This is a genomic window from Mycobacterium sp. FW102-FHT13B02 (assembly GCF_058790275.1).
Genome location: NZ_JBYTCM010000004.1, coordinates 346,029 through 402,030, shown reverse-complemented (window position 1 = coordinate 402,030; position 56,002 = coordinate 346,029). Strand labels below are relative to the sequence as shown.

The window sequence follows — 56,002 nt, the reverse complement described above, 5'->3', positions numbered from 1 at the left end:
GACCCTTGACGCACTGATGACGGGCACGGCGTTGTCGGCAGTCGAAGGCTTTCTGGACCGCTTGGCCGACGACCTGCAATCGATCACCGATCCCACCGAGGCCGTGATCGAAGGCATCGCCTACACCCTGGAACAGCTCCCGAACGATCGCTACCTGAGCTTGGTCATGCACCCCGGCAGAGCGAGTGCCTTCGCCGCCGGCGTCACCTCCGAAACGTCGATTTCGTTCGGCCGGTCGATCCTCGAGCGCTTTCAGGTCGATTGGGCCGCAGCGGGTTTCAGCGGCCGGCAGCTCGACGAACTTGTCGAGTTCATGCTGCGCACACTGCAGTCGTTCATCTTGGATCCCGGCGGCCCTGAGCGGCACGGCGCGGAGCTGCGCGCTTTTCTCCGTCGCTGGGTCGCACCGGCGGTCCAGATGCATCACACGAGTTGCGCGCCTTCACCGCATCCCGGCATCTGAAACTCGCTCGCCCCTCCCCTCACCGCCGTGCAAGCATGCCCGTATGGCCAAGCAGTTCCCCGAGATCACTGACAGGTTCCGCACCTTCATTGCCGCGCAGAGCATGTACTTCGTGGCGACGGCGGCGCGCGACGGCCGGGTGAACCTGTCCCCGAAGGGCTTGGACTCTCTGCGCGTCCTTGGGCCTAACCGCGTGGCCTGGCTGAACCTCACCGGCAGCGGCAACGAGACCTCGGCGCACCTGCTGGACAACCCGCGGATGACGCTGATGTTCTGCTCGTTCGATCGCGAGCCGCTGATCCTGCGGCTGTACGGCACCGCCCGTGAGGTCGCGCCCGGCGATGCGGACTGGGCCGAGCTCTACAGCCAGTTCCCGCCCCACATCAGCGCACGTCAGATCTATGACCTGACCGTGGATCTCGTGCAGACCTCGTGCGGCTTCGGCGTGCCGCTCATGACGGTCGAGGCAGAGCGCGTCCTGCTCGACACCTGGGGCGAGAAGAAGGGGCCGGAAGGCGTCGCGGAGTACTGGCAGCAGAAGAACCTGTCGAGTATCGACGGTGCGCCGACGAAGCTCGGGTTGGATTGACCCGCGGCGCTTCAGCTTTCGGCTACGCAACCATGACGTCGACGGACAGCCGCTCCCCGAGGGCGTAGACGGTCGGCCAATCCTGGCTCTGTGCAGCCGATTCCAGTGCCTCGATCAGCGGCGTCTCCACACCTAGTTCGGCGAGCCACGTCGACACCGTGGCCGCGATCTGCTCCCCGGGCACCTCTTCGGCGCGCCGGCCGTGCAGGCGGTCGACCACCACGAAGGTCGGCGTTGCGGAGCGCCGGCGGCGGAAGTCGATGATGCTCATGCCAATTACACGCCACGGGCGTCAAAAAGGTTCACCGCGACCGAGCACACCTACCGTGGTCCTATGGATCGTTCAATGCGCGAGCGCATGCTCGCTGGTGACCTGTACATCGCCGACGACCCCGACTTGATCCGCGACTCCAAACGCGCACAGAAGCTCACCCACCAGATCAACGCACTCGACCCCACCGAGCTCGACGAACGAAACCGACTGCTTCGCGAGCTTCTCGGCGCATTTGGCGAGAACAGCGAAATCCGGCCGCCGCTGCAGTGCGACTACGGACACCAAACCACCATCGGTGCACGCACTTTCGCGAACTGGGGTCTCATCCTTCTCGACGTCGCACGGATCACCATCGGCGACGACGTGCAGATCGGGCCCAACGTGCAACTGCTGACCGCTACCCATCCACTGGAGGCGGGACCGCGCAGGGACAAGTGGGAAGCGGCCGAACCGATCGTGATCGGCGACAACGTGTGGCTCGGTGGCGGCGTCATCGTGTGCCCGGGCATCACCATCGGCGCGGACACCGTCGTCGGCGCCGGTTCCGTGGTCACGCGCGACCTCCCATCGCGGGTACTGGCAGTCGGCTCGCCGGCCCGGGCGATCCGCGAGCTCTAGGACACGTTTCGAAGCCAAACTAAGCATTTACCACCTCGGCAATCTACGGTGGTGTAAATATGTGCGGCGTGAGTGAAAATGCCGACGTGGCACAGGCTCGAGCGCTGCGCGCAGAGCTGCGTAGACATGCGTGGGACCTGGCGTCCAAGTTGTCCCGGATGGAGTCCCTGCCGGATGTGACGGCGTGGTCGGAGCGGGCGCGGTCCATGCGGCGCCGCGCCCGCGAGCTTCGCCAGGACCTCGATCACGCGAAGTTCCTGATCGAGCGCTTGCATGCCCGGTTCCCCAGCATCGACGCGACGAGCGCGTCGGCAGAAGCGCCGAACCCAAGTTATTGAGAACCTTCATTGATAATTGATCCGATTTGGTTAACGGTGCTAAGCGTCTCCGATGAAAGGCGGGCGCCGGTACCACGCCTGCTCGACGTCAACCCGGAGCAGTTGCACCGTGTGCGGTGCCTGTTTTCTGCCGCGATCCGCGATCTCAGCAACGAACGTCAGATCGGCTTCACGTCGAATCTCGACGTCGCCCGCGCGGCGTTGACCGACGCTGTGGCGGCATTGCTGACCCAGCCGCGGCCGTAGCGGCAAAGCCATACGGTGATATTTTCCTAGGTTCGGCGGACCTTGCACTGATAGCATCTGACCTGCAGGTTTTTGCACCGAAAGTGGCTCATCGGGAGGCTACGATGGATAGCGAAAAGTTGAACCGGACCATCACGTTGTCGTTGGTGGCACTGGCCGCGACCACGGGCGTCACGTTGGCCACCGCGGCCTCGGCATCGGCCGCCCCGGCAACCGATTGCACGACCGGTTGCGACGTCGGCGGCGTCGATACCGCCCCGCCGCCGTTCTTGAAGCTGAACGCACCGTTCCTCAAGTTCTGGAACATGCAGAAGGTGAACTTCCCCTTCATGAAGTTCGACAACCTGCAGAAGTTCGATAACTTGCTGAAGGTCAACGTCTTCCAGAAGTTCAACGCCCTCCAGAACAAGTGACCGCGGCCGGCGCACGGCTGGTCGAGTGCGCCGCGGACCTCGGCAAGGTGCTGGCTGCCGCGGGCTACTCACCCAGCGGGCTGGGTGGCGGGCGCATCGCGCCCAATTCCCTTGACGCCGTGGTGCTGGCCCGTCGCGGCGGTGGTCCGCTGGCCACGCTGGTGGAATTGTTTCTGGCCGGGTTACCGGTGTCCACTACCGTGGCCGCGGAAGCGCTGCGTCCGTTGAGCCTCGATGACCTTGTCGAGACGGGTCTGCTCACGCCGAGCGACGGCACGGTGCGGGCAAGCGTCTGCATCGGATGGGCCGACAACATGCTCGTCGCCCACGACTGGCAGGATGGCCGCCCGACTGGGCGGGACCACGTCGTCGCCGTCGCGCAGGCATCCATGACGCTCGCCGACCTCACGGTGCGGCTGCCGGACGTCGACGTGCTCGACGTCGGCACCGGCGGCGGCGTGCAGGCGTTCCAGGCCGCCGCTCATGCTGCGGCCGTGCTGGGCACGGACGTCAACACCCGTGCCCTTCGGCTGGCCGAGTTCGGCGCCGCACTCAACGAACTGTCCAACGTCGGCTGGCGCGAAGGCAGCCTGCTGGAACCCGCGGGCGAACAGACCTTTGACCTGATCACGGTCAACCCGCCCTTCATCATCTCGCCCGACAACACCTACCTCTGGCGCGACGCCGGGCAGGCCGCGCGCCGACCAGGCAGCCTCGGCCAACAGCTGGTGCACGACATCGTGCCCAGGCTGCGCCCCGGCGGTTGGGCCACGATGCTGGCCAGTTGGCCGCACCCGGCAGACGGCGACTGGGTGGCGCCGGTCCGGTCGTGGTTCGCAGGATCAGGTTGTGACGCTTGGGTTCTCCGCTTTGCCACACACGATCCCGTCGAGCATGCCGAGACCTGGCTGATGCAGAGTGTGCACGCAACCGCCGAGTTCGCCGCCGCCCTTGATCGCTGGCTGACGTTCTACCGAGACCAGGACATCGAGGCGCTGACCACCGGCGCAATCATCATGCAGCGCAATGACACTGGCGACGAACATCTGTGGACCGACGACATGCCGGGCTCTCCCACCGGCTCGGCCGGCGACCAGATTCAGCGGGTGTTCACGCACCGACGACGCCTCGCCCGGCTGTCCGACGGCGACCTACTCGACGCTGTGCTGGCCCCGCTGCCGGGCACGCGGCTGGATCAGGCGTTGTCCCGCGGCGACGGCGGCTACGAACCCGCGCCGACCCAGCTCTGGGTGCTGCCAGGGCTCAGCGTGTGTGCCACGGTGTCGCCACTGGCGCTCCCTGCGCTGCTCGAACTCGACGGGCAGCGCCCGCTGCGCGACCTCATCGCCGCGGCAGCCGATGCCACCGGCTTCGACCCCGACCAGGTCCGGGCCGACGCCCTCGCGGCAGCAACGCGACTGATCGAGCTGGGTCTGGTCGACTGGACCTGAGGTCCGCGCCGAGCCTATTTCGCAGTGCAGTTGGCGCACCCTTCTACACGCGGCGGCCGGGGGTCGTCGGGCTTGGTGGGATCGGGGTCGCCGAACCAGCGGGAGGGGCGGTGCTCGCCGTAGGTGTCGTGCCAGTCCCACCATTCGTAGGCCGCGTCCTGCGGATATCCCGGTGGCGAGTCCTCCCAGGTCTCCTGCCGCCCAAGTGCCGTCATGTCGAGGTAGCTCCACGAGGTGCCGAGCGCCTCATCGCCGCGGCTGTTGATGAAGTAGGTGCGGAAGACCGCGTCACCGTCGCGGATGAACGCGTTGGTGCCGTGCCATTCGTGCACGCCGAAGTCGACGTCGAAGTCGTCAGTGATGGTGTACCAGGGCATCTCCCAACCCATCCGAGCTGTCATCCGCGCAATGTGGGGCTGCGGGGCACGCGACGCGAACGTCAGGGTGGTGTCGCGGGCGTTCAGGTGCGCGACGTGCCCGACGTTGTCGGCGATCATCGAGCAGCCACGGCAGGCGTGGTCCGGCCAGCCCTTGACGCCCTCCTCGAAAAATGCCCGATAGATGACGAGTTGTCTACGCCCGTCGAACAATTCGGTCAGGCTCAGCTCTCCGTCGGGGCCGACGAACGTGTACTCCTTGGCGACCGGCGTCCACGGCATGCGGCGGCGCATCGCCGCCAGCTGGTCCCGCTGCCGCGTCAACTCCTTCTCCGCGAGGAGCATCTTCTGCCAGGCGGCATCCCATTCCGCCGCTGACACGATTTCTGGTTTCTGCATGGTGTTCCTCCTCGACGGAATCATTAAACAATTTTGTTGAATGTCTGCGTTCCAGCAGAGCATGATCCAGCGCTATAGTCAACAAGATGGTTGAAGATGAGGTGCTGGACCGGGCCTACGCCGCCTTGGCCGATCCGACGCGCCGCCGGCTACTGGAGACGCTGCGGCAAGGCGACGCGCGCATCACCGACCTGGCTGCGCCACTGCCGATGACCTTCGCCGGCGTCTCCCGGCATATCGGCGTGCTGGAGTCGGCAGGCCTGGTGCAACGCGATGTCCGCGGCCGCGAACGCTGGGTATCCCTGCGCCCTGACGGGCTGACCACGGCTCAGCAGTGGATCAACGAACAATCAAACTTCTGGTCGGTGCGGGCGGATGCCCTCGCAGATCGTTTGCGCCGCAAAGGAACTGGACAATGACAGAACCCGTTACCGTGCGCGTGCAGCGCATCATGCCGGCAGTCCCGGACGTGGTGTTCGGAGAATGGCTGGACGTCGAGTCACTGGCGGACTGGATGTGTCCACGCCCGTCTCGGTGCGTCGCCATCACCGTCGAACCCCATGTCGGCGGCAAGCTGCGGTTCGACGTCGACCACGACGGCACCGGCACCATCGTCCTGGTCATCGGGCACTTCCTGGAGATCGACCGCCCCCGCCTGCTGCGTTTCACGTGGAGCAATTCGAACTGGCCGGACCCAACCATGGCGAGCGTCGTCAACGTGACCTTCGAACCCCACGGCGAGGGCGAGACGCTGATGGAGATCGAGCACTCGCTGCTGCCGGCGTACGAGCAGGAGAACTTCCACAACGGCTGGGCGCTGACGGCGGAACAGTTGGAGGCGGTACTGCGCGGTCGTACGCCGAGCGTGTAGGAATCGGCATAGGAGTCCGCTCAGGACGTTGCCCGCACCCCGCGACACGTCGTCGCGCAAGCCCGGTGTCCACTGCTACCGTCGCCCCGTGGATCTGACCGACTCGTACACCCGCGCGCTGCCGCAGCACATCCGCGACCGGTACGAGTTCATCGAGACCCGCAACGCCGCCGCGATCCTGGCCGCCACCAACCCGCAGCGGTTCGATGAACTCCTCACCGCCCTGCACGAATTTCAGCTCCGCACCGACGATCTCGTCCAGCCTGGTGGCCAGGAGACCGAACTCGCGGCGCGGCTCAACACCGCGTTCCGCACCAAGGGCTGGCGCGAAGCGCGCGTCGATACCCGAATCCGTCTGGAGCTGCGCAAGATGCCGCACAAGCCGGCCGGCGAGGCGCACCCCACCCTGGAGGACACCGAGGTGTTCAACGAGGGCTACAAGGTGGACAACTTCGTCGACCGGCTGGCCCTGGACGTGGAGTGGAATGCCAAGGACGGCAACCTCGATCGGGACCTCAGCGCCTACCGCGCGCTGTACGACGCGGCGCTGATCGACGTCGCCGTCATCATCACCCGCACGCAGACCGACCTGCGGACGTTGGGTCACCGGCTGGGCATCGAGGCCGGCATGGACGACGAGCGCGCCCGCCGCATCCTGGCCACCACGACCACCACCAACACCGAGAAGCTGCGGCCCCGGATGCAGCGCGGCGACAGCGGCGGCTGCCCGCTGCTGGCCGTCGCCATCTGCGCCCGCACCTGGGCTGACCACGCGCAGGACCAGGAATCTCCGGAAACAACACCCGACATCGGCCTCTGGGAGACCTGACCTGTCGGTGCCATCGCCTACGATTTCGTGAAGATCTTCTCCGTTCGAAAAGATCTAATTCGAAGGTAGGAGTGACAACGTGGCGAAACGCAGCGACCAGGCCGGCGCCCAGACAAAGGCCGTCCCCCTGCGCGATATCGCCGCGCCGCCGCCGCTGCCCACCGTAGACGGCGGCTGGAAAACCGTATTGGCCGATCCCCCTTGGCGTTTCACCAACCGCACCGGCAAGGTCGCGCCGGAGCACCGGCGCCTGGACCGCTACTCCACGCTCGACCTCGAGGCCATCTGCGACATCCCGGTGTCCACCGTCGCGGCGCGTGACTCGCACCTGTACCTGTGGGTGCCCAATGCGCTGTTGCCCGAGGGACTCAAAGTCATGGAAGCCTGGGGCTACCGCTACGTCTCCAACGTCATCTGGGCCAAGCGGCGCAAAGACGGCGGGCCCGACGGCCGCGGCGTCGGCTTCTACTTCCGCAACGTCACCGAGATCATCCTGTTCGGCGTGCGCGGCAGCATGCGCACGCTGCCGCACGCCCGCAGTCAGGTCAACATGATCGAGACGCGCAAGCGCGAGCACTCCCGCAAGCCCGACGAGCAGTACGGCTTCATCGAGGCCTGCTCCCCCGGCCCGTACCTGGAGTTGTTCGCCCGGCACCCGCAGCCGGGCTGGACGGCGTGGGGCGACGAGTCCGCCGACGAGGTGACGCCGCGCGGACAGGTGCACAGAGGATACGAAGGTGGCGCCATCTCAGGCTCAATTGGCGGCCCCGGCCGCCGAGTCCCGCCTGTGACCAAGCACGTCCGGCTGGACCCGACGACGGCCGAACGCATCGGCAAGGAACTGCGCATCCGCTACGAGAACGGCGAGAGCATCCGCCAGCTCGCCGAGGAGACCGGCTACGGCATCACCCGGGTGCGCGGACTGCTGGAGCGGGCCGGCACCACGTTCCGCGGCCGCGGGCCCCAATAGCCGACCCCCGATCGCCGGCCCCAACACAATGGGCCCCGCCGAAGCGGGGCCCATTGTCAGCTGTTTGCGGTCTACCAGACCCGCACGTAGTCGACGAGCATCTCGGCCGGGTAGCTGCCACCCTTGGGGTCGCCACCACCGGAACCGGCCACGGCCAGGTTCAGCACCGGGAACACCCGGTAGTCGGGCAGGTTGAACGGCCAGTCGTCCAGCGAGTTGGCCGCCACGGTGAAGTACGGCTGCATGCCGTCGACGTAGTCCTGCCAGAAGGACATGCCCTGGTCATTCCACGTGACGCGCCAGCGGTGCCAGGCACCGTCGATCGGGTGCGGGTGGGTGTCGAACGACGTGCCATCCGACCGGGCGTGCACGGTGGTGCCCGACGGCCAGTCGCGGTTGCCGTACCACTCGGCCAGGTCGATCTCGCCGCCGACGACCGGGTGGTCGTTGGACAGCCACCAGGCCGGCCAGCAACCGTCGGTCAGGCAATTGAACTTGATCCGGGCTTCCCAGGTGGTGTTGATACCGCCCCAGAAGGTGCCGAAGACCTTGCCACTGGTGTATCTCCCGTTGCCATCGCGCGTCGCACGGATGACGAGGTTGCCGTTGCCGTCCAGGAAGACGTGCTCACGGTCGTCGCGGTACTGCCCCATGTTCTCCGGGCGGTCCCAGAACACCGGGTTCTTGATGAGCTCACGCGCCGGGGAGATGTTCCACTTGGCCGGGTCTGGCCGCGAGCCGGCGGGGCCGTCAAACTCGTCGTGGAAGATGTAGCTGGGCGTTTGCGCGGCTGGCGGCGGGGCCAGCGGCGCAGTGGGCGAGCTGCCCGGTTGGGAATCCGCGAGGGCGGTGGGGGTCGGCATCGCGGCGGCGGCCAGCAGGCCGAGCCCCGACGCGCGCATCATGTTTCGACGATCCATTTCCGGCACAGTGCAATATACAAGCCGTTCGGACAGACTTGACGCAACTTGCGACACGCTTGAAATCACCTGTCAGAGCTACGTTCTCATCACCTTCATGCAGCCCTGGTCACGCCGACAGCAAAATATTCCCAGGATGGGGTCGCCGCGGCTACCAGCGCATCCACTCGACAATGCCTGAATCAGCAATACCGAACACCCGACGGCTGCAGCAAAGCGGGTATTCGGCATCGCAGAAAAAACTGAAACCGACCGGTAACGCCCCGGTCGGGTTCAGCGTCCGGACTGCTGACCTTCCCAGACCTGGCCTTCCTGACCGGCAGCGGCGGCTGCCGATGCCGCCGAAGCCGACGCAGCAGCCGCGGCCGCCGATGCGGACGCGGAGGCGTACGCCGCCGAGCCCTGCGGGCTACCCAGCGAGTTGCCGGGGCTGCCCGGGGTCGCGAATGCCGCCTCACAGTTCAGCGACAGCAAAACCTGGCTGCTGCTCGAACCACCACTGTTGGCCGGCGCCGCCACCGTGCGGGCCACCTGATTGGTCACCACACAGTTCGGCCACTGGAGCTGATCGCCAACCGTCGTCGACACCAGCGGCTTGAATCCCGCGCTCGACGACGCCGACCGCGCGTCACCGAACTTCTGACCGACCACGTTCGGCGGGGAGCCGGCAGCAGCCACGCCGCTGCACATCAGAGCCACAGCACCAAGTGACGTCGCCGCGGCAACACTCCATGCGATTTTCATAGCCGCCTATCCTGCCTTAACTGGCGGCGCAGCGCTCATCGTCGACGCGGTTGTCGCCGGCGGAGCCCACGTCTCCGTCGCGCCGTTGTTGAAATCGGGCACCTGAGGGCTATTGAAAACGGTGTTGGTCGGGGCGTGGTCCGAGCCGGCGACCACCCCGTCATCAGTCACTCCGCCGCTGATTGCGCCAAGCGCTCCCAGGGCGACCATCGCCGCGGCACCCGCCAACCCCACGCGAGTTCTTGTCGAATTCATAGGACAACTGTCGCTTAAGTGTGATAACAGGGCAAGTCAATTTGACGTTAACTGCAATACTCCAACGCCGACGTCAATAACCATTGCCGCAGTTCAACTGGTCAATATGGGTACTGCTGCGGATATTGCTGCGGGTACTGCCCATAGGGATATTGCTGCGGATATTGCGGCTGTCCCGGGTAGTACGGGTTGGCCGGCGGCTGGGATTCCGCCGGCTGGTCGGGCCCCTTGGGCACCTGGATCGGGATCGGCACGGGGACGAACGGCAGCCGGATGTAGCTCGTCGTCATGGTCGGCGTGGTCGAGGTCGTCGTCTCCGTCGTCGACGGTGGTGGCGGTGGCGGAGCCTCGGTCGTGGTGGGTGTGGTGGCGGTCGTCGCCGGCGGCGGAGTCGTCGTCGGGGCGTGCGTCGCGGTGGTGTGCGTCGGCGCCGGCGCGTGCGTGACCGGTGGTTGGTACGTCGGGCTGGGCTGCGGCGGTGGCGGCGCGGGGACCTCGTTGGTCACGGTGACCGTGCTGGGCGGCGGCGGCTCGACCGGCGGCGGTGGCGTCGGCGATGCGCTGACCGACGGCGGCGGAGTTGTCGGCGGCGCGACGGGCTTGCGGTCACCGGTGAGCGCGACGGTCACACCACCCACCGCGGCGATCGCGGCCAGTGTCGCGACACCGAACACGATGAGCGGAAGCCGCTGCCAGGCCTTGGACGGCTCGGCGACCACCGGCCCGGCCGGCGCCACATACTGCGCGATGGCCCGAGTGGTCGTGGTCTCGCCGAAGGCGTCGTCGCCGGTGTAGGGCAGCAGGTCGCCGCCGCCGTCGGAGTCCTCGGACCAGGCCAGAGACGGGCCGGAGGCCTTGACCACCCGGGCGGCTGCGGTGTCGGTAAGCAGGTCGAGTTCGGGGATGGCCGCGGGCGCGGTGGCCAAGCCGCCGTCGACAGCGGCGGTCGGCGCGGTCCCGCTGGACAGTGCGGCGGGCGCCATCCCAGTCTGGGCGTCGGCGTCGGCGCCGTACACCGCGAACAGGGCGGCACCCACCGCGGCATCCAACGCGGGCTGCGGGCTGGTGACCAGAGTGGCCGCGGCACCACGCGCCTCAAGGTGTTCGGCCAGCCGGGCGCTGATCATCGGTATCCGGGCGCCCCCGCCGACCGCGACCACCGAGCTGACGGCCTGCCACGGAATCTTGTTGCGCTGCAACATGTCGTCGAGCTCCGCCAGCACCCCGGCCAACGGTTCGGCCAACAGCCCGGACAACTCGGCGCCGGTGACCTCGACGTCGCCCTGGTAGCCCGGAATGTCCACCGGCACACTGGCCGCCTCGGCCTCCGACAGATGTTCTTTTGCCGCACAGCAGGATTCACGGAGTTTCTCCAGTGAACTCACAGCGGCGGTGCCTGAGGTATCCACGCCATCGGAGCCGCTGACCCGGGCGAGCACATGCGACAGCAACGCCTGGTCCACACCCTCGCCGGAGAAATCGGTGTGCCGCACGGTCTCGACGGGCTCGAACGACGAGTCGGCCGCCGCCAGCGTGATACTGGTACCGCCGCCACCGAAATCGAGCAGCGCGGCGGTACCGGTGGCCGGCAGTCCCGGATTGGCGTGCAACGCGGTCAGCGATGCCACGGCGTCGGACACCAGCCGTGCCGGAACGCCGTTGGGCGCCAGACTGGGGTTGGACCGCATCGCGGCGCGCATCGCGCGTAGCGTCGCGGTATCCCAGTGTGCCGGAACGGAAATTGCCAGCTGCCCCGTCGGCGGTTCGCCGCCGGACGCCTCGATCATGGCATCGAGCGCCTCGGCCACCAGTTGGTCGGCGTGATACGACGTACCGTCGGGCGCCACCATCGGCACGGGATCACCGACACGTTCGACGAAACCGGTGAGCGTCACGGCGCTCTCCGCGGCAGCACGATCTTCCGGGGACCGCCCGACCTGGGGCGCGCGGTCGCGGAACAGGCTCAACACCGCGCGCCGCACCATGGGCGGTTCACCGACGCGCGCTGCGACCAGGTTGGTTGTCCCGATCGACAACCCCAGCTGGTGGCTCATAACCCCACCACCCTAACGTGCGGCCGCGTTGACGCGGCTCGGGACACGTGCGAACGGCGTTCTCCCAGATTGCTTTTCGTCCGCTGTGTCCAGGCTGTGGACAGAGCAGGCCGGCTGTCGACCGCACCTGCGACGCGACGATGTCGCTCAAGAACGTGAATTTCACGCTGAAGCCCGATGCTGCCCTTCATATCTGATCACTTGGCAACGGCGATCAGCGCTCCCGGTTGCAGCCATCGCATGACCTTCACCAGCGTGCCGTCGTCGATCGCCACGCACCCGGCGGTCGGGCCGTCACCGATGTGCAGGAAGAACGCGCCACCGTTACCGGGCACCCGTTGCGGGTTGACGCCCATGACGACGGCGTACTTGTAGGGCGCGATGTCCAGGTTCTCGGTACCGCTGGCCGGGTCGGTATCAAACGGGCACTGCGCCTTCTTGCACACCTGCATGGTGTTGTAGGTGGGGCTCTTCGTATCGCCGTCCCACCAGTGGTCCGGTGTGGTCTGGACGTATTGCAGACCCGTCCCCGGGTTGGGCGCGGTACCGAACGCGAACGGCAACGTGAAGATGCCCATCGGGGTCTGAAGGTTGCCGTCGTGGCTCTGCGGCACCATGCCCCTGGAGCCGACATGAGCCGGGATCCCGACAGCAACGGCGTCCCAGCCTGCGGGGCCGCGCTGGTAGACGTCCATCTTGGCCGACGAACCGCCCACGCCCACAACCGAAATCACCTGCGTGGCCGAACCCACCGAGTTGGCAAACCAGGGCGTGACCACCGCGTTGCCGACAGGAGCCAGTGCCACCGACACCGCGGCAGCACACAGCAAAGCGAACAGTCGGCGCACCCGTCCATGGTCGAGAACCGCCCTCAGGAAGGTCAAGCCAGGGCGGGTCAAGGTTTGGGCACGATAGGGCTTCGGCCGGGTACCGGCGAATCAGCGACAGCGCCGCGGCGTCCTGGACTCAGCAGCGGCAGCCACACCAGGAACCACAGACCACCCAGCAACCAGCCGGCCAGCACGTCGGTCGGGTTGTGCACGTTGAGCACGACGCGGCTGACCCCGACGAACACCACGATCACCGCGCACAGCACCTCGATCAGCCGGATGTGGGCCACCTGAGCCATCCGGAACACCGCACACAGCCCCAGCGCGCCTGCCATGGTGCCCAGCGCATGACCCGACGGAAACGACCACGACGTTTCGTGCGCCAGCGCCGTCAACGGCCGGGCACGTTGCGCGATGTCCTTGGCAACGTCGGTGACCATTCCGGACAGCGCGGCACCGAACAGCAGGAAGATCGCGGTGCGCCGCTGCCGGCGGGCCAGCGCGACGAACGCGACCACCGCGGCAGTTATCTGGAAGGTCCACGGACCGAACACGAACGACAACGATTTCCAGGCCTGCACCCAGCCGGGATGCGCCAGGCCGTAGCGGTGCGCGGGTTCGAGCAATGACTCGTCGAGCGTCGTCACCCATGACCACTGGGCGACCCAGCCCACCCACAGCAGGGCGTAGCCGATCGCGGCCGCGGCGGCGACCAGCCAGCGGTTGCGGTTCGTCACCGGTCTCCTTTCGGGGTGCGCTCGAGCACCACAAATTCGCTACGGCCCGGAACCTATTCGTCACGGCGATGAAACAAACTGACCATAGCTTCGCTAACCATGACCCAAGACCTCAGCCAGGAGCAGCAGCCGCCGGCCGCTGCACCAGAAGTCGATCAGGACCGGTTGACCGCGACGCGAGAAACTCTGGAGGACTACACCCTTCGTTTCGCGCCGCGCAGCTACCGGAAGTGGTCGACGCGGGTGGTGGGTATCTCGGCGCTGGGCGGCATCGCCTACCTGGCCGACTTCGCGATCGGCGCCAACATCGGCATCTCGTACGGCACCACCAATGCGCTGGCCGGAATCGCGATCTTCGCGGTCGTCATCCTGCTGACCGGGTTTCCGGTGGCCTACTACTCGGCCCGGTACAACATCGACCTGGATCTGGTGACCCGCGGCAGCGGGTTCGGCTACTACGGCTCGGTGGTCACGAACGTCATCTTCGCGACGTTCACCTTCATCTTCTTCGCCCTCGAGGGCTCGATCATGGCCCAGGGCCTCAAACTGGGCCTGGGCCTGCCCCTATGGCTCGGTTACGCGGCGTCGACACTGATCATCTTCCCGCTGGTCATCTACGGCATGAAGGTGCTCTCGACGCTGCAGGTCTGGACCACCCCGCTGTGGCTGGTCCTGATGGTCGCGCCGTTCGGGTACCTGCTGATCTCGCACCCGGAATCGATCCACGACTTCTTCGCCTACCAGGGCGCCAATGGCGTCAAGGGCTTCGACATGGGTTCGACGCTGCTGGCCGCGGGCGTCTGCCTGTCACTGATCGCCCAGATCGCCGAGCAGAACGACTACCTGCGGTTCATGCCGCCGAAGACCCCGGAGAACAAGCGGTCGTGGTGGACCTGGCTGCTCCTGGCCGGCCCGGGCTGGGTGTTCTTCGGCGCCATCAAGCAGATCATCGGCCTGTTCCTCGCGGTCTACCTGATCGGCCACGTCGCCGACAGCGCCGGCGTGGCCAACCAGCCGGTGCACCAGTTCCTGGAGATCTACGACAACTTCCTGCCCAAGTGGCTGGCCCTGACCCTGGCCGTCATCCTCGTGGTGATCAGCCAGATCAAGATCAACGTCACCAACGCCTACTCGGGCTCGCTGGCCTGGACCAACTCCTACACGCGCATCACCAACCACTACCCGGGCCGCATCGTGTTCCTCGGCGTCAACCTGCTGATCGCGCTGGTGCTGATGGAAGCCAACATGTTCGACTTCCTGAACACGATCCTCGGCTTCTACGCCAACTGCGGCATGGCCTGGATCGTGGTCGTAGCCAGCGACATCGCGATCAACAAGTTCGTGCTGAAGCTCTCGCCGATGAAGCCGGAATTCCGCCGCGGCATGCTCTACGCCTTCAATCCCGTCGGCTTCGGGTCCATGCTGATCGCGGCGGGCCTGTCGGTGATCGCATTCTTCGGCGGGCTGGGTGAGGCCCTGCGGCCGTACTCGCCGCTGGTGGCGATCGGGCTGGGCCTGGTGCTGCCGCCCATCTTCGCCATTGCCACCAAGGGCAAGTACTACCTGCGCCGCACCGATGACGGCATCGACCTGCCGATGTACGACGAGTACGGCAACCCGTCCGACGAGCACCTGCTGTGCCAGAACTGCCACCACGAGTACGAGCGCCCGGACATGCTGGCCTCGGCGGCCGGCGGCTACATCTGCTCGCTGTGCCTGGCGACCGACAAGACCGGAGAACACGTCCTGCCCGCACAGCACTGACCAGGGGCCTACGCTGGGGGCATGCCTGTTCTGCTGCGCAAGCTGCTCGGCATCGGCAACCTGCCCGATGACATCCGCGAGCAGCTCCAGTCCGAAGGGCTGCTGCACGTGGCCGAGTTCGTCCCGGTGACCTTCCGGTTCTCCGGCCACGTGCCCGGCAAGGTCGCCAAGAGCACTCTCCGCAGCCTGGTGGGAGCCGTGGTGATCACCGAGAAGCGGCTGCTCGGCACGCTGTCGTCGGTACCGAAGAAGGGCGCCAAGACCGTCAACCACCTGTGGGACGAGCCCGACGGCACCATGGTGCGCGCCGAGTTGGACGAGTCCGGTCTGCTGCTGGACGCCCCCGACCTCTCTGCCGTCGATCCGAGTTTCGAGGGCTCGATGTCGCTGCGCTACAAGGCGCCGCTACCCACCGATCTGCTGGCCGCGCTGCCGGCCCGGGCGTTCACCTTCGACGTCGCCAACAAATACGTGTATCTGGCCTGCGGGATGCCGCCCACCACCTGAATCGGCCGGGGCGTAGCGTCGGGCCGATGACGATCCGGTACGACGATGTGCTGCGTGAGCAGATCGGCACGCACCTCGCCGGACACCGGCGCCGGGTGGTCGACGACCCGACCAAACGCCACGCCGCGGTGGCCATCGTGCTGGTGGACTCGGACCCGGGCGAGGACCGCATCGACCCGGCACCGGTCGACGAATGGATCGGCGGACGGCCGTTGCCCGACCAGAACCTGGACGGCCGCATGGTCGACGTCGCCGGGGGTGCGGCGTTTCTGCTGTGCCGCCGCACCTCCCGGCTGAACTCCCATTCCGCGCAGTGGGCGCTGCCCGGCGGACGCCTCGACCCCGGCGAAACCGTCGTCGACGCCGCGCTGCGGGAGCTGCATGAAGAGGTCGGCATCAAGTTGTCCGACGAGTCGGTGGTGGGACTGCTCGACGACTACGCGACGCGCTCCGGCTACGTCATCACACCGGTGGTGGTGTGGGGCGGCGGCCGGCTGGACCCGCAGCCCTCCCCCGACGAGGTGCTGGCCGTGTACCGCGTCGGGCTGCACCAGTTGCAGCGGCCGGACTCGCCGCGGTACATCTCGATTCCCGAGAGCGACCGTCCGGTGGTCCAGATTCCGCTCGGCAACGACCTCATCCACGCGCCCACGGGGGCGGTGCTGCTGCAGATGCGCTGGCTCGGCCTGGAAGGGCGCCCCGACCCGGTGGACGAACTCGAGCAGCCGGTCTTCGCCTGGCGGTGACACCAGTGATTTCTGCACGATTCGGTCCGCTGAGCGACCCTTTTCGTGCATAAATCGCGGGGCGGTCGGCCACCCCGACGTCAGCAGCCCCCGGCTGGATCAACTGGCCGCCGGCGGCATCCTGTTCTCCCGGGCCCAGCTGCGCGAGGACCGCAGGCTGGCACCGAGACCGGTCCTGGAGCGTCAGGCCATGTCCCCCGATTGGGGGACCACGAATTCATCCGGTCCGGGGTCCAGCTGGTGGACAGACCGCCGGCGCCTGCTGAGGAAGGCTTGGGTCAACCGCAAAAGCCCACAGCAGCAGGAGAATTCAGATGAGCATCGTCACCCGCTGGGTCAGCTACTTCATCATCGTCATCGGCCTGACTGTCGCGCCCGGACTGATCGCCATCGGCCTGGCCACGTCCGCCCACGTCTGATCATGTCCGGGCGACCACGAAAATCCGGCGGAACGGGAAGAACGTCGTCCCGTCGGACTGGCGTGCATAGGCCTGAGCCAGCAATGGAATGATCTCCCGCCGGTACTGCTCCCAGGCGTCGTCGCTGAGCCGGGAGCGGACGTCGGTCAGCGCGGTACCCGTGATCCAGTCCAGCACCGGGGTTTCACCGGTCAATTGGTGCAGATACGTGGTCTCCCAAGCGTCGACGGTGCAGCCCGCAGCGGTGAGCAGCGCCGCGTAACCGGCCGGATCGTCGACCACATTCGTCTCCCGGAACCGGATATCGGCCAGCGCCTCGGCGAACTCCGGACGCCGCGCCACCTCGCGCACGGCCTGATGCGACGGCGAGTCGAAATTGCCTGGCACCTGAAAGGCCAGCCAGGCGCCTTTCGGCAGCTGTGTCACCCACCGCCGCAGCAACTCCCGATGTTCTGGAATCCATTGCAGCACCGCGTTGCTCACCACCACATCGGTGTCCGGCGCGGGCGACCAGTCCGCGGCGGCGACCACCCGGGCGTCGACACCGCGAGCCCGCGCGGCCTCGACCATCTCCGGCGAGTTGTCCACCGCTTCGATCACCGCGTCCGGCCAGCGCTGCGACAGCGTGGCGGTCAGGTTCCCCGGTCCGCAGCCCACGTCTGCGACCCGCCGGGGAGTCTCGGCACCGACGCGTGCCAGTAGGTCGTAAAAGGGGCGGCCGCGGTGGTCAGCGAAGGCGAGATAGGTCTCGGGGTTCCACACATCCCCATCCTGCCGCCGGATCCTGGTGAGTGCCTGACATTCTGTTGGGTGATGGACGAGTCAGTACGCGCACTCTGGCAGTCGCTGGGCCTTCCGGGCCTGATCGACGTGCACACCCACTTCATGCCCAAGAACGTCATGGACAAGGTGTGGAAGTACTTCGACAGCGCCGGGCCGCTGACGGGCCGCCCCTGGCCGATCACGTACCGCACCGAGGAGCAGCACCGACTGGAGACGCTGCGCGGTTTCGGAGTGCTGGCGTTCACGTCGCTGGTTTATCCGCACAAGCCCGATATGGCGGCCTGGTTGAACCAGTGGGCCGCTCAGTTCGCCGCCCAGACCCCTGATTGCCTGTCCACCGCGACGTTCTACCCCGAGCCCGGTGCGGGCGCCTACGTGGCCGACGCCATCGCCGGCGGCACCCGCGTCTTCAAGGCACATGTTCAGGTCGGCGGCTACCACCCGGCCGACCCGCTGCTCGACGACGTCTGGGCCACCATCGCCGACGCCGGTGTCCCGGTGATCATCCACTGCGGTTCCGGCCCGACACCCGGTGCGCACACCGGCCCAAGCCAGGTTCGTACCGTGCTGGACCGCTACCCGAACCTGAAGCTGATCATCGCGCATCTGGGCATGCCCGAATACAGCGAATTCCTCGACCTGTGCGAACAATTCGACGGCGTGCACCTGGACACCACCATGGCGTTCACGCCGTTCATCGAGGAAACCATGCCCTTCCCACCGGCCGAATTGCCGCGCCTCGGCCAGCTCGGTGACCGCATCCTGTTCGGCAGCGATTTCCCGAACATCCCGTACCAGTACGCCGAGTCCCTGAACGTGCTCACCAAGGTCGCCCCTGACGACGATTGGTTGCGAAAAGTGCTCTACCGCAACGCCGCCAGCCTGTTCGATCTCTGAGTTCCGCAGACGCGTTTCGCCGGCGCGGGTTAGCATCGGCCGTGCCCAGTACGCCACCCGGCGATACGTTCGCTCTGCCCTTGCCCGTGCCCGACGTCCCAGGCGCCGACAGCACCGCGCGGGGGTTGCCGCGCCGCGCCGACCTCACCTGGCAGCAGAAATTGATCGTCGACTCCTCCGCGGTGGCCGACCTGGGGCTCCGCACCGCCCTGGCCTCCGTGATCGGCGCCGGCATGATCCCGCGCATGGCTGCCGCGGCGATGCGAAACCGTGCCGGCGACGACCCGGACGCCCTGCGGTTCTACGCCGAACTCGCCGCGACGAAGGACCCACAGCAGTGCTTCCCGGCTCCTACCGAATTGCCGCGCGTGGCGAGCCGTTCCGCAAATCTCGTGGCGGAGCGGGTCGCCCGTGGCCGGGTGCGCAACATCTCTTTCCAGAGCAGCTTCGAGGCCGCCTATCCGGGCATCCGCGAACGGCGCCGCAGCTACGCGCGCAACAACGTGGTGCACGCCCAGCACTGGCAGCACGATGACGGGCCGCACCCCACGCTGTGTGTGATCCACGGGTTCATGGGCTCGCCGTACCTGTTCAACGGTCTGTTCTTCTCGCTGCCGTGGTTCTTCCGCTCCGGGTATGACGTATTGCTGTACACGCTGCCGTTCCACGGCCCCCGGGCCGAGAAGAACTCGCCGTACAGCGGCTACGGCTTCTTCATGGACGGCATCCCCGGCTTCGCCGAGGCCATGGCGCAAGCGGTGCACGACTTCCGGTCCGTCCTCGACCATCTGGAGGACACGGGCGTCGATCGCATTGCGTTGACCGGGATGTCGTTGGGCGGCTACACCTCAGCACTCATCGCGTCGGTGGACGATCGGATCCAGGCCGTGATACCGAACGTGCCGGTGGTGACGCCGGACCGGACGGTCGACGAATGGTTCCCGGCCAACCTGCTCGTCAGGCTGGGCAACCGGTTGGCGGGCACCGACGAGGACCTGGTCGCGGCTGCCGGCCGCTATCACTCGCCGCTGAACTACGCGCCGCTGGTACCGGAGGAGCGCCGACTGATCATCGCTGGCCTCGGCGACCGTCTGGCGCCGCCGCAGCAGGCCGAAATGCTTTGGGAACACTGGGATCGCTGCGCGTTCCACTGGTTCCCGGGCAACCACATCCTGCATGTCAGCCAACCCGACTATCTGCGCCGGATGACCAAGTTCATGAGCCCGTTCATGTTCGACTGATCCGCGTACCGGCTCAGCTGACTGCAGCGGGCGCGGGGCTGTTCTCCAGTTCCGCAAGCAGTTCGGCGGTCAGCACACCCGGGCGCGTGCCGAGACCACCGGTCGACGCCGGGGCCATCGCCGCCAGCAACGCCCCCTGCCGACCGGATTCCCGCGCCAGGCCGTCGACGCCAGCCGCGGCAGGCGCGTTGGCAGTGCGGACCGCACAGGCCGCGGAAATGGTTGCGCCGGGGGAAAACTCGAGCACGGTCCACAATTCGGTGGTCGATGACAGGGCGGCCAGACATGCCGGCAGCCGCTGGTCGGCGGGCAGTCCATAGGCCGTCAGGTAGCCGTCTCCGTCACGGACCGCGCGCCAGGTTTCGCGGGCATCAGGTGCGACCAGTGCGGGGGCCGCGTCAGTGACCGCGACAGGAACCCCGGCCTCGCGCAGCTGATCGGCCAGCCGGCGGGCCACCTTCTCCGCCGTATCGGCGAGCGGCAGGTCCGACGACCGTGCCTGCAGCGCAGCAATATTCGACACCGCCGCCACCGTCACACTGACCCACGCGCGGTGCGCACCGTCGAGCTGACGTTCGGTGACGCGCACCGAGTCGCACCGGACGCCATAGCGGTCCACGTACGCCGCGACGAGAGGCAAAGCGTGGTAGGGGAATTCCTCGGCTTCCAGTACCACGGTGACCTGATCCGCCGCGGCCGGCGCCGTGCCCCGCCGGTTCCGGCGCCACACCGCGACGCGGCGGGCCACCATGGTGGTCAGGAACAGCCCGCGCCACCAGGCGAACACCAGCAGCACAACGGCAACCGCCACGCCCAGGATCCACTTCTGCGGCGTCGTGTGCCACGGGTAGGTCATGGCTGCCGGGATGATCACCAGCAATGCCAACGTGATTCGGGCCGTCATCGGGCGCCGTCCTTTCTGCGGTACGCGACCAGGGCGATCAGTGCGGCGATCGCCAGCACTGCCGCACCGGCGAACGCGATGGTCCGGGGCGTGGTGTCTTTCGGGGCGGGCTCGGGCGGCATCGCAACGGACACGGCCTTGGGTGCTGAACCGGTCGCCGGCAGATCCCAGGTCAGTGCGGCAACCGGGTCGACGACCCCGGCGCCCACCAGGTTCGACGGCATGCGCGCGGCACCGTGCGCGGTGGCGGTGAGTCGGCGCGTCACGTCAGCGGCGTTGAGCGCGGGAAAACGACTGCGCACCAACGCGGCAACGCCCGCGACATACGCCGCGGCGTAGCTGCTGCTGCGCAATGGGAATAGGTCGCCCCGCTCGTTGGGCAACGCGTTGGCCAGACCCTCGACTCCAGTCGACGCGATGTTCTCCCCCGGCGCGGCGATGCCGACCCACGGGCCGGGTGTGGTGAAGTCCGACGGCTGTCCAGCGGCGTCCAGTGATGCCACCGACAGCACGTACGGCTGCCACCAGGACGGAATCGACACGGACTTGACACCGGCCCAGTTGCGCGGATCGGCCGCATTGCCGGCGTTGTCGACAGGGTTCGCCTCGCACGACGGGCCACCCGCCAAGCCGGCCCGATCATTGCCGGCTGCGGCGACGATCACCGCATCCTTTTCTTGCACAGCATATTTCAGGGCCGCACCCAGCTCGGTCTGATCGACGGGTCGATCAGCGGGTACGCAGGTGGCCGCCGTGACGGCAATGACCTTGGCGCCCAGGTCCGCTGCGTGCACCACGGCCCGAGCCAGCGTCGCGACCTCGTTGTTGGCGTGCGCCGCAACCGGGTCTCCCCCGTTGCCGCGCGGCGCGTACCGCTCGGAGGTCTGGCGGATCGCGAGAATCCGGGCACCTGGTGCGACGCCGGAGAATCCGTCCGCGCCGGGTTGCCCGGCGATCAATCCGGCGACCAGAGTGCCGTGGCCGTCGCAATCGGTAAGCCCGTCAGTGTTTTCCACGAAATCACCGCCGGCCTGGACATTGGGGAGCCGCGGTCCGGGATGTACGCCCGTGTCGATGACCGCCACCGTCTGCCCGTCACCGCGGCTGAAAGCCCACGCGCCCGGCACGTTCAGCAGGGTGTGTCCTGGTCCGGGCGCACCCGGATCGGTGCTGGGCAGGACGCCGGCCGTGACGCACTGTCCGCGCTGGCCCATCGGTGCGAGGGGGCCGACACTGCCCGACGGCGGCGTGGCATGCTCGTCGACGTGCGGCGGCACGACGGCACCGGCGGTCGGCGCCAGCGCCGACGGCACCATCGCGGCTGAGGCGGCGAAAGCGACTGTCAAGACGGAGATTCCGCGCCGGATGGCCACCATCACCGGTTGATGACCCAGGCGAACAGACCCACCAGGTAGGCCAGCACCGGGATCAGTGAAGCGTCCAAGGCGGTGGCCGCGAAGCCGACCAAGCGACGCATCGGCAATGAATAGGTCTGCGGGTCGGCCACCTGAGGGTTCAGTGCAGCCACCACGCCGACTGCCACGAGCACCGCAAGTACACCCAGCGACCACCACGCGTTCGAGTACTGCCCGCCGGCGACGAAGGCCGTAAGCAGCACGGCCGCAACCAGGTACGGCTGGCTCAGCAGCCACACCTTGCACGGCACGGAGTCCCAGATCCGGGCCCTCAGCGCCGTCGCGAGGGCGGCGGCCACAACCACGTACCAGGCCCACGGCGACGGGTGCGTCCCCGCCACCAGAACCACCGACCCTGCCGCGATGGTCAGCACGGCACCGGCGAGGAATCCGGTCTGGTGCGCGTCACATACGCGGACCCGGCGCGGCAGATCGGCCAGCACGGACACCGGCAGCGCCGAGGGCGTCGGATCACCCGGCGCCGGGATGTTCGGCACCGGGAACCGGGCCCACAGCGTCGACAGCTGTGCGGCCTGGACCATGACGAGGAGCGCGAAAACGATCAGCACAGCGCCGACCACGGCGTTGCCCAACTGCCAGATCGAAGCGGCGCCGCCGACGATCATGCCGGCGATGCCGAGGACGGTCGTGGCGGTGAAGGCCGCGATGGCCTGCCCACCAACGGCGATGCTGACGATCGACCAGGCCGCGACCGCTGCCGCGCCGAGCAGCAAGCAGGCCGGACCGGACGGGCCGGGGACCGCCAGCGCGAAGGCCGCACCGACGGGGAGCAGCGCCGCCAGACTCAGGGCCGTTGCCAGCCGGGGCATGGCGGGCCGCGTCAACAGGGCGGCCGCGACGCTCAGCACCGCCACGCCGGCCACGGTGAACAGACCGGCCGGCTGGCCGGTCCGTACCCGTACCAGCGTCGCGAGCGCGGTGGCCAGGACTGTCAGAGCCACGAGAGCCCATGCGGCGAAGCGCCGGATGTGCGCGTTGCCCCAGGGGTTTTCGCGGGCTGCGGAGAAGATCGCGGCGGCATCGGCGATGTCCTCGACGATGCGTGGCGCCGGTGGACCGGCGGGCACAGGTTGCAACGCCAGCAGGTCACCATCGACGACGCCGACGGTGTCCAACGTGGCGTCGAGGCTGTAGGTCGCGCCGCCGAGCGGAGCCAGGGACAGTTCGGCGCCGGTGGCCGTATCGGGTGAGACGATGCGCCGCACCGCGGGCACGATCTCGCGCAGCGGCAGGCCCACCGGTAGGGCGACGTCGGTGAGTCGCCCGCGACCACCCTGCTCGTCGCCCGCGGCGAGCACCGCGACCCGCACAATCGGCATCGCCGTACTACCAGACGTGTTGGGGGACATTTTCTTTCCGTTCTCCAGTCGAGGTCTCGAAGTCTCGGGTCAGGTTCGCCGTGGGGAACCAGGGACCGTCGGGCAGTGTCGCGGTCAGCCGCTGCACAGCAGCGGTGACGGCGAGGTCGGTGCCCGGGGCGAAAGTTGAAATCCAGGTGCCGTCAGCGGCTTTCACCGGTGCCACGACAACGCGGCCCGCCGTGGTGTCCACGATGCTGACGCCGACGTCGGTGCTGATCCGGTGGCCGTCACGGTGATCGCCCGCGACGATCTCGACGTAGCTGCGGCCGGGCGCGAACGCGGCGCGCACGACGGCGCGCGCACTCTGCGGGATGCCGAGGTGGTCCATCACGTCGTCCAGCGAGTCGCCGCGGCGCAGTCGTCCATCGGCTTTGGCCCCGATGTGGGCGGGCATGGCGAACTCGTCGAACCGCGCCGGCGCCCGGCCGGACAATCCCGCCGCGAGCACCGGCACCAGCGCATCCGGGGACGCGACGGTCAGTTCGGTGCAGGTCACCAGGTGCTCGCTGCGCAGGACCGCCACCGTCATGTCGCCGCGGCGGGCGAGAATCCCCCGCAGCATGGCGCCGGACCCGGACACCCAGCGCAGTTCGAGCCAGCGCCGGGGCCGGCATACGGCCCGGATCCAGTGCGCGACAGCGGGATGCACGGCGCCGTCTGCAGACAGCACTCCCATCCGCGTCAGCGCGGTGACCTGGCCCGCATCGAAATCAGCCTTGGCCGACGGCTCGCTGTAGGGCTGCGTGATGGCCAGCACCCACGGAAAGCCCCCGGCGCCAAGATGATCCGCGAGGAACCAGGCTTGCTCCGCGGTCAGTTCCACCGCGGAGACCGGGATTTCGGCGTGTTCCGTACCGCTGGGCGATACGGAACGCGCCGAAACCGTCTGACCTAAACCCACTTGGCGCCTTCGGCGCCGTCGCGGGCACTCATCGACAGCGTGTTGGTCTCATGGGTGCTCGCCATCGCCCGGTAGGCGTGCACGAGCTCTTCCATCGCGGTGTTCCACTGGGCCTGCCACGCCTGGTAGCTGGTTCCGGTGTCACCCTGCCAGGCGCCGGCCAGGGCGGCCTGCTCGCTGGCGATGTCGAGACCGACGGCGTGCAGGGCACCGGCATACGCGGTCATCTCACCAGCGTGGGCCAGCATCGCCGGGTAGTTGTACATGATCTGGGACATAGGGTTTCCTCGCTTCGAAGTAGGGGCGCTGGCTAGACGGAGGTGTAGGTGCCGGCCGCGGCGGTGTCCTGCGCGACGTAGGTGCCGGCGGCATCGCCCAGGTTGACCTGTGCGATGTCGAGCAGGCCGTTGACCTTGGCGGCGACCTCCATGAAGCGGACGTGGGCAGCCTGGAACGCGACGGCCGAGTCACCCTGGTGGAAGCCCTGGGCGGACTGCGCGGCCTGTTCGGCCTGGGCGATGGTGCTGCGCATCAGCGCAGCCTTGGCCGAGAAGGCCGACTCGGAAGCGACCAGCTGGGGGATGTGTGCGTCGAGCATGCTCATGGTGATTCCTCTCGGGGTTCTTCCAGATTTCTCTTGTTGGTCAAGCGTTTTGGTTCAAAGGGGGCAGGTTCAGCGGTTGGCACCGCCTTCCGCTCCCCAGCTGCCCGGCAGCATGGGTTCGGTGACGCCGCTGCCGAATCCATTGCCGGTCAACCGGTTCAGGCCGGCGGCCTGCTGGTCCTGACGGGTCACCGTGCCGGTGTAGCCGATGGGTCCGGCACCGCGGGCCGAGGCCAGAACGTCGGCGCGTGGGGCCCCGTCCGCTCCGAAGTCGTCCCCGAAGTCGGGATCCACTTCGGAGTTCATGTCCATGTACTCGTCGCGGACGCCGTGCTCTTTGGCTGCGCGACGACGACGTGCGCGACGCCGCTCGGTGGCGGCGGCCGCGGCAGCCGCGGCGGCCGCAGCCGCGATGCCGGACGCGGGCGCCGGCGCGGTGGCGCCGTCCCGGAGCGTCGGTGTGAAGCCGCCGCCCGGGTCGTCGACCGCGACCGCATACGCCATCAGTGGTGCGGGGGCCGCCGGTGCCGGTACCGCAGCCGAAGCCGGAGCGGGCGCCGGCGCGCTCGCCGGGCTGGCCGGCGTGGCAGGCACCGTCGGCGCGACACTGACCACGGGCATCGGGTGATCGGCGGTCTGCAGTTGCGGCGGCGGCGGGAATGCCTCGGCGAGTCCGGGTTCCGGCACGAAGTCCGGCTCCAGCAATGCCAGGAGACCGAGGCTGGACAGGCCGACGGCGATCAGGGCCGGGCCCCACAGCGGTGCGGTCAGACCCACGCCCCACGTGGTCCAGCCGACGGGCTGGAAGAACGCCTGATAGCCCAGCGCGAAAAGCAGTGGTCCCCAGGTGGTCAACGCTTGCGAGGGGTTGGTCAGGAAGTCGAAGAACATCTGCCGGATCTGGCCCAGCGGGTCCTGCAGGAACTTCCAGATCAGGTCGCCGCCGGGCAGCGTCTTGATGTAGTTGTACAGGTAGTCGGTGATCGCGTTCGACGAGTCGAGCGACGTGCCGGCATCCGCCGCCTGCACCTGGGCACCCGCCTGCGTCGCACCGGCCGTGGCCGTACCGGCCTCGCCCACGCCGGCCGCCAGCATCATCGGTGCCGGTGTGGTCGTCGGGGTTGCCGCCGCCGCCGCGCCCGACACCGCCTGGTACGTACCCATGACGGTCGCGGCCTGCAACCACATACGGGCGTAGTCGGCTTCGTTCAGTGCGATCGGAATGGTGTTGATCCCGAAGAAATTCGTCGCGATCAGGGCCGCGTTCACCACGTGATTGAGCGCCAGTTCGGGCAGCGTCGGCATCGCGGCCAGAGCCGTGCTGTAGGCCGCGGCGGCGGTCTCGTGCGCCGCGGCGTTCGCGGCGCTGTGGGCGCTGGCCTGGGCCAGCCAGGTCAGATACGGCGCGTGGGAGGCGATGTACTGCTCGGCGCTCGGACCCTCCCAGGACCCCGCCTGGACCTCACCCAATAGCGCGGTGAGTTCAGCTGCAGCCGAGGCATATTCGGCGCTCAGCGACTGCCAGGCCGCCGCCGCGGCCAGCAGCGCGCCCGGACCGGGTCCACTGGACAGCAGCGTCGAATGGACTTCGGGCGGCAGCGCCATCCAGATGGGGGCGGTCATCTCAGCCCAGCACCGTCACGTAGGTGGCGGCGGCTTCGGCATCGCCCGTCGCGTAGCTGATGCCGGCTTCGGTGACACCGCCTCCGGCACGGCTGAGTTCGGTGACGCCCTGAGTCGCGACGGCCTCGTGTTCGGCGCCGTGTGCGCTCAGGCTCATCGCCGTCTGCAGCGATACGGGATCCGCGGCGGGCGGGATCACCGCGGTGACCGCGGGCGCGGCCGCGGCGTGTGCGGCGGCGAGCCGCGCGGTGAGCGCCTCGACGGCGGCACCGGCTGCAGTCAGTCCTTCGGGAACAACGCGCAAGGTCATGAGTGGAACTCCCCTCGTTGGTTGGGCCGGCCCGTGAGGGGTTCGGCCACAAGTGGATTGATCAGCTGGACGTAGGTGGCTTCATCGCTGTCGCCGAGCACCACTGCGCGACCGGCGGGCAAGCGGTTGAACCGGTGGCCGCGGATGCGGCCGCTGTCCTGCGGGTTGCCGGACAGCATGATGGTGGTGGCCTGCAGTTCGCTCAGCCTGCGCAGCAGCGGAGCGGTCATCACCGCGTGGGCGGAGCCGGCGGCGCGGGCGGTGACGATCACCCGCAGACCCAGTTCGGCGGCCTGGGAGAGCAACCCCAGCAGTGCCGTCCACGGCCTCTGGCCGACGAACGGACCGCTGACCGCGGGGGCATCCGGGATCTGGTCGACATCGTCGATGATCAGGTAGTGGATGTGGTTGCCCTGCCCGTTCCGGTAGGTCCATCCACTCAGCTCCGCAGCCGACAGACCGGCTGGGGGCCTGCGCTTTTCGAGCAGGGCAGCCAGTCCGAGCATCGCCGGGGTGACCCGGTCGACGTTCGGGGTGTATTCGTTGTCCGCGAACAGCGGCTCGTCCACCAGATGCAGCCTGCGGTCGATCACGGTGAACGCCACCGACTCGTGCGTGGAGTTGTCCCGGATGGTGCGGATCAGGTGCCGTAGCAGCGTGGTCTTGCCGGACTTGGCGTCGCCCAGCACCATCAGCAGCGGATTGGTCGAGAAGTCGACCGCAACCGGTGCCAGGTCCTGTTCGCGCTGACCGATCACCACCGTCTCGGGGCTGTGATAGAGCGGCGCAAGGGTTTCCGGCGCCAGGTCCGTCGGCAGCAGCCGCACGGCCGGCGCCGTCTGCCCCGGGTACCGGACATTGATGGCCGGGATCGCGGCGAGATCCGGTTCGGCGAACAGGAAATGCTCGGCTGCCATGGTCAGACCGCGGCCGGGCTGGTCGGCCGGGACACCGTCCGCAGGACGGGACAGGGCCGCCATGCCGGGGGTGCCCGGTGACCGCACATTGCTGTCGCGCGAGTCGGCCAGCTTGAGCTCGAGCCGCAGACCCAGGCCATCGCGCATCGCGAGCGGCACCTCGAGCCAATTCGGCGTCGTGATCACCACGTGGATGCCATAGGCCATACCGGAGTTGACCAGTTCGGTCACCTTGGACAGCAACGGGTTACGGGTATTGAACGTGTCGGTGTTGTCCCGGCTGAACGCGTACAGGTTGTCCACCACCAGGAAGACGTCGCCGTAGCCATCATCGCGCACGTCACCGTCGCCGGCCGCGGCGCGGGCCTGGCGGGACGCGAGCAACTGCTCCAGCTCACCGAAGGTGCGACGGATACGTTCCGGCTCCAGCGGCGACGCCACGCTGCCGACATGGGCCAGTGGCTTGAGCGAGCGCAGCCCGCCGCCGCCGTAGTCGAGGCAGTAGAACGTGACCGCACGCGGTGAGTGCGTCGCTGCTGCCGACAGGATGAACGTCTGCAGGGCAGTTGATTTCCCGGACTTCGGCCCGCCGTGGATGACCAGGTTGGCAGCCGCCGAGGTGGCATCGAAGACCAGCGGATCGCGACGCATCTGAAACGGCCGGTCGATCTCACCCAGCGGCCAGCGGCCGCGCCCAGCGGGAATCTCGGCGCCCGCCAACAGCTCCGGCAGCGCGATCGGCTCGTCCAGCGGAGCCAGCCACAGCCGCGGCGCCTGCGGGCCGTACTGGGCCAGCTGCTCCCCGATGGTCGCCACCAGCTTGCGCGGCGGACGCAGGTCCGGCGTCTCGTCGGTGACGATCACCGTGTCGGGGGCCGGGGTGACGTGGCCGGCCGGGAAGAGCTGTGGCTGCGGAACCGCATGCACCACCACGGCTTTCTCGGCACGCGGCGGGTCGTAGATACCGTCCACGTAAGTGCTGCGGAACTTCACCGGCACCGCGCCCGGGGTCGGGACCAGGAAGCCTTCGCCCTTGTGTTCCGGCCCGGCCTCGATGTGGTAGGCGTCCTCGACACCGATGATCTGCCGGCTGATCGACGGGCTGGCAACCTTCAGACCGATGCGGTACGAGGTGTTCTTGTCGATGTCCTTGATCCGGCCCACGTCCAGCGTCTGCGACGCGAACAGGATGTGGATGCGGAACGAGCGGCCCTTGCGCGCAACGTAATCGAACAGCTCCGCGTATTCCGGATGATCGGCGAGCATCAGCGAGAACTCGTCGGCGACCACCAGCAGCGTCGGGATGGGAGGTAGATCGATGCCCGCTGCAGCAGCTTGATCCCTGGCCGCCTCGTACTCCAGCACCGAGTTGAAGGCGCTGCCCTGCACCCGCCGGCCGGCCTCCATCAGCAGCTGTTCCCGCCGCGCCACCTCACCACGCAGGGTGTCCGCGAAGCGGTCGGCCAGCGAGCGCTTCTCGGCCATGTTCGAGATGACGGCGACCACCTGCGGGAAATCCCGGAAGATGTCGGCGCCGGCCTCGCCCTTGAAGTCGGCGTAGATGACGATGAGACGCTCGGCCGAGTGGGTCGTCAACAGCGACAACAGGATCGACATCAAGGTCTGCGACTTGCCCGAGCCCGTCATACCGATCATCAGACCGTGCGGACCCATACCGCCTTCGGCTTCGTCCTTCAGGTCGAACATCAGCGGTTCACCGGTGGCGGTGACGCCGATGGGCACCCGCAGCTCGTCGGCCCGCGTTCGCGGCGCCCACAGGCCGGCGACGTCGAGCGCGGCCGCGTCCGGGATACCCAGCAGGGTGCCGAACGTGGCCAGCCCGGCACCGGTGCTGCGGGCCCGGTTCGGGTTGGAGTCCCAGCGGGCCAGACCGCGCGCCAGATGCGCGGCGGCCTGCGGCGAAAGGTCGTCAGCGACATCGAAGTACGGCTGCCACCCGGCTGCCGCCCACCGTTCGATGCGACCGCCGGCCACGCGCAGCACGGGGCGCTCGGGGTCCGGGTACTCCGGCAGTTCCATGCCGCGCTGCACCACGGTGACGCCGGCCAGTCCGGCCCGCGGCAGGAGCTCGTCGACGTCGGCGTCCGGGTCGTCGACGACGATCAGCAGGTGCCGCAGCGGCGCGGTCTCGGCGGCGCCGAACGGCTCCCGGTCCGCGAGTTCACCCGACAGCAGGCCGGCAAGTTCCGGCAGACCGGCAGTCAGGTAGCGAGCCGGGCCGACACCGTCGATCTGCCCCGGAATATCGCTGTGCGGCAGCCACTTCAACCACGACCAGGTTTCCGATTCCAGCGCATCGGCATCCGCCGCCGCCAGGCCGACCCCGAGAAGGGCCGGGTCATGCCAGGTCACCGCTTGCGCGATCCAGGCGCGCAGCGCGCCCTGCACCTCGTCGGCGTCGCCGAGCAGCGTGATCCGCGAGACCTTGGTCAGGTCGATACCACCGGGGACCGCGGGGACCGTCCGTTGGACATCGAGGAGTCCACGCAATGCGCTGTGCGACACCGGCTCCAGATCGATCTCGGCGGCGGTGTCCTTGACTTGCAGCACTGTCTCGAGCCGCGCGTCGTGCAGCCCGGTGCGCACCATCAGGAAATCGGCGTCGTGCGGGTCGCGCTCCCATTGGCGTCGGGTACCCGCGACGGCGGCCAACTGCTCGGGTGCGGGGTGGGACCACTCGCGCGCCGCGCGCTGCTCAGCGGCCTGAGCGCGCACGTTGTCCCGTACCACCGACAGGTAGCGCAGGTAATCGGCGCGCTCGGCGTCGACCTCCTCGGTCCGGGTCTTGTTGTCCGAACCGCGGTAGAACGCGGTGGCGGCCAACAGCAGAACGAACGGGAAGAACAACGTCTGCGGCGAGATGACGCGCATGCCGGTGGCCACCAGGGCCACCACCATGCCGACGATCAAGATGACGATCAGGTAGGGCAACACCCGGCGCAGCAGCGACGGTGGCACCAGCCGCGGCAGTTCCGGTGGCGACTCGATGGTGATGACGCTCGCGCGGGTCGCCGGGACGGGCAGGCGGCGCCGCGCTTCGAAGATCAGACGGCTCACGGGTTCTCCCTCACAGCGACATCGACGGCCGGGCTGGTCCTGTTCGGCACGAGCGCCGGAATCTGCAACGCGTCACTGCGCGACAAGGTCGGGCCGGGCGCGAACTGGCTGAGGATCGACCACGGCATCGGCAGCGGCGCCGCGGTAAGCCCCAGCGCGGCAGGGGTTTTGCGATTGGCATTGGTCGCATCGCCTTCGGTGGAGATGCCGAAGCGGACGCCCGTGTCGCTGATCCAGTAGCCGGACAGCACCGGGGTGCCGGCCTGACCGGTCGCCTGGACGAAGTATCCGGTGCCCGGGGCGACGGCCACCCGCTGCGCGGTACCGGCGAGGCCGGCCAAGGCCACGGTGCGCTCGCCGGCGGGCAGCGGCAGCGTCGCTCCGGACAGCAGGGTGAGCGAATTGGTCGTGGCGCCATCGTGTTTGGTCCAGCGGGCGCAGGTCAACGGGGCCTTGGCGGCATCGACCACGGTGAGCGGGTGCTCCGGGTACGCCGCGGTGTTGATCGCCGTGGAGACGGGGATGCGGGCCACCTGGTCAGCGGACAGGCGCGGCGGCTGGTCGAGCCCGTACGAGTCGGTGTTGCGCAGCATCGCCGCCACGACCTGTGAAACCGGTTGCAGGCCATCGTCGAGGACCGCGTAGTACTGGAGGGAGTGGTACCCGGTGTCTGCCGCATCGTCCGTGCTGATCGCGGTGACCACCGCACCGACCGGTGCCGCGACCGGCATCGGATACGGGGTCGGCTGGCCCGCGCCCGCGATCGCCGGCGCGGCAAGAGGAGCGGACTCCGGGATGGCGTTGAACAGGCCGTCGGCGATGGCCCGGGGCGCGGGCAGTGCAGTGCCGTTGGCGCCCAAGCCCAGTGCCGCCGTCACCGCGCGGTTGTTGAGGTCGACCGCACTGCGCCTGCCGTTCCACAACAGCCAGCTGCCGCCGTTCACGCCGGCCGAGCCCACACCATCGTTGCGGACCAGCACGGCGTCGTTGGCACCCAACATGGCCGCGCGCGAGCTGCCTTCGGCCAGCGGTCCGGTGATCAGCGTGACGCCCACGACATCGCCGGTGACCGCATCGCACACCGTCCAGTCGGCGTCACGAGAAGTGTTGGGCACCATGCGTTCCGGGGCACCGGGGATGCCGATGAGGCTGCCGCGCGGGAACTTGTCCAGTTCGGCGCTCGGGACCATGGTCGGGTTGTCCGGCCGGCCGACGACGAGCCGAGCCGACGTGAGGTTCAGGACCGGGTGCAGTTGGTCGCCCACCCGCACATACAGCGCGGAGGTCTCGCGGTCGGCCAAGATCACGTCGTTACCCGCGACGCCGGCGGGCCGGATCAGCGAGAAGACAAAGCACCCCGCCAGCGCGGTGACGAGGACCAGCCCACCCACCAGCACGGAGCGGCTCTGGGTCCGCAGCGGGTCGACCAGCATCCGGGTGTCGTGCATGGCTACACCAGATGCGATGCGCCGCATCAGGAATCGCCAACCCGACACCTGGTGGCGGGTGACGAAGCCCCGGCGGTAGCGGACCTGCTCCGGGTTCTCGTTCACCGGCGTGCGGGAACTGAAGGTAAGTCGATCGGACTCACTGCGCTTGTTCATGCGCGATCCGCCTTCGGCTCCTCGCTGGCGACCACCAGTCCGAGACCACGCAGCAACGGCGCGGCCGAGTTGCTGACGTCACCCGCGGTGATCGTCATGAGTTCGTCATCGGTGAAGTCATGTGCGGCAAGGTGATCCAGCCGGTACTCACGTTCTTCCTCCGAGCGCTCCACCAGATTTCGCACGAAGCGGCCGTTGCCCGCGATGTCGAGGCTGCGGCGCGCGACGCCGGCCGCGTCGGGCGTCGTCGCCGTCGCGAGGTGGCCGAACAACTGCTGCATCTCGGCCTGCGCCGCGGGTTCGAAGACGCTGTCACGCTTTTCAGCCATCCGCATGGCGATCTCGGTGAGTTCGGCTGCCGAGTACGACGGAAAGTCGATGCTGCGCGTGAAGCGCGACCGCAGACCTTCATTGGTGTCCAGGAACATGTCCAGGTCCTTGCGGTAGCCCGCGATGATCACGACCAAGCGGTTGCGGTCGTTCTCCATGCGCGCCAGCAGGGTGTCGATGGCTACCAGACCGAAGTCGTTCTTCGCGCCGGTGGACACCAGCGCGTAAGCCTCGTCGAGGAACAGCACGCCGTCCAGGGCGCTGTCGATGACGGCGTTGGTCTTGGCCTCGGTTTCACCGATGTGCTGGCCGATCAGGTCGGCGCGATGCACCTCGCGCACCGTCTCTTTGCGCAGCAGGCCCAGACCGCAGTAGATCTTCGCGACCACGCGGGCGATGGTCGTCTTACCGGTTCCGGGAGGACCGGCGAACACCAGGTGGTTGGTGCGCTGGGCTACGGCCAGGCCTCGCTCTTGGCGCCGAATCGACATGGCCACAGAGCTTTTCAGCCGGGCCACCTGATACTTGACCTCTTCCAGGCCGATGAACTCGGCCAGCTCGGCCTCCGCCTCGACGAGCAGATGCGCCTTGCGGGACTTGGCGTCCGGGTCGACGAACTCGGCCTCGGTCGGCTCGGTCTCGGGATCCCATGGGTTGTGCCGGGCCTCGATGCGGGCCGCGGTGGTCGGGTCGATGCCGAAGCTGGTGTCGGTCAGGGCAAGTTCGGCTGCGGCGTTGTCCGGATGGGCGGCGTACAGCTCGGCCAGCACATCGGTGGCCTCGTCGTCCTCGCCCTGTGCACGCAGCGACAGGGCCTTGACGAAGGTGCCGTCGACCGCGGCGACGGTGACGGGCCCCTCGGGGTCCTCCAGGTGCGACAGCGCCGGGGCGAACATGCCCAAGTGCGCCAACGCGATCCCCAGCGCCACCCGCGCGGCATGCGCGTACGCCGCGTCGAGGTTCGGATCGCTCACGATCGGGGTCAGCTGCCGGACCACGTCCGACCAGCGACGCGTGCGGTGACACATCGCCACCCGCACCCAGCGCGCCGGTAACCAGCCCGGCTTGCGGTCGAGCAGCTCGCTGACCAGCTGATCGGCTTCTTCATATGCCCCCGCGGCGGATAGCGTTGCGGCATAGGCGAGTTGGAAGCCGTCCCGGTCGGCCGCCCGGAATTGCAGATACAGCCCGCTGTCGTAGGTGAAGCCCAGCTCCCCGTCAGCGAGGCCGAGGGCGCGCCGCAGCACACCTTCTGTGGACACCGTCCGCCAGATCGCCTCGACCACGTCGGGCGTCACCGCGCCCGCGGCGGCCAAACCGGTCCAGGCGTCGCAGTGCTCGCCGGCGATGCGCGTCAGCGTCAGGAAACCGCCCAGGGCGGCGTCGAGGTCAGCCGGGCGCCGGCGACCGTCGACGCTCAGCCCGAGCGCCAGACAGCTGGTGGAAAACCGGGTCAGCACGTCGCGGTCGACGCGTGATGCCCGCTGCACCGCATCAAAGTCGGCGACCACTGTGTTACTGCCCGCGCTGCTCGGTCGCACGTGGGTCCTTTCCGTCATCGACACGCCGGAGGACGATCCGCCACTCATATGGCGATCGCCTCCGCGCGGCACGAGCGGCCGGCACTTGGCTGTGCGACCGCTCTAAGAAGGAGTCGGCACCCGGAACCGATTGGTTCCCGGCAGGCCGAGGAATGGGCACTGTGTCGCGCCGGCGCCCCGAGCGCGAAGTGCGCCGGTGCGGATACCGCAAATGTGCCAGTGCCCATGTTGGTGTTCGCGGGGTATTAGCGACCCCGCATATCTCCTTAAGTATGCCTAAGCTAACTCAGCGAAGTTAGCATTGCATAACTTAAGTTGTCGAGACGCACCCCACCGCGACGGCGGGTGACGACGCTCACTCCCTAACGGCGGTGACCAGGCTGTTCGACGCGATCATGGTGGCCGCTTCCGGATTCGTCGGGACGGGACGGCCGACCGCCCGGAAGTAGTCGACGAGCTCCGTGGCTTCCGCGCGCCACCCCCGCGCACCGAACCAGTCCGCTGCCGGCGCGATCTGCTCGTTGTAGATCAGCTTGAAAAAGCCGTCCGCCATCTCGTCCGACGCAGCCCGCTTGGCCGCGAACACCTCGGCCGGCATCGGCTTGCCCTCCTCGATGGCCACCCAACTGCCGGGCGCCGCCAGTGCGTCGATACCGGTGAACAGCTGCTCCTGCGCGGTGGCGGGCAGATAGATGAGCAAACCCTCGGCGATCCACGCCGACGGCCGCGTGGGATCGAAGCCGGCGTCCGTCAGCGCCGTCTGCCAATCGTCGCGCAGATCCACGGCGATTTCCCTACGCTCGGCTTTCGGTGCGGCCCCTTTGCCGGCCAACACCTCTCGCTTGAACTCGAGCACCCGGGGTTGGTCCAGTTCGTAGATGACGGTGCCGTCCGGCCAGTCCAGTCGGTACGCCCGCGAGTCCAGCCCCGCGGCGAGCAGCACGATCTGTCGCACTCCCGCGGCCGCGGCACGCTGGAAATACGTGTCGAAGTACTTGGTCCGCGAGCCCTGGAAGTTGATGAACGGTTCGCCGAACTCGGACGTCGCCAAGGGATGTTCCGGGGCCTCGCCGTCCAATACGTCGGCCCACACGCCGCCCACCGCGCGGGTGAACACCTCGGCATATTGGTCCACCGCAAGCGGATTGGGCTTCGCCGCTTCCAATGCGCGCGCCGCGGCGACCATCACCGCGGTCGATCCAACACTCGTATTGATGTCCCAGCTGTCATTGTCGCTCCGCACCCGCGCGAGGGTACGCCGACAACATGGACCGCGGCCGAGACCGGCCTCAGACCAGCGGGCGTCCGGTACGGATACGCCAGTTCAGATCCATCAGCATCCAGTTGAAGGGGAAGCGCCGCAGCGGCCCGGGCAGCACCCGGTTGACCACCTTCACCAGTCTCATCAGCGAATTGAAGCGCTTCTGCCGCTTGGCATCCCACGGCAACCGCATCTCGTCGCGGAAGCGTTGCGGCAGAAAGCCGGCGGTGAGCAGCAGCGAGAACGACTCGAACCAGCGTTGCAGCGGCCCCGGGAGTTGCAGGCCCTTCATCCGCACCGCGGCAATGGGATACAGGTACTCACGGACCGTGTCATCGATGTGCACCTGGTCCAGCGACTCTTGCCAATACTTGTCGAAGGCGGCACGGTCGGCCGGCCACATCTCCGGCGTCACCTGCAACGTGGTGCCCATCGTCATGCCCTGGCGGTAGAACTCCTCGGCCGTCTCGTCATCCAGCTCCCCGACGACCAGGCGATACACATCGAGCGCGCCCTTGAACAGGCACGCCGCCACCCAGAGCTGCAGGTTCTTGTCCATGGCGCTGTACTTCACCGGGCTGTCCGCGGTGGAGTAGACCTGCCGGTGCGCCGTGTTCACCGCGCTACGGAACGCCGCTTTCTGCTCGTCGGACCCGAGGATCGCGACCGCGAGGTACGTGAACGTGGTTCGCGCCCGCTTGATCGGATGCAGGTCCGTCCGGCCGCTTTCCACCCGGCTCTCCACGACGCCGTAGCCGACGCCCGGCCGGGCCAGCTGCATGATCACGTTCGCCGGACCCGCCAGCAGCGCCGCGCCGACCAACCCGTCGGAGTACTGCACACCACGACGCACCCGGCGGCCCGGCGCACACGCGTTGACCGGCAGTTCGACCAGATCGACCGTCATTGGTCACTCCTCGCAAAAGTGAGAACGATTGATTCCAGATATTGCCCGCGGCGTGGTGCGGGTGTCAAGATGGCAGGGTGCCTCAGGTACGGCCATACCGCGGAATCGACGCGGCAGAACGCCTGGCCCAGCGACGGGCCCGGCTGATCGACGCCGGACTCGATCTGCTGGGCGCCGCCCCGCCGGTGCCCGAACTCACCGTCCGCGCCATTTGCGGCAGAGCCGGCGTCGCGATGCGTTACTTCTACGAAAGCTTCTCCGAAAAGGACGTTTTCGTCGAAGCCGTCTTCGACCACGTCATCGCCGACCTGGCCACCACGACGCAGGCCGCGGTGGCCGCCGCGCCACCCGACGAGCAGAGCCGCGCGGGTATGGCCAACATCGTGCACGCCATCGCCGATGACGCGAGGGTCGGCCGGCTGCTGTTCAGCGCCCAGCTGTCCAACGAGGTCGTGGCCCGAAAGCGCAATGAGTCGACGGTCTTCTTCGCCATGTTGCTCGGCCAGCACGCGGGCGACGCCCTGCAATCGCCCGCCGGAGACCGACGCCGCGCCAGTACCCATTTCGCGGTCGGCGGCGTCGGGCAGACCCTGAGTGCCTGGCTGGCCGGTGAAATCAACTTCACGCCAGATGAATTGATCGACCATCTGGCCCTGCTGCTGGACACGCTCGGCAAGCGGGCCGTGCGCCGGTGACCGGGCCGCAGCTGCGCCGGCCCCGGCCGCCGCTGAATCAGCACATCGACTTCTTCGGCTACTGGTCGCACGGCGGCGAAGCCTCCGACCGCAGCAGGGCCCTGCCCCGCGGCGCGGCCACCGTCGTGATCGACGTCGGCGGGCGGGATCGGGTCGACTTCTTCTCGGCCGACGGCACCACCCGGGTGCCGGTGGAACCCGCATTCCTGACCGGGCCGGGCACGCTGTCGTATGTCACTCGCATCGACCCGGGCGAGTCCGTGCTGACCATCCACTTCCGCCCGGGCGGCGCCCTGCCCTTCTTCGGAATTCCGTTGGCCGACCTGGAGAACGCCAGCGTCAACCTGACTGATCTCTGGGGCGCCGATGCCGCACTGCTGCGGGAGCGGTTGATCGCAACACCGAGCTGGCCGCGGCGCATCGAGCTCGTGGAGGACTTTCTGCTGGCCCGGCTACGGCCCATTTCCCGCACCCTCATACCCGTGCTCCATACCGCCGAACATCAACCCTCGCTTCGGGTTTCCGAGGCCGCCGAGCTGACGGGGTTCTCCCCCAAGCGACTGATCGCGACGTTCCGCAACGAGATCGGGCTGCCCCCGAAGGCCTATCTGCGCGTGCGGCGACTGCAAGCCGCGCTGCGCCTGCTCGATGCGGGCGCCGGCGACGGGGCCGACGTCGCGGCCGCCCTCGGCTACTTCGACCAACCCCACTTCGTGCGCGAGTTCCGCGGGTTCACCTCGATCACACCGTCCCAGTACACGCAGCGGCGCAGTGCCCTGCCCAGCCATGTCGGGCTGACGGGGTAAGACCGGGGTATCGAGCCGCGGCAAAAATATCCAAGCGCCGCGTGCGACAGCCCGGCACCATGGAGGGATGCACGAAGGAGCCATGCACGAAGGAGGCCGGGCCGTAGCCAACACCGGCCTTCTCGTCGCCGCGATCCGCGCCGACGAATCCCGCCGTCCCGATAGTCTTTTCACCGATCCGTTCGCCGAACGCCTGGCCGGCGAGACCGGCCGCCGGCTGCTCGCCGAGGCCGTCGCCGAAGCCGGCGACCGGCCGACCCGCCAGATCGTGGTGCGCACCCGCTTCTGGGACGAGGCACTGCTGCGCGCCACGCAATCGGTCCGCCAGGTCGTCATCCTCGCCGCGGGTATGGACGCCCGCGCATTCCGGCTGCCCTGGCCCACCGGAACCACGGTCTACGAATTGGACCAGCCCGAGGTGATCGCCGCCAAAGCTGCGGCGCTGGACGGCGAGCAGCCGTTGTGTACGCGGGTGCCCATCGGCGTCGATCTCACCGGCAATTGGACGGATGCGCTGCGATCCAACGGTTTTGACGAACTGCAGCCGACGGCGTGGCTCATCGAAGGACTGCTGCAATACCTCGACGAAGCCGCCGTACGCACGGTTTTCGAACGGGTGGACGCGCTGTCCGCGGCCGGCTCGGTGCTGCTGTACGACGTCGTCGGCAAGACGCTGCTGGACGCGCAAGTGCTTGCCGCAGTTCGTCAGTCGATGGCGCGCAACGGGGCACCGTGGTTGTTCGGCACTGATCAACCGGGCGAGCTGGCCGAGCGCCACGGGTGGTCGGCCGTGGTCACCGACGTGGCCGTGCCGGGCAACGAGTGGGGCCGCTGGTTCGCACCCGCGGTGCCCATGGACGTGCCCGACGTGCCGCGGGGCTACTTCGTCGAGGCGACGAAGTAGCTGCGGCTGCTCAGTCCTTCGTGCTGAGTGTTTCCAGCCAAGGATGGCCGGGATGCACGCGGGCCAGCCATCGGGACAGCCTGGCTCGCCGGGATCGATCCATCATCGGCAGTGCGCGCAGGAAGTCGGCCTCATCTTTGGGGCGCCGCTGTTTCGCCTTGAACAAGAGCACGACCTCGGGGATCACATACGGGATGCCGTCGTCGGTATGAAGAATCAGCTCGCCGTACGGCATGGTGATTGAGGCGTCACGTCGGCATATCCACTGGTCGCCGCGGTGTGGCTCGCGGAAGACGTCAAGGCGATAGTGCCCCGTAGCCGGTTCGCGCAGCCAGGTCTGATGCATGGTGTCTGCTTCTTCGGGGAACGGCCACGCCTGTCCGTTCCCGACGACATCCCATTCGAAGTCGGGAAACGCATCGGCGATCTCGTCGAATCGTGCACGCGGAACTCCGATTTCGAGATCGCCGTGGGCACGTCCGAGCCCGCCGATGAGGAGGTCCAACGCCCACCCGGCAACGACGTACCAGCATGCTGAGGTGCCCGCGAGACGCTCAGCGACTTGCGCAGGTGTCCAAGCCTGCCAGAGGCGGTCGCACTCTTCGGCCGATAGGGGACGTCCGGTCACCGACTACCGCCCTTCACCGAGCGTCGCCGAAATCGCGGCGACACGCCGACGGGACCACCGTTAGCCGCCACTCTCGGTGTAGCGCCTGCGACCGGCATGGCCTTCAGAGTCAGGCAGGAGCCACCGCCGGCCGCCGGTCAGCCGCCGTCCGCGGCTCCGTCACCGCATCGGCCTCGGTGAATTCCTTGGTCCAGCAAGCGAACTCCAACGTGATGCCGTCAGGATCCTGGAAGTAGAACGACCGCACATAGACTCCCGGGTGCACCGTCGCCGACGCTTGCATGGGGCTCTCGTCGTGGTTGAGCACCGGGCCGACCCGGACGCCCTTTTCCTTCAGCCGCTTGCGGTACTCGTCAAACTTCTCGGCGGGCACGTGAAAAGCCAAGTGGTTCAACGAGCCGACAGCACTCATGAACTCCCCGATCCCGGGCAGCGCGGCCGGCTGCGAGATGCCGGGCTCGCCGTCCGGCGCCTGGGCGAACCAGAAGAACGCCACGCAGTCACCATTGCCGGCGTCGAAGAAGAAGTGCTGCCCCATGCCGCCCGGCAGGTCGAGCGACTTCACCAGCGGCATCCCCAGCACACCTGAGTAGAAGTCGACGGTCCGCGCCATATCTGCGCAGACAAGGGCGACATGGTTGATGCCGCCCAGCTCGAACTCGGTGTTCCGATTGTTGGGCTTGATCATCGTGCCACTCCTGACGACAGGGTCTGGTCAATCACCAAAACTGAATCTAACATCAGGTTCAGATTTGATCAATGCCCCTCCGAAAGGACGTCGTGTGACCATCGCGCCCCGCGAACAGCTCCCCACCGTGCGGGGCCGCCAGACGCAAGCGGCGATCGACAGCGCCGCCCGCGCCGTCATTGCCCGCAAAGGTATTCTGGCGACGACCATTTCGGATATCGCAGCAGAAGCCGGCCGGTCCACGGCGTCGTTCTACAACTACTACGACTCGAAGGAAGCGATGGTCCATGAATGGGCACAGCGCTTCCGCGACGAAGCCCGCGACCGGGCGTTGTCCGCGACCAGCCCGGACCTGACCAACTGGGAACGCTCCCACCAGGCCGCCGCCGCGCACTGGGACACCTATCGGCACCGACTGGCCGAGGTCATCGCAATCTCCCAATTGGCCATGATCAACGACGATTTCGCGCAGTATTGGGCGGAAATCTGCGAACTGCCGATCTCCCTGGTCATGTCCATGGTCAAACATGCTCAGCAGCAAGGCTTCTGCCCGGACGACAATCCTCGGCTTGTCGCCGTGGCTCTGGTATCGATGCTGAACCAGTTCTGCTATACCCAATTGTCAGGCAACGGCGCCAACACCGCGGACGATGACGCCTGCGTCACCACCTTGGCCAACATCTTCTACCGGACCATTTACCACGAGGGGAATCCGCGTACATGACCAGACCCGGAAGTTCGTCTGCCGCGGGAGTCACCCGGGAGTTCATCGGGATGGACTCGCCGACCGCGCTGCGCGCCGGGTCCGGCGGACACCCCTGCCAGGGCATCTACTACCGGGGCATGGGCCGTAAGCCCAAGGTGGCCATGATCGCCGCCCACTACCAGATCGATTTCTCCGAGCACTACCTCGCCGACTACATGGCCACGCGGGGCATCGGATTCCTCGGCTGGAACACCCGATTCCGCGGCTATGAATCCAGCTTCCTGCTTGACCACGCGCTGGTGGACATCGGTGTCGGGGTGCGCTGGCTGCGCGAGGTGGCGGGCGTGGAAACCGTTGTTCTGCTGGGTAATTCCGGGGGCGGATCCCTGATGGCCGCCTACCAGGCCCAGTCGCTCACTCCGCACATCACGCCGCTGGAGGGCATGCGCCCGGCTGCGGGCATCTTCGACCTGCTACCGGCCGACGGTTACATCTCCAGCGCCGCCCATCCCGGCCGGCCGGACGTCCTCACCAACTGGATGGACGGCTCGGTGACCGACGAAGCCGATGCGCTGGCAGCCGATCCCGAGCTCGACCCGTTCGACGAGCGCAACGGGCCGCCCTTCTCTCCCGAATTCGTCCAGCGGTACCGCGACGCGCAGGTCGCCCGCAACCACGCGATCACCGACTGGGTGGAGACCGAATACGCGCGCGTTCGGGCCGCCGGCTTCCGGGACCGCCCGTTCACCGTCATGCGCACCTGGGCCGACTTACGCATGATCGACCCGACCCTCGAACCCACCAAACGCCCGGCCAATCAGTGCTATGCCGGTGTCCCGGTTCAGGCCAACCGCTCGGCCAACGGCATCGCCGCCGCGTGCACGCTGCGGGGCTGGCTGACCATGTGGAGCCTGCGCCACGCCCAAACCCGGGCCGAGCCGCATCTGGCCCTCATCGACAACCCGGCGCTGGTGATCAACGCCGAGCAGGATTCGGGTGTGTACCCCTCGGACGCGCAACGCATCTTCGACGCGCTGGCCACGAAAGACAAGACACTGCACTCCATCGACTCCGATCACTACTTCACCACCCCGGGCGCCCGCAGTGAGCAGGCCGACGTCATCGCCAAGTGGATCGCCAAGCGGTGGCGGTGACGCCGGCGCTGCGGGTGCTGGCCCACTTCACCCCCGGTCCTCGAGTCGCCGAATTCCTTGCCCCGCTGCATGATCTGATCGACGTACGGTTCTGCGCCGCGGACGACGACGCGGCGTTCTACCGCGAACTGCCCGACGCCGACGTCCTGTGGCACGTACTGCGGCCACTCGGCGCCGACGACTTGGCGCTGGGCCGACGACTCAAGCTGGTGCACAAGATGGGCGCGGGCGTCAACACCATCGACGTCGACACGGCAACGCGCCTCGGCATCGCGGTGGCCAACATGCCCGGCGCCAACGCCCCCTCGGTCGCCGAGGGCACGGTGATGCTGATGCTGGCCGCACTGCGGCGGCTGCCCGAACTCGACCGCGCGACTCGCCGCGGCAACGGCTGGCCGACCGACCCGACCCTCGGCGAGACCGTCCGGGACCTCGGCAGCTGCACCGTCGGCCTGATCGGTTACGGCAACATCGCCAAGCGGGTGGAGACCATCGTCACCGCCATGGGCGCGACCGTCGTGCATACCAATGCCCGTGGCGCACAAGGCCACCCGGGCTGGCGCAGCCTGCCCGACCTACTCGCCGCCAGCGACGTCGTCTCCCTGCACCTGCCGCTCACCGAACGCACCGAGGGCCTGCTCGACGCCGATGCACTGGGCCGCATGAAGCCGGGCGCGGTGCTGGTCAACACGTCGCGCGGCGCCGTCATCGACGAGCCCGCGCTGGTGGCGGCCTTGCAGAACGGACCGCTGCAGGCCGCCGGTCTCGACGTCTTCGCCACCGAACCCGTCGATCCGGACAACCCGCTACTGGCACTCGACAACGTCGTCGTCAGCCCGCACGTCACCTGGTACACGGCCGACACCATGCGTCGTTATCTGGCCGAAGCGGTTGCGAACTGCGAGCGACTCGCCGCCGGACAGCGGCTCGCCAACGTGGTAAACCAGGTGCACTTCTAGACACCCGTCAAGTGGGTTACTCTCGGAACCAACCGACCAGTTATTTGGTCGGGTGCGCCGCACAACGCCCACAGCCGGTCACAGGAGGCAACGATGCCCATCGCGATCATGTCCGAGCACAACGATCTGGCCGATTCGGTCCGATCTCTAGTGGCGCGCGTCGCGCCGTCCGAGGTCCTGCACGAGGCCCTCGAGACCCCGATCAGTAACCCACCGCCCTACTGGGGCGCGGCGGCCGACCAGGGCCTGCAGGGCCTACACCTGTCGGAAGCGGTTGGCGGACAAGGGTTCGGCATCCTCGAACTCGCGATCACGCTGGCCGAGTTCGGCTACGGCGCCGTCCCCGGGCCCTTCGTCCAGTCGGCCATCGCCAGTGCACTGATCGCCGCCCACGACCCCAAGTCCAGCCTGCTGCCGGGCCTGGCTTCCGGTGAGACCATCGCCGCGTACGCGCCGACCTCGGGTCTGACCGCGCAAACCCAGGGCGACGGGCTCGTCGTCAGCGGTGCGATTCGTGCCGTGCCGGCCGCCGCTCAAGCTGCGCTCTTGGTGGTGCCCGTCGGCACCCAGTGGGTCGTCCTCGACACCGCAACCCTGCAGATCGACCCGGTGCAGAGTGTCGACCCCCTGCACCCGGTGGCGCACGTCCGCGCCGACGCCGTCGCTGTCGGCGCCGACAGGGTGCTGTCCGGCCTGGACCAATCCCATGCCCGCGCCCTCATCACCACACTGCTGGCGGCCGAATGCGTCGGCGTCGCGCGGTGGGCCACTGACACCGCCGCCGAGTACGCCAAGATTCGCGAGCAGTTCGGCCGGCCCATCGGCCAGTTCCAGGCCATCAAGCACAAGTGCGCCAACATGATTGCCGAAACCGAACGCGCGACCGGTGCGGTCTGGGACGCCGCCCGCGCACTCGACGAGCACGCTTCCGGCGACGCCGATTCCGCCTACGAGTTCGCCGCCGCCGTGGCCGCCACCCTGGCGCCCGTCGCCGCGCAACACTGCACGCAGGACTGCATCCAGGTGCACGGCGGTATCGGCTTCACCTGGGAGCACGACACCAACGTCTACTACCGGCACGCCATCGCGCTGGTAGCCGGGTTCGGCCGCGCCGCCGACTACCCGCGCCAGGTGGTGGACCTGGCCACGACTTCCGGCATGCGGTCCATCGACATCGACCTGGACCCGGACACCGAGAAACTGCGCGCCGAAATCCGCGCGGAAGTGGCTGCGCTCAAAGCAATTCCCAGCGGCGCCGAGCGCAATACCGCGATCGCCGAAGGCGGCTGGGTGCAACCGCACCTGCCAAGGCCGTGGGGCCGGGCCGCCGCGCCGATCGAGCAGATCATCATCGCCCAGGAATTCACCAGCGGGAAGGTCCGGCGGCCGCAGATGGGCATCGCGGCATGGATCATCCCGTCGATCGTGGCGTTCGGAACCAACAAGCAGCAGCAGGATTTCCTGCCGCCGACATTCCGCGGCGACATGATCTGGTGCCAGCTGTTCTCCGAGCCCGGCGCCGGCAGCGACCTGGCCAGCCTGACCACCAAGGCCGTCAAGGTCGACGGCGGCTGGCGCATCACCGGCCAGAAAATCTGGACGACGGGCGCCCAGTTCTCCGCATGGGGCGCGCTATTGGCCCGGACCGACCCCACTGCGCCGAAACACCAAGGCATCACCTATTTCCTGCTCGACATGTCGAGCCCGGGCGTCGAGGTCAAGCCGCTGCGTGAACTCACCGGCAATGCCATGTTCAACACCGTCTTCATCGACGACGTCTTCGTGCCCGACGACATGGTGCTCGGTGAGGTGAACCGCGGCTGGGAGGTCAGCCGCAACACCCTGACCAATGAGCGGGTGTCCATCGGCAGCAGCGAGCCCCCGTTCCTGGCCAGCCTCGACCAGTTCGTGGAGTTCCTGAGTGCCGGCAAGTTCGACGAGCTGCAACGGCACGAGGCCGGCAAGCTGATCGCCGAAGGCCACGCGGCCAAGCTGCTCAACATGAGATCGACGCTGCTGACGCTGGCCGGCGGCGACCCGATGCCTGCCGCCGCCATCTCGAAGCTGCTGTCGATGAAAACGGGTCAGGGTTACGCCGAGTTCGGCGTCGCGTCATTCGGCAGCGACGCTGTCGTCGGCGATCCGCAAGAGCCCTCGGGCCGGTGGGACGAGTACCTGCTGGCGGGCCGTGCCACGACCATCTACGGCGGCACCTCCGAGGTGCAGCTGAACATCATCGCCGAGCGGCTGCTGGGCCTGCCCCGCGACCCGTAACGCCGCCCGGCGCAAAGTCGGAGAAACCCCCATTTCGGTGCAGAAATGGGGGTTTTTCCGCGCTGCTCGACGTCGTGCTTCAGTGCTACGGTTGACGTAGTCGGAAACATATTTGGTGGTGATCGTCATGACCACGGGTGAGCTGACCACACGCGCGTCGCGGCTCCTGCGCACGGTGTTCATCGGTGCCATCGCGATCGCGTTCACGATCGTCCCGACGGCTCTGCGCAGTCCGACCACATCTGTGCAAGCGGGCGGTGACCCGTGCGTCAACGGCGTCGTCCCGTGGAACCCTTACGTCGTGAACTGCAACCTGCCCGACCGGAAGACCCCGAAGGTGCGCGGTGCGGCTCCCGACGCAGGCGCCATCATCGCCTGCCGCGGCAGGCCGGTTTGCCTGTCCTGGTACGTGAACGGGCCCTGAATCCCGGTGATGCGACGGATTTCCCTGCCGGTGCCGGTCTAGATCAAGACCGAACCATCACCAGCAGGGAGTCCCCATGACCACCACAGCGGTAAGCAACGGCGGCAAGACCGCCATCGTCAGCGGCGCCGGCCGCGGCTTCGGCCGGGCCATCTCCGTCGCGCTCGTCAGCGCCGGTTGGCACGTCGTCGGCGTCGCGCGCACCGAAACCGACCTGGAGTCTCTGCGGGCCGAGGTCGGCGATCGCTTCACGCCCTGCCCCGGCGATGCCACCGACGAGGAACTGGGTGCCCTGCTGATCGCTCACCACCGTCCCCAGCTGCTGGTGCTCAATGCCGGAGCGACCCCACCCACGGCACCGCTATCCCGCCAGACCTGGGAAACCTTCAGCGAAAACTGGCACACCGATACCCGTCATGTGTTCGGCTGGACCAAGGCTGCGCTCAACGCGCCGCTGCCCTCAGGAAGCACGGTCATCGCAATGTCCAGTGCTGCGGCCCTCCGCGGGTCTCCGTTGAGCGGCGGTTTCGCCGGCGCCAACGCCACGGTCAGGTTCATCTCCGGCTACGCGGCCGAGGAAGCGGCTCAAGCGGACCTGGGCATCCGCTTCGTGACGCTGTACCCCATGCTCAGCCCCACCGGAGTCGGTGCGGTCGGCGTGACGGCCTACGCCGCCGCGCAGGGCATCGATCCGGAGACCTTCATCGCCCGGTTGCAACCCGTGCTGACCGCGGACATCGTCGCCAAGACGGTGGTCGAGTTGGCCGCCGATTCGTCCCCCGCTGCCGGCTACGTGCTCACCGGCACCGGCGCGAGCCCGGTCTGATGACGACGACCGCCGAATTCACCGCGCTGACAGCACAATTCAGGCCCGAGCTGCTGGCGCACTGCTACCGGATCCTCGGCTCGATCCACGATGCGGAGGATCAGGTTCAGGAGACCTATCTACGGGCGTGGCGCGGATTCGGCCGCTTCGAAGGGCGCTCGTCGGTGCGGCGCTGGCTGTACACCATCGCCACGCGAACGTGCCTGAGCGCCATAGCGAACCGGAGCCGGCGGCCACTGCCGTCCGGTATCGGGCCGCCGGCTGAAGACCACCGCATCCCCTTGGGCGACCGCGCACCTGAAGTGAGGTGGCTGCAACCCATTCCGGACTCTCTTGTCGACCCACAAGATCCGGCGGTCATCGTCGTCAGACAGACCGGCCTGCGGCTTGCCCTCATCGCGGCGCTACAGCACTTGCCCGCCCGGCAGCGGGCCGCGCTGACGCTGCGAGACATCCTGGCGTTCCCGGCAGTCGAAGCGGCCGAAATCCTCGACACCACCGTGGACGCGGTCGACGCGCTCCTCCGTCGGGCCCGTCGCACCCTCGACACCGCGGGCGTCGCAGCGGACGAGGTCACCGAACCTGAGGACGACCACACCCGGGACCTGCTCCAGCGCTACCTCGACGCCTTCACCCGGGCCGACGCCCACGCCCTGGTCGACCTGGTCCGCGCCGATGTCGAATTCGAAATGCCGCCCATCCCAACCTGGTTCAGTGGTTCAGCAGCCGTGATCGGCTTCTTGGACAACCGCGTGCTGCGCCGGCCCGGCCAATGGCATGCGGTACCCACGCGCGCGAACGGACAGCCGGCTCTGGTGTTCTATGCCCGGCACGGCGACGGCACCCTGCACGGCTACGGCGTGCAGGTGCTGACACTGCGCGCGGGCCGCATCTCCCGCATCACCGCGTTCAACGATCCTGCGCTGGTGCCGTCGTTCGGCCCGCCGGTCCTCAGTCTCGAACGGTGAGCCTAGACGTCCATGTCACGCAGCGCGCGCTTGAGGATCTTGCCCGTCGGGTTCCGCGGCAACTCATCGAGGAAGACGACCTCACGCGGAACCTTGTAGCGCGCCAAGTGATCTCGGACGTAGGTCTTGATGTCGTCCGCACTGACCGTCGCACCCTCGGTCTTCACGACGAATGCCCGCAGCCGTGCGCCGAAGTCCTTGTCCTCGACACCGATGGCGGTCGCCTCCACCACCTCAGGGTGCCCGCTGATCAAATCCTCGACCTCGGCGGGGAACACGTTCTCGCCGCCGGAGACGATCATCTCGTCGTCGCGGCCGCTGACGTACAGCAGTCCACGCTCGTCGAAGTAGCCGACGTCGCCCGAGGAGAGCATCCCGTCGACGACCTCCTTGCCACCGCCGCCGGTGTACCCCTCGAACGGGAAGGTGGTGCCGACGAAGATGCGGCCGATGCTCCCCTGCGGGAGCTCCTTGCCGTTGTCGTCGAGGATCTTCACGCGTACGCCCTTGACCACCGGGCCCACCGTCGCGGGATTGATCGACAGGTCCTGTGGACGCGCGATGGTGGCGAACGAGATCTCGGTCGAGCCGTACAGGTTGTAGATCACCGGGCCCAGATCCTTGAGCGCCCGCGTCGCCAGCTCGGACCCCAGCTGCGAACCCGACACGAAGACGATGCGCAGGCTCGACAGGTTCGGCTTCGGCGATGTCTTGTCCAGTTCATCGAGAATGCGCGACAACATCACCGGCACCACCACCATGGCGGTGACCCGGTGCCGTTCGATGTCGGCGAGCACCGTGGCCGGCTTGAACCGGCGGCGCAGCACCAGCGTGCTGCCGAGCAGCATGGCGATGGTCGAATGCAGGTACCCCAGCGCGTGGAACATGGGCGCGGGCATGCTGGTCACCTCGCCGGATTTGAACGGCACCGACGACAGCACGCCGCCGACCGGGGCCAGCGACGGCGGGGCACTTCGGTTGGCGCCCTTGGGAGTTCCCGTGGTGCCGCTGGTCAAGATGATGATCGAGGCCGCTTTGGCGACCTTCGGCGGCGCGAGGCTACTGGTCCGGGCGATGACGTCGGCCAACGATTCGTCGGTGCTGCCCGACGGTTCCGGCTTGTCGGGGTTGTGCCCAAGGGCCCGCAGCTTGCCCAGCGGCGGCTCGGCGAGTGCGACGGCGTCGGCGTATTCGTCGTCGTAGATGAGCAGCTGGGCGCCCTCGCGCTCGGACACCTCTTTGATCTGCCGCCCCGAGAACTCGGTGTTGAGCAGGATGATTCGCGCACCGACGCGGGCCGCGCCGTACACCGCAATCAGGAACCACCGGTGGTTGCGGGCCAGGATGGCCACGCCTTCGCCGGCCTGAACACCCTTGGCGCGCAACGCGTTGGCCGTCGCGTTCACGGCGTCGTCGAACTCCTGGAAGGTGATATCGCCGTCGTCGTCGATGACGGCGACGCGGTGCGGGGTACGCCGCGCGTTGAGCGCCGGGACCATGCCGATCTCACCCCAGCGCACGATGTCGGCGAGCATCGCCGCGATGTGCTGCGGCGACTCGAGTTTGAGTGCGCCCGCTTCGAACATCTTCCTGGCGTAGTGGAGTTCGGCGGCACCGCGGTCGGCTAATTGGGTGACCGTTTTGCCTCCCAATTTCTCGAAAGACTCCTGGACCTTGTTTGCTATCTGCGACGGGAGGTCAGTCAGCTTCGCCATGAGCCAACAATATGTGACCCGCGGGTGACGCGGCTGGAACTCCCGCTCCATTTACCGGGCCAATTACGCTGTACACATGGGCGACTCGCTGTCACTCGACGTGGGTGGGCGCGAGGTTGTCGTGAGCAACCCGGACAAGGTGATCTTCCCGGAACCCGGCGTGACCAAGCTCGACCTGGTCAACTACTACCTGTCGGTCGCCGATGGCGCGCTGCGCGGCGTGGCGCGGCGACCCATGATCCTGAAGCGGTTCGTGAAAGGCATTGCGCAGGAAGCGATCTTTCAGAAGCGGGCACCGGAGAAACGGCCGGACTGGATCGACGTCGCCGAGCTGAAGTACGCCTCCGGCACCTCCGCGAAAGAAGCCGTGATCGACGAGGCCGCCGGGCTGGTCTGGGCGGTGAGCCTGGGCTGCATCGACTTCAACCCGCATCCGGTCCGGGCCGACGACCTGGAGCATCCGGACGAACTGCGCGTCGACCTGGACCCCATGCCGGGCGTCGAGTGGCCGCAGATTCTGGACGTCGCCATCGTGGTGCGCGAGGTGCTCACCGACTACGGACTGACGGCATGGCCCAAGACGTCGGGCTCGCGGGGATTCCACATCTACGCCCGGATCGAGCGGAACTGGCCCTACAAGCAGGTGCGGTTGGCCGCCCAGACCGTGGCCCGGGAGGTGGAGCGACGGGCGCCCGACCTGGCAACCAGCCGGTGGTGGAAGGAGGAACGTCAGGGCGTATTCGTCGACTTCAACCAGAACGCGAAGGACCGCACGGTGGCGTCGGCGTACTCGGTGCGGTCGCGGCCCGACGCCCGGGTCTCGACACCCCTGTTCTGGGATGAGGTCCCCACCTGCCGCCCCGAGGAATTCACCGTCGCGACGGTGCCCGCCAGGTACGCGCAATTCGGCGACCCCTGGGGCGGGATGGACGACTCTGCCGGCGGCCTGGAGGGGTTGCTGGCGCTGGCCGAAGAACTCGGTCCGATGCCCAAGGCGGACAAACCCGGGGGCGGCGCCTCGGCCGACGGACGGCGCGCCTCGCAGATGCCGCTCATCGAGGTTGCTCGCACCAAGACCCGCGATGAGGCGATGGCCGCGCTCGACGAATGGCGGTCGAAGCACCCGGAAGCGGCATCTTTCCTGGAAGCCATCGATGTTCTGGTCGACGGCATGCGTGGACCCAGCTCCATCTGGTACCGCATCAGGATCAATTTGCAGCACGTCCCCGAGGAGTTGCGGCCGCCGCAGGAGCCGCTGATCGCGGATTACTCGCCGTGGGTGGGTTATCAGGGCAACCAGTGGCGCCGTCCGTGAGCGTTACCCCGCCGAGACCATGTTTGCTAGCTGCAGCTATCACACTTCTTAGCGATGATTTAGGACTTACTCCCCGGTACCTTAACTTGGCCACATAGCTTCGAACTCGAGCCGAAGAAACGACACAGCTGTCGGGCGTTCGGCAACATCGAAGGGAGGCATCACATGGCCATGGTCAGCAGCGACTCGGCATCAACAGCCGCTTTCCGCTATGGCAATCCGGTCGTCGCCTGCGGCGACGCCGAGGTGCGCGCCCAGTGCCGCCAACTGGCGACGGTACTCACCGTCACCGGAGTCATCGACGAAACCGATGTGGACCTGGTTGCAGCGCAGGCACGGCGCTGCGTCCTCCCGGAAAAGCCGTTCATCCTGGACCTGAGCGGGGTCACCTCGTTCGCGGTGTCCTGCGTCGAACTGCTCGACAAGGTCAACGACAGCTGCATCGCCGCAGGTAATGAGTGGTCCCTCATCGCATCCCAGCCGGTTTCGACCGCTCTGCTGGCCTGCGGCGCAGAGTCCGCCTTCCCGACCGCAACCTCCGTCTCCGAAGCGCTGCACCATTTCTCGGACAGCATGTACGAGCGCCGTCGGTTGCTGCCGTTCCTCACCAAGAAGTCCGCGTAAGACAGGAACTGAACATGTTGATCGATCTCCGCTGGCTGAGTGCCCTGCTTCACCACCGTCGCAAGTCGCACCTCGCTACGCCGGCTTTCTGACACCTCTCGACCTCCAACACGGTGCCGACACCATCTGGTGTCGGCACCGTGTTTTGTCTGACGACCTCGTCGCAGCTCAGCCGAAGTCGATGCGCACGATCGCGCTGTCGTCCCAGACATTGCGGTTCCGCGCCCGCCGCCACTTCTCCCGCAGCGGCAGACCGGCGTGCACCTGCGTCACGCCCGGAATCCTGATCAGCGGCACCACATTCCACTGCCAGCCGTAGCGCCGGTGCAGCACGCGGTTCGCATCGGCTGCGGCCGCATCGTCGAGCACCGTCGCCGTGCCCGTGAATACGTTGGCCCCGCTCAGCTTTCGGCCGCGGTAATCGCATGCGGTCAGTTCGACTCGGGTATGCGCCCGCAGGCGCGCCGTTTTTGGTCCACGCTTGGTGCGGAACACGATCGAGTTGTCCTGGACCGCGAACCAGATCGGGGTGTCGACCGGCTCGCCATTCTTCTTGTAGCTGCGCAGCAGGGCGTAACGGGTCCGGGTCAATTCACCAATGTCTGATCGCTGTGCGTTGGTAGCCATGCACATAGTCAACGACTTAGAGTTGGCTCCAAGTCAAGACCGAACCGGGAGTGCCATGGCCACGTTCACCATCGGCGAGGTGTCGGTGCGCGCCGACGTCGCCGCGACGACGCTGCGCTACTACGAGCAGATCGGTCTCATCCCCCCGCCCGCGCGCGTCGGCGGCCAACGCCGGTATGACGCCGCCGTCATCGATCGGCTCAACGTCATCCGGGCGTGCAAGACCGCCGGGTTCACCCTGGAGGAGATTCAGCTGCTGTTCGCCGACGATGCCCCCGGTCGCCCCGCCAGTCGCGCACTGGCCGAGACGAAACTCGCCGAGATCGACGCCAAGATCACCGAGCTACACCAGGCCCGCGCAATCGTCGAGTGGGGCATCCAGTGCACCTGCCCGTCGATCGACGCCTGCAGCTGCGGCATTCACCCCAGGTAAACCAGGGCCAGATCTTCGAATACCCGACGCCGCGGCGACTGAGCAGGAGCGGGCGGGGTCAGCGCCCGCTCGACCGGGAGCCACCGACCTCCGCGGGCAACGGCGGCGGTAGCGGTGTCGTCGGCACGGGCGTGGGGGCACCGGTGACGGGCGTGGATGGCGTGCCAGCCGGCGCAGGGGTCGCGGCCGGCGCCGGCGTGGCAGCCGCAGTTCCGGTCAGCGGGCCGCCGCCGCGGAAAAAGGTCATGGGCTCGGATCTGATGGGCTGCGAGCCCGCACTGATATCAAGCGACTTCGCGTTCATGACGTAGGTGATGCCGTCGCTCGTTGCGGTGTAGCCGCCTCGGCCGTCCGCCGTGGCGGCGACGATCAGCTTCGCACCGTCACTGATGCGGACGCCACGGTATTGCAGCTGACCGCCGGCGCTCTTGCAGATGGCAACCCGGGAAGAGGCGGTACTCCCGAACGCCACCGCGGTGTCGCCGGTCGGGCACCGTGCTGTCGAGTCGACGAACCCCTGGCTGTCGGTGGCAGGATCGGCCGACGCTGCCGGAGCCCCCGTCAGCGTCAGCGCCGCACTTGCCAGGACGGCGGCCGCCAGCGCCGTAGCACGGAATGTGAAGTCGGACATCGTCACCACCAGATCACACCACAGCCGGTTCGGCGAGTGCACACACCGCACCATCGGCAAACGGTTTGGGCAGCGCAGGCTCGCGCCCTCGGCGGCCCGCGGATGAATTCTTGGAAAACTTCAGCTTGATTTATTTACCCAGGTAGGCAAATTATGCACGTATTGGCAGGTCAGGAGGTCGAAGAGCGATTTTGCTCAGCTAGAGGCACGTGCCGCTTTCCGCTACCTTCAGACCGCCTAATTCCGTTCTGCCTCACCGAATCCGGGGTCCATCATGCAAATCGCTGTTCGGCACAACGCACTGCCTTCGTCTCTCGTTGCCGGAATGTGCTCGGTGTGCATCGTCGCCTCGGTAGGAGCCGTGGCGCCGCTGCCCGCGCCGCAAGCCCTGCCCGCGGCGCATTCCGCTGTGGCCACCGTGTCCACCTATGCAGAGAAGTACTACCTCACCGCGTTCCCGGCCGACCTGCTGCAGCTGATCTCGCTGCCGTTCACCGCGTACCAGACTTTCGTGAACAACCTGATCGCCGGCCCGAATCAGTTCATCACGGCGATCAACACGCTCAACGCCGCGCTCTACGCACAGACCGTCGGCCCGTTCGTCACTGCGCTGATCCAGGGCCCGAACGCGATCATCAACAACCTCAACACGATCAACAAGACGATCTACAACGCCGCCATCCTGCCGATCGTGAACACGCTCATCGCGGCGCCGAACGCGATCATCAAGGGCATCAACGCCATCAACGCCTCGTTCTTCAACGGCGCGACGGCGACCATCCCCACGCTGATCAACACGGCGATCAACACCGCGATCGCGGCGCTGCAGAACCTCACGACGCTGCCGGCCACCATCATCAAGGGCCTCACCGCCCTTCCGGGTGCGCTCGTCGCCGGGCTCAACGCCCTGCCGGGCGCGATCCTTTCCGGATTCCCGCTGGCCGCAACGCCGTTGGCCGCCACCACCTCGTTGAAGTCGCTGGCCGCGACCACCACCACACTGCCGACGACCCAGCCGCTGGCCCTGACGACCAGTCCCACTGCCGCAGCGTCGGTGACGCCGAAGGCCGCAAGTGCGACAGCACCGGCGACATCCGGCACGCAGGACAAGACACCCGCCGCCACCGGCACCACCACGGACAGCACCGGCACCGGGGCCACCACGGACAGCCAGACCGGCACCAAGGACACGGGCAAGACTGCCGGAGAGACGGACACCAAGAGCACGGACGCCAAGAGCACCGACACCAAGGGGACCGACGCCAAGGGCACCGACACCGGCAAGACCTCCGGCACCGACAAGTCGACCAGCACTGACAAGTCGGGCACCAAGTCCGACACCAAGTCGAGCACCGACAGCAGCACGAAGACCGACTCGGTCAAGTCCACGAAGACCGACTCGCAGGGCGGCAAGCACAGCGCCCCCGCGGGCACCGCGCCCAGCGTCTCCGCCTCTTCGACCGGCGGCAAGCACCGCGCTCCCGAAGGCGGCGGCAGCAGCTCGCACGCATCGAGCACGAGCAGCAGCGGCAGCCACGAGGGCTGACAAGCAGCGCAACAACACTGAGGGCGGTGGCTTCGAAAAGCCACCGCCCTCAGTGCATTCCCGCCCACGTTGAGTGAGCAGGAGCCAGACCTCAGTAACCAGGAATTGCCGGCACGACCGGGGACGAAGCCAGCTGCAAAGGCGCCGACGGCGCAGCAAGTCCCGGCATCGGCGTCAGCGGCGCGGTGGCCGCCCCGAGCACACCCGGAACCGGCGCCGTCGCGGCTCCCAACGTGCCCGGCACCGGTGCCGTGGCCGCGCCGAGGACGCTCGACACGGGAGTCGTAGCCGCGCCCAGCGTGCCCGGCACCGCGCCCAGCGTGCCCGGCACCGCGGCGGTGGCGCCCGAGAGGTCCGGCAGCCCGACGGACGGCAGCCCTGGCGGCGTCACAGGCAGGCCGCCGTTCATCAGCGCCGGGATGTTCCCGTTGGCCAGCGCCGTCATGAACGCGGGGCACTGAGTCTGGATCGCGACCTGAGTGGCGAACCCGGCGAGCGGCGGCGCGATGCCGCCGTTGCCGCTCATCTGGGTTGCCGTGCTGGCCATCTGGCTGCCCGGCTGCACCAGTAGCGGGCAGATCGAGGTACCCACCTGGGCGATCGCGTTGCTGACGGGCCCGTTGTTGCCGATGCCGACATCGTTGAGCGCGTCATGGACGACGTCCGCATGGGCGCGCGGTCCCCACATGAGGGCGGCGACGACGATGGCCCCCGCCACCACGACGGGTCGCAGCACCGCGGCAGATGTCGCGATGACATCCACGGAGCCGACCTGTGTCCTTCCGGTCTTCGGCCGGCCCTGCCGGGCAGCCACCGGTCGTCTGCGGTACGTCACTTCAGTCGTTGCGGTCATCAGCACGCTCCCTGTTCCTGAGTGCTCGGCGCCACACTGGGCACTGATTTCACTTCGGTAACGGTGAGCTACAAATGTCACAAATACAACACGGACCGATAACCGTTCGAACCCTATGCGTTTCGCTACGTTGATCTCTGAGACCGGACTGAAATTCTGTCCCGTTTTCTTACAGAGGCTTCAACTCAATAACCCCAGTCGTCACAGTTGTCCCATTAGCACCTTTGGGCACAAATTGAAAGAGGCGTCAATTCCGGGTGCGTAGAGGTCGCCGGATCGCCGGTTCGCCTACAGCTGCACACCAGTTTCGACTTGTACGCTTACGCCACCATTTCGCCTGCGCACTCTGGCTGATCCGGCGCAGCACCACCCAGGGAGACCCGATGCACGACAGGCGTGCCGCCACGGGAGGGCCGCGTTCCGCATGCGGTTCCTAGTCGCCCTGATATCGACGTTCGCGCTGGCCCTCACCGGCGTCGGCTGGTGGATTGCGCACGGCGTCATCAGCGGCTTCACCATTTCGCACGCTCTCGGCATCGACCTGCCCGGAACCGGAAACGTCAACGGCTCCATGAACATCCTGCTGATCGGACTGGATTCCCGCCGCGATCAAGACGGCAACGAGCTGCCGCAGGAACTGCTGGACCAGCTGCACGCCGGCGACTCCGACAGCGGTGGTTACAACACCAACACCCTGATCCTCGTGCACGTCAC

General features: G+C 67.6%; 59 protein-coding genes (2 of these 59 only partly in view). 31 read left to right on the top strand and 28 right to left on the bottom strand.

The genetic code is table 11. The annotated features are described in order from the left end of the window. Positions 1-463, top strand: partial view of a TetR/AcrR family transcriptional regulator gene (locus AC3WTE_RS09930; RefSeq protein WP_492437278.1) — the 3' portion only. The gene continues 167 nt to the left of window position 1, outside the view; the window shows 463 of its 630 coding nt (coding positions 168-630); its start codon lies off the left edge, out of view; the stop codon is at positions 461-463. Between the two features lie 43 nt (positions 464-506). Further along, complete coding sequence (locus AC3WTE_RS09925) at positions 507-1,052, top strand: pyridoxamine 5'-phosphate oxidase family protein (RefSeq protein ID WP_492437276.1); 546 nt, start codon at positions 507-509, stop codon at positions 1,050-1,052. 22 nt (positions 1,053-1,074) lie between these two features. Here AC3WTE_RS09925 and AC3WTE_RS09920 read toward each other — a convergent pair whose 3' ends face one another. Beyond that, positions 1,075-1,323 carry a hypothetical protein gene (locus AC3WTE_RS09920; protein WP_459368019.1) on the bottom strand — a complete coding sequence of 83 codons (249 nt, stop codon included), beginning with the start codon at positions 1,321-1,323 and terminating at the stop codon, positions 1,075-1,077. A gap of 63 nt (positions 1,324-1,386) precedes the next feature. Here AC3WTE_RS09920 and AC3WTE_RS09915 point away from each other — a divergent pair, with 63 nt between their 5' ends. The 5 genes from AC3WTE_RS09915 (at position 1,387) to AC3WTE_RS09895 (ending at position 4,392) form a co-directional block, all read left to right on the top strand. Next, entirely contained in the window at positions 1,387-1,944 is a 558-nt protein-coding gene (locus AC3WTE_RS09915; RefSeq protein WP_492437274.1) for a sugar O-acetyltransferase, read from the top strand. Positions 1,945-2,012: 68 nt separating this feature from the next. Then, a complete protein-coding gene (locus AC3WTE_RS09910) occupies positions 2,013-2,282 on the top strand; it encodes a hypothetical protein (protein WP_492437272.1) in 270 nt (89 codons plus the stop codon). 36 nt (positions 2,283-2,318) lie between these two features. Beyond that, positions 2,319-2,528, top strand: a complete 210-nt coding sequence (locus AC3WTE_RS09905; protein WP_492437270.1) for a hypothetical protein — start codon at positions 2,319-2,321, stop codon at positions 2,526-2,528. 104 nt (positions 2,529-2,632) lie between these two features. Further along, positions 2,633-2,941, top strand: coding sequence for a hypothetical protein (locus AC3WTE_RS09900; protein ID WP_492437268.1), 309 nt, complete (start codon positions 2,633-2,635; stop codon positions 2,939-2,941). After that, positions 2,938-4,392, top strand: a complete 1,455-nt coding sequence (locus AC3WTE_RS09895; RefSeq protein WP_492437266.1) for a DUF7059 domain-containing protein — start codon at positions 2,938-2,940, stop codon at positions 4,390-4,392. Before AC3WTE_RS09900 ends, AC3WTE_RS09895 begins: the two co-directional genes overlap by 4 nt. A gap of 14 nt (positions 4,393-4,406) precedes the next feature. On the opposite strand, the gene AC3WTE_RS09890 is transcribed toward AC3WTE_RS09895, so the two are convergent. Further along, positions 4,407-5,168, bottom strand: coding sequence for a DUF899 domain-containing protein (locus tag AC3WTE_RS09890; RefSeq protein WP_492437264.1), 762 nt, complete (start codon positions 5,166-5,168; stop codon positions 4,407-4,409). 86 nt (positions 5,169-5,254) lie between these two features. Between AC3WTE_RS09890 and AC3WTE_RS09885 the strand changes: the two genes are divergently transcribed. Then, positions 5,255-5,587 carry an ArsR/SmtB family transcription factor gene (locus tag AC3WTE_RS09885; protein WP_492437262.1) on the top strand — a complete coding sequence of 111 codons (333 nt, stop codon included), beginning with the start codon at positions 5,255-5,257 and terminating at the stop codon, positions 5,585-5,587. Then, positions 5,584-6,039, top strand: a complete 456-nt coding sequence (locus AC3WTE_RS09880) for an SRPBCC family protein (RefSeq protein ID WP_459368010.1) — start codon at positions 5,584-5,586, stop codon at positions 6,037-6,039. Before AC3WTE_RS09885 ends, AC3WTE_RS09880 begins: the two co-directional genes overlap by 4 nt. Before the next feature lie 75 nt (positions 6,040-6,114). On the opposite strand, the gene AC3WTE_RS09875 is transcribed toward AC3WTE_RS09880, so the two are convergent. Further along, the gene (locus tag AC3WTE_RS09875; protein ID WP_459370214.1) at positions 6,115-6,216 is read right to left on the bottom strand and encodes a hypothetical protein; all 102 of its coding nucleotides are present in this window, start codon (positions 6,214-6,216) and stop codon (positions 6,115-6,117) included. On the opposite strand from AC3WTE_RS09875, the gene AC3WTE_RS09870 reads away from it, so the two are divergent. Beyond that, positions 6,170-6,868, top strand: coding sequence for a BglII/BstYI family type II restriction endonuclease (locus AC3WTE_RS09870; protein ID WP_492437362.1), 699 nt, complete (start codon positions 6,170-6,172; stop codon positions 6,866-6,868). The two genes, AC3WTE_RS09875 and AC3WTE_RS09870, sit on opposite strands and share 47 nt — an antisense overlap. Positions 6,869-6,947: 79 nt before the next feature. Beyond that, positions 6,948-7,838, top strand: a complete 891-nt coding sequence (locus tag AC3WTE_RS09865; RefSeq protein WP_492437259.1) for an MT-A70 family methyltransferase — start codon at positions 6,948-6,950, stop codon at positions 7,836-7,838. A gap of 71 nt (positions 7,839-7,909) precedes the next feature. Here the strand turns inward: AC3WTE_RS09865 and AC3WTE_RS09860 are convergent, their stop codons facing one another. The 5 genes from AC3WTE_RS09860 to AC3WTE_RS09840 all read right to left on the bottom strand — a co-directional run bounded on the left by AC3WTE_RS09860 (position 7,910) and on the right by AC3WTE_RS09840 (position 13,378). Further along, entirely contained in the window at positions 7,910-8,758 is an 849-nt protein-coding gene (locus AC3WTE_RS09860) for a glycoside hydrolase family 16 protein (RefSeq protein WP_492437257.1), read from the bottom strand. Positions 8,759-9,031: 273 nt separating this feature from the next. Continuing rightward, on the bottom strand, positions 9,032-9,502 hold the full coding sequence (locus AC3WTE_RS09855; RefSeq protein ID WP_492437256.1) for a hypothetical protein: 471 nt from the start codon (positions 9,500-9,502) through the stop codon (positions 9,032-9,034). Between the two features lie 356 nt (positions 9,503-9,858). Then, entirely contained in the window at positions 9,859-11,811 is a 1,953-nt protein-coding gene (locus AC3WTE_RS09850) for an Hsp70 family protein (RefSeq protein ID WP_492437254.1), read from the bottom strand. Positions 11,812-12,008: 197 nt separating this feature from the next. Continuing rightward, entirely contained in the window at positions 12,009-12,659 is a 651-nt protein-coding gene (locus AC3WTE_RS09845; RefSeq protein WP_459368005.1) for a L,D-transpeptidase family protein, read from the bottom strand. Between the two features lie 47 nt (positions 12,660-12,706). Beyond that, a complete protein-coding gene (locus AC3WTE_RS09840; RefSeq protein WP_492437251.1) occupies positions 12,707-13,378 on the bottom strand; it encodes a phosphatase PAP2 family protein in 672 nt (223 codons plus the stop codon). A 99-nt stretch (positions 13,379-13,477) separates the two neighbouring features. On the opposite strand from AC3WTE_RS09840, the gene AC3WTE_RS09835 reads away from it, so the two are divergent. The 3 genes from AC3WTE_RS09835 to AC3WTE_RS09825 are packed head-to-tail and all read left to right on the top strand — an operon-like array spanning position 13,478 to position 16,395. Further along, entirely contained in the window at positions 13,478-15,142 is a 1,665-nt protein-coding gene (locus AC3WTE_RS09835) for a purine-cytosine permease family protein (RefSeq protein ID WP_492437250.1), read from the top strand. Positions 15,143-15,163: 21 nt separating this feature from the next. Then, positions 15,164-15,649: a hypothetical protein gene (locus AC3WTE_RS09830; RefSeq protein WP_492437248.1), complete on the top strand. Its 486-nt coding sequence runs from the start codon at positions 15,164-15,166 to the stop codon at positions 15,647-15,649. Positions 15,650-15,675: 26 nt separating this feature from the next. Continuing rightward, positions 15,676-16,395 carry an NUDIX hydrolase gene (locus AC3WTE_RS09825; protein ID WP_492437246.1) on the top strand — a complete coding sequence of 240 codons (720 nt, stop codon included), beginning with the start codon at positions 15,676-15,678 and terminating at the stop codon, positions 16,393-16,395. Between the two features lie 419 nt (positions 16,396-16,814). On the opposite strand, the gene AC3WTE_RS09820 is transcribed toward AC3WTE_RS09825, so the two are convergent. Further along, on the bottom strand, positions 16,815-17,576 hold the full coding sequence (locus AC3WTE_RS09820; RefSeq protein WP_492437244.1) for a trans-aconitate 2-methyltransferase: 762 nt from the start codon (positions 17,574-17,576) through the stop codon (positions 16,815-16,817). 51 nt (positions 17,577-17,627) lie between these two features. Between AC3WTE_RS09820 and AC3WTE_RS09815 the strand changes: the two genes are divergently transcribed. After that, a complete protein-coding gene (locus tag AC3WTE_RS09815; RefSeq protein ID WP_492437242.1) occupies positions 17,628-18,494 on the top strand; it encodes an amidohydrolase family protein in 867 nt (288 codons plus the stop codon). A 41-nt stretch (positions 18,495-18,535) separates the two neighbouring features. Further along, positions 18,536-19,735 (top strand): alpha/beta hydrolase family protein, encoded by a 1,200-nt coding sequence (locus AC3WTE_RS09810; protein ID WP_492437240.1) that lies wholly within the window; start codon positions 18,536-18,538, stop codon positions 19,733-19,735. Between the two features lie 13 nt (positions 19,736-19,748). Here the strand turns inward: AC3WTE_RS09810 and eccE are convergent, their stop codons facing one another. The 13 genes from eccE to AC3WTE_RS09745 form a co-directional block, all read right to left on the bottom strand. Further along, positions 19,749-20,639 (bottom strand): type VII secretion protein EccE, encoded by an 891-nt coding sequence (eccE, locus tag AC3WTE_RS09805; RefSeq protein ID WP_492437238.1) that lies wholly within the window; start codon positions 20,637-20,639, stop codon positions 19,749-19,751. Further along, a complete protein-coding gene (mycP, locus tag AC3WTE_RS09800; RefSeq protein ID WP_492437236.1) occupies positions 20,636-22,015 on the bottom strand; it encodes a type VII secretion-associated serine protease mycosin in 1,380 nt (459 codons plus the stop codon). Before mycP ends, eccE begins: the two co-directional genes overlap by 4 nt. Further along, positions 22,015-23,394, bottom strand: coding sequence for a type VII secretion integral membrane protein EccD (eccD, locus tag AC3WTE_RS09795; protein ID WP_492437234.1), 1,380 nt, complete (start codon positions 23,392-23,394; stop codon positions 22,015-22,017). Before eccD ends, mycP begins: the two co-directional genes overlap by 1 nt. A gap of 7 nt (positions 23,395-23,401) precedes the next feature. Then, complete coding sequence (locus AC3WTE_RS09790) at positions 23,402-24,274, bottom strand: ESX secretion-associated protein EspG (RefSeq protein WP_492437361.1); 873 nt, start codon at positions 24,272-24,274, stop codon at positions 23,402-23,404. A 53-nt stretch (positions 24,275-24,327) separates the two neighbouring features. After that, positions 24,328-24,615 carry a WXG100 family type VII secretion target gene (locus AC3WTE_RS09785; RefSeq protein WP_459367994.1) on the bottom strand — a complete coding sequence of 96 codons (288 nt, stop codon included), beginning with the start codon at positions 24,613-24,615 and terminating at the stop codon, positions 24,328-24,330. Between the two features lie 32 nt (positions 24,616-24,647). Then, complete coding sequence (locus tag AC3WTE_RS09780) at positions 24,648-24,941, bottom strand: WXG100 family type VII secretion target (RefSeq protein ID WP_138228299.1); 294 nt, start codon at positions 24,939-24,941, stop codon at positions 24,648-24,650. A gap of 69 nt (positions 24,942-25,010) precedes the next feature. After that, positions 25,011-26,564, bottom strand: a complete 1,554-nt coding sequence (locus tag AC3WTE_RS09775; RefSeq protein WP_492437232.1) for a PPE family protein — start codon at positions 26,562-26,564, stop codon at positions 25,011-25,013. A gap of 1 nt (position 26,565) precedes the next feature. Beyond that, positions 26,566-26,874: a PE family protein gene (locus AC3WTE_RS09770; protein WP_492437230.1), complete on the bottom strand. Its 309-nt coding sequence runs from the start codon at positions 26,872-26,874 to the stop codon at positions 26,566-26,568. Beyond that, on the bottom strand, positions 26,871-30,869 hold the full coding sequence (gene eccCa / locus AC3WTE_RS09765; protein WP_492437228.1) for a type VII secretion protein EccCa: 3,999 nt from the start codon (positions 30,867-30,869) through the stop codon (positions 26,871-26,873). Before eccCa ends, AC3WTE_RS09770 begins: the two co-directional genes overlap by 4 nt. Continuing rightward, on the bottom strand, positions 30,866-32,473 hold the full coding sequence (gene eccB / locus AC3WTE_RS09760; protein ID WP_492437226.1) for a type VII secretion protein EccB: 1,608 nt from the start codon (positions 32,471-32,473) through the stop codon (positions 30,866-30,868). The genes eccCa and eccB overlap by 4 nt, the downstream gene beginning before the upstream one ends. Further along, the gene (gene eccA, locus AC3WTE_RS09755) at positions 32,470-34,344 is read right to left on the bottom strand and encodes a type VII secretion AAA-ATPase EccA (protein WP_492437224.1); all 1,875 of its coding nucleotides are present in this window, start codon (positions 34,342-34,344) and stop codon (positions 32,470-32,472) included. Before eccA ends, eccB begins: the two co-directional genes overlap by 4 nt. Positions 34,345-34,699: 355 nt before the next feature. Then, a complete protein-coding gene (locus AC3WTE_RS09750) occupies positions 34,700-35,587 on the bottom strand; it encodes a class I SAM-dependent methyltransferase (RefSeq protein WP_492437222.1) in 888 nt (295 codons plus the stop codon). A gap of 46 nt (positions 35,588-35,633) precedes the next feature. Beyond that, on the bottom strand, positions 35,634-36,512 hold the full coding sequence (locus tag AC3WTE_RS09745; RefSeq protein ID WP_492437220.1) for an oxygenase MpaB family protein: 879 nt from the start codon (positions 36,510-36,512) through the stop codon (positions 35,634-35,636). Positions 36,513-36,589: 77 nt separating this feature from the next. Between AC3WTE_RS09745 and AC3WTE_RS09740 the strand changes: the two genes are divergently transcribed. The 3 genes from AC3WTE_RS09740 to AC3WTE_RS09730 all read left to right on the top strand — a co-directional run bounded on the left by AC3WTE_RS09740 (position 36,590) and on the right by AC3WTE_RS09730 (position 38,917). After that, positions 36,590-37,207 carry a TetR/AcrR family transcriptional regulator gene (locus AC3WTE_RS09740; RefSeq protein ID WP_492437218.1) on the top strand — a complete coding sequence of 206 codons (618 nt, stop codon included), beginning with the start codon at positions 36,590-36,592 and terminating at the stop codon, positions 37,205-37,207. After that, complete coding sequence (locus AC3WTE_RS09735; protein ID WP_492437216.1) at positions 37,204-38,013, top strand: helix-turn-helix domain-containing protein; 810 nt, start codon at positions 37,204-37,206, stop codon at positions 38,011-38,013. The genes AC3WTE_RS09740 and AC3WTE_RS09735 overlap by 4 nt, the downstream gene beginning before the upstream one ends. Before the next feature lie 67 nt (positions 38,014-38,080). Continuing rightward, on the top strand, positions 38,081-38,917 hold the full coding sequence (locus AC3WTE_RS09730; RefSeq protein WP_492437214.1) for an SAM-dependent methyltransferase: 837 nt from the start codon (positions 38,081-38,083) through the stop codon (positions 38,915-38,917). Between the two features lie 10 nt (positions 38,918-38,927). On the opposite strand, the gene AC3WTE_RS09725 is transcribed toward AC3WTE_RS09730, so the two are convergent. Both AC3WTE_RS09725 and AC3WTE_RS09720 read right to left on the bottom strand, forming a co-directional pair. Beyond that, a complete protein-coding gene (locus tag AC3WTE_RS09725; protein WP_492437212.1) occupies positions 38,928-39,545 on the bottom strand; it encodes a hypothetical protein in 618 nt (205 codons plus the stop codon). A gap of 109 nt (positions 39,546-39,654) precedes the next feature. Next, complete coding sequence (locus AC3WTE_RS09720; protein WP_492437210.1) at positions 39,655-40,233, bottom strand: VOC family protein; 579 nt, start codon at positions 40,231-40,233, stop codon at positions 39,655-39,657. Positions 40,234-40,327: 94 nt separating this feature from the next. Here AC3WTE_RS09720 and AC3WTE_RS09715 point away from each other — a divergent pair, with 94 nt between their 5' ends. The 7 genes from AC3WTE_RS09715 (at position 40,328) to AC3WTE_RS09685 (ending at position 47,544) form a co-directional block, all read left to right on the top strand. Further along, complete coding sequence (locus AC3WTE_RS09715; protein WP_492437208.1) at positions 40,328-40,957, top strand: TetR/AcrR family transcriptional regulator; 630 nt, start codon at positions 40,328-40,330, stop codon at positions 40,955-40,957. After that, on the top strand, positions 40,954-42,093 hold the full coding sequence (locus tag AC3WTE_RS09710) for an alpha/beta hydrolase family protein (RefSeq protein WP_492437206.1): 1,140 nt from the start codon (positions 40,954-40,956) through the stop codon (positions 42,091-42,093). Before AC3WTE_RS09715 ends, AC3WTE_RS09710 begins: the two co-directional genes overlap by 4 nt. Then, positions 42,084-43,052 (top strand): 2-hydroxyacid dehydrogenase, encoded by a 969-nt coding sequence (locus tag AC3WTE_RS09705; protein ID WP_492437360.1) that lies wholly within the window; start codon positions 42,084-42,086, stop codon positions 43,050-43,052. Before AC3WTE_RS09710 ends, AC3WTE_RS09705 begins: the two co-directional genes overlap by 10 nt. Before the next feature lie 93 nt (positions 43,053-43,145). Beyond that, positions 43,146-45,326 (top strand): acyl-CoA dehydrogenase family protein, encoded by a 2,181-nt coding sequence (locus tag AC3WTE_RS09700; RefSeq protein ID WP_492437204.1) that lies wholly within the window; start codon positions 43,146-43,148, stop codon positions 45,324-45,326. A gap of 121 nt (positions 45,327-45,447) precedes the next feature. Continuing rightward, positions 45,448-45,750, top strand: coding sequence for a hypothetical protein (locus tag AC3WTE_RS09695; RefSeq protein ID WP_492437359.1), 303 nt, complete (start codon positions 45,448-45,450; stop codon positions 45,748-45,750). A gap of 76 nt (positions 45,751-45,826) precedes the next feature. Then, positions 45,827-46,576 (top strand): SDR family oxidoreductase, encoded by a 750-nt coding sequence (locus AC3WTE_RS09690; RefSeq protein WP_492437202.1) that lies wholly within the window; start codon positions 45,827-45,829, stop codon positions 46,574-46,576. Continuing rightward, complete coding sequence (locus tag AC3WTE_RS09685) at positions 46,576-47,544, top strand: sigma-70 family RNA polymerase sigma factor (RefSeq protein WP_492437200.1); 969 nt, start codon at positions 46,576-46,578, stop codon at positions 47,542-47,544. The genes AC3WTE_RS09690 and AC3WTE_RS09685 overlap by 1 nt, the downstream gene beginning before the upstream one ends. 2 nt (positions 47,545-47,546) lie before the next feature. Here the strand turns inward: AC3WTE_RS09685 and fadD2 are convergent, their stop codons facing one another. After that, positions 47,547-49,259: a long-chain-fatty-acid--CoA ligase FadD2 gene (fadD2, locus tag AC3WTE_RS09680; RefSeq protein ID WP_492437198.1), complete on the bottom strand. Its 1,713-nt coding sequence runs from the start codon at positions 49,257-49,259 to the stop codon at positions 47,547-47,549. A 76-nt stretch (positions 49,260-49,335) separates the two neighbouring features. Between fadD2 and ligD the strand changes: the two genes are divergently transcribed. Both ligD and AC3WTE_RS09670 read left to right on the top strand, forming a co-directional pair. Then, positions 49,336-50,574, top strand: a complete 1,239-nt coding sequence (gene ligD, locus AC3WTE_RS09675) for a non-homologous end-joining DNA ligase (RefSeq protein ID WP_492437196.1) — start codon at positions 49,336-49,338, stop codon at positions 50,572-50,574. Between the two features lie 165 nt (positions 50,575-50,739). After that, on the top strand, positions 50,740-51,198 hold the full coding sequence (locus AC3WTE_RS09670; RefSeq protein WP_492437194.1) for an STAS domain-containing protein: 459 nt from the start codon (positions 50,740-50,742) through the stop codon (positions 51,196-51,198). A 168-nt stretch (positions 51,199-51,366) separates the two neighbouring features. On the opposite strand, the gene AC3WTE_RS09665 is transcribed toward AC3WTE_RS09670, so the two are convergent. Continuing rightward, positions 51,367-51,825 (bottom strand): PPOX class F420-dependent oxidoreductase, encoded by a 459-nt coding sequence (locus AC3WTE_RS09665; RefSeq protein WP_492437192.1) that lies wholly within the window; start codon positions 51,823-51,825, stop codon positions 51,367-51,369. A 55-nt stretch (positions 51,826-51,880) separates the two neighbouring features. Here AC3WTE_RS09665 and AC3WTE_RS09660 point away from each other — a divergent pair, with 55 nt between their 5' ends. After that, positions 51,881-52,258, top strand: coding sequence for a MerR family transcriptional regulator (locus tag AC3WTE_RS09660; RefSeq protein WP_492437190.1), 378 nt, complete (start codon positions 51,881-51,883; stop codon positions 52,256-52,258). Positions 52,259-52,316: 58 nt separating this feature from the next. Here the strand turns inward: AC3WTE_RS09660 and AC3WTE_RS09655 are convergent, their stop codons facing one another. Continuing rightward, positions 52,317-52,931, bottom strand: a complete 615-nt coding sequence (locus tag AC3WTE_RS09655) for a hypothetical protein (protein WP_492437188.1) — start codon at positions 52,929-52,931, stop codon at positions 52,317-52,319. A 232-nt stretch (positions 52,932-53,163) separates the two neighbouring features. On the opposite strand from AC3WTE_RS09655, the gene AC3WTE_RS09650 reads away from it, so the two are divergent. After that, positions 53,164-54,435 (top strand): hypothetical protein, encoded by a 1,272-nt coding sequence (locus AC3WTE_RS09650; protein ID WP_492437186.1) that lies wholly within the window; start codon positions 53,164-53,166, stop codon positions 54,433-54,435. 91 nt (positions 54,436-54,526) lie between these two features. On the opposite strand, the gene AC3WTE_RS09645 is transcribed toward AC3WTE_RS09650, so the two are convergent. After that, positions 54,527-55,288: a hypothetical protein gene (locus tag AC3WTE_RS09645; RefSeq protein WP_492437184.1), complete on the bottom strand. Its 762-nt coding sequence runs from the start codon at positions 55,286-55,288 to the stop codon at positions 54,527-54,529. Positions 55,289-55,712: 424 nt separating this feature from the next. On the opposite strand from AC3WTE_RS09645, the gene AC3WTE_RS09640 reads away from it, so the two are divergent. Continuing rightward, a protein-coding gene (locus AC3WTE_RS09640) for an LCP family protein (protein ID WP_492437182.1) crosses the window boundary here: on the top strand, positions 55,713-56,002 show its start. It continues 1,153 nt past the right edge of the window; the window shows 290 of its 1,443 coding nt (coding positions 1-290); it begins with the start codon at positions 55,713-55,715; the stop codon falls past the right edge of the window.

Coding starts and splice junctions, on each gene's coding strand:
- AC3WTE_RS09710 (WP_492437206.1), top strand. CDS start 40,954: ATGACCAGACCCGGAAGTTCGTCTGCCGCGGGAGTCACCCGGGAGTTC.
- AC3WTE_RS09885 (WP_492437262.1), top strand. CDS start 5,255: ATGGTTGAAGATGAGGTGCTGGACCGGGCCTACGCCGCCTTGGCCGAT.
- eccB (WP_492437226.1), bottom strand. CDS start 32,473: ATGAACAAGCGCAGTGAGTCCGATCGACTTACCTTCAGTTCCCGCACG.
- AC3WTE_RS09830 (WP_492437248.1), top strand. CDS start 15,164: ATGCCTGTTCTGCTGCGCAAGCTGCTCGGCATCGGCAACCTGCCCGAT.
- eccE (WP_492437238.1), bottom strand. CDS start 20,639: ATGACGGCCCGAATCACGTTGGCATTGCTGGTGATCATCCCGGCAGCC.
- AC3WTE_RS09660 (WP_492437190.1), top strand. CDS start 51,881: ATGGCCACGTTCACCATCGGCGAGGTGTCGGTGCGCGCCGACGTCGCC.
- AC3WTE_RS09700 (WP_492437204.1), top strand. CDS start 43,146: ATGCCCATCGCGATCATGTCCGAGCACAACGATCTGGCCGATTCGGTC.
- AC3WTE_RS09645 (WP_492437184.1), bottom strand. CDS start 55,288: ATGACCGCAACGACTGAAGTGACGTACCGCAGACGACCGGTGGCTGCC.
- AC3WTE_RS09835 (WP_492437250.1), top strand. CDS start 13,478: ATGACCCAAGACCTCAGCCAGGAGCAGCAGCCGCCGGCCGCTGCACCA.
- AC3WTE_RS09900 (WP_492437268.1), top strand. CDS start 2,633: ATGGATAGCGAAAAGTTGAACCGGACCATCACGTTGTCGTTGGTGGCA.
- AC3WTE_RS09780 (WP_138228299.1), bottom strand. CDS start 24,941: ATGAGCATGCTCGACGCACACATCCCCCAGCTGGTCGCTTCCGAGTCG.
- AC3WTE_RS09860 (WP_492437257.1), bottom strand. CDS start 8,758: ATGGATCGTCGAAACATGATGCGCGCGTCGGGGCTCGGCCTGCTGGCC.
- AC3WTE_RS09925 (WP_492437276.1), top strand. CDS start 507: ATGGCCAAGCAGTTCCCCGAGATCACTGACAGGTTCCGCACCTTCATT.
- AC3WTE_RS09670 (WP_492437194.1), top strand. CDS start 50,740: ATGGCCATGGTCAGCAGCGACTCGGCATCAACAGCCGCTTTCCGCTAT.
- AC3WTE_RS09775 (WP_492437232.1), bottom strand. CDS start 26,564: ATGACCGCCCCCATCTGGATGGCGCTGCCGCCCGAAGTCCATTCGACG.
- ligD (WP_492437196.1), top strand. CDS start 49,336: ATGGGCGACTCGCTGTCACTCGACGTGGGTGGGCGCGAGGTTGTCGTG.
- AC3WTE_RS09665 (WP_492437192.1), bottom strand. CDS start 51,825: ATGGCTACCAACGCACAGCGATCAGACATTGGTGAATTGACCCGGACC.
- AC3WTE_RS09890 (WP_492437264.1), bottom strand. CDS start 5,168: ATGCAGAAACCAGAAATCGTGTCAGCGGCGGAATGGGATGCCGCCTGG.
- AC3WTE_RS09770 (WP_492437230.1), bottom strand. CDS start 26,874: ATGACCTTGCGCGTTGTTCCCGAAGGACTGACTGCAGCCGGTGCCGCC.
- eccD (WP_492437234.1), bottom strand. CDS start 23,394: ATGCCGATTGTGCGGGTCGCGGTGCTCGCCGCGGGCGACGAGCAGGGT.
- AC3WTE_RS09850 (WP_492437254.1), bottom strand. CDS start 11,811: ATGAGCCACCAGCTGGGGTTGTCGATCGGGACAACCAACCTGGTCGCA.
- AC3WTE_RS09690 (WP_492437202.1), top strand. CDS start 45,827: ATGACCACCACAGCGGTAAGCAACGGCGGCAAGACCGCCATCGTCAGC.
- AC3WTE_RS09920 (WP_459368019.1), bottom strand. CDS start 1,323: ATGAGCATCATCGACTTCCGCCGCCGGCGCTCCGCAACGCCGACCTTC.
- AC3WTE_RS09730 (WP_492437214.1), top strand. CDS start 38,081: ATGCACGAAGGAGCCATGCACGAAGGAGGCCGGGCCGTAGCCAACACC.
- AC3WTE_RS09720 (WP_492437210.1), bottom strand. CDS start 40,233: ATGATCAAGCCCAACAATCGGAACACCGAGTTCGAGCTGGGCGGCATC.
- AC3WTE_RS09745 (WP_492437220.1), bottom strand. CDS start 36,512: ATGACGGTCGATCTGGTCGAACTGCCGGTCAACGCGTGTGCGCCGGGC.
- AC3WTE_RS09855 (WP_492437256.1), bottom strand. CDS start 9,502: ATGAAAATCGCATGGAGTGTTGCCGCGGCGACGTCACTTGGTGCTGTG.
- fadD2 (WP_492437198.1), bottom strand. CDS start 49,259: ATGGCGAAGCTGACTGACCTCCCGTCGCAGATAGCAAACAAGGTCCAG.
- AC3WTE_RS09825 (WP_492437246.1), top strand. CDS start 15,676: ATGACGATCCGGTACGACGATGTGCTGCGTGAGCAGATCGGCACGCAC.
- AC3WTE_RS09915 (WP_492437274.1), top strand. CDS start 1,387: ATGGATCGTTCAATGCGCGAGCGCATGCTCGCTGGTGACCTGTACATC.
- AC3WTE_RS09880 (WP_459368010.1), top strand. CDS start 5,584: ATGACAGAACCCGTTACCGTGCGCGTGCAGCGCATCATGCCGGCAGTC.
- mycP (WP_492437236.1), bottom strand. CDS start 22,015: ATGGTGGCCATCCGGCGCGGAATCTCCGTCTTGACAGTCGCTTTCGCC.
- AC3WTE_RS09785 (WP_459367994.1), bottom strand. CDS start 24,615: ATGTCCCAGATCATGTACAACTACCCGGCGATGCTGGCCCACGCTGGT.
- AC3WTE_RS09650 (WP_492437186.1), top strand. CDS start 53,164: ATGCAAATCGCTGTTCGGCACAACGCACTGCCTTCGTCTCTCGTTGCC.
- AC3WTE_RS09685 (WP_492437200.1), top strand. CDS start 46,576: ATGACGACGACCGCCGAATTCACCGCGCTGACAGCACAATTCAGGCCC.
- AC3WTE_RS09815 (WP_492437242.1), top strand. CDS start 17,628: ATGGACGAGTCAGTACGCGCACTCTGGCAGTCGCTGGGCCTTCCGGGC.